The following is a 54817-nucleotide window of genomic DNA, read 5'->3' as shown; positions in this document are numbered from 1 at the left end:
AAATCTTCGCCCGGTTGTAAACGTCCTCGGGATCGGCACTATCGGGTGGGTTGAGCTCCGTCGTCACCGCGAACTCGCCGCGCCGAAGCACGCGCTCCAGCCGGCCGCGCGAGGTGTGGCCGGGCAGGGGTTCGAGCGGCAGATGGATGCCGGCCGGGTTCTCGTCGCGCTGGCGGCCGATCATGCCGACGCTCCGGTGTTGGCCGTCTCATTCTTGGCGGCAGCGGCCGCTTCGCGCGCGGTGGCCGCCTGTGCTGTCACCCGCAGCCAGGCCGAGGTTTCGCGCAGCGACTGGTCGACCGGCTTCTGTACGGTCAGGATCCTGTCACTGTGCAGCATGTTTTGCGAGCCTTCCCAGGCCTTGACCCACACGCAGGGCATATCGGGCTCGACCTCGCAATTGCCGTTGGCGCGGACGCCGCCGCAAGGGCCGTTGCGCAATTGCTTGGGGCAGTTCATCGGGCAAGACATGCCGGTCGACGACAAGATGCACTGGCCGCACATGCGGCAGTCGAACATGAAGCCCTTGACGCGCTTCTCGACAAACTTGATCGGCCCTTCGACGCGGCCGTAGCCTATGCCCTTCCACAGCGGATGGAGGAGCAGGAACATGTCGGCGAATTTGGCGTAGAACCATTCGAGCAGGCGCGAATGCCTGATCGACCAAAGCCGGACCGCAAAGGAACGCTGTACGCGCCGCTGCGGCGACACGTCGGCCGGCTTGTAGTCGGATTTCGGCGCTGCCTTCTTGACCAGGGTGGCCTGGGTAACTGGCTGGACAACCCTCTGGCCATCCTTGGCAGGAATGGTTTCAGACATTTTCTTTGCCGCCCGCCCTGACCAGCGCGACCAGTCGCTCACGGTCATATCTCGTGTCGATGTCCTGAAAAGCCTTCTCGACCTCAGCTTCGAGGTCGTCGCCCACCGGGACGGGATCGGCCTTGCGCCATTCGGCCAGATAGTCGTCGGTGCCGCCGGCGCCGGTCCGCATTGCGCACATGTCGATCGCCTCGGTGAAGCGCAGCGGCAGTTCACGTTTGGCGTTCTGCCGGCCCTTCTTGACGATGATCTGGGCGGGGATATCGCGCCAGTAGACGACGATCAGATCGGCCATGAATTTCTCACTCCTCGAAGTATCGAGCATTGCCGCAAGCGCAGTGGGGCCGCTTGTTATGGGACGACGCGCGCGCATTCAAAAGCGACGCATTTCAATGTCGTAAAATGAAAGGTGCGTTTATTCGTTTGCGGCGTCCGCCGGCAGCAGGCTCGACGCGTCAGAAAAGCCGGCGCGCGGCATGTTGTCGGGGACGAAAAAAGCGCTACCAGATGCCGGTTCTGAGGCCCGTCCATACGTAGAACCAGATCGTCGGATGATACCACAGTTTCGAAGGCAGGCCGGGATCGATCGTCGTGAGTTTTCCAGCCAGAGCATCGCTGACGGCCTCGACGCAGATGTCGCGCGAGAACGCCGTCTGGCGTAGGGCGTGACTTGAGATGGTGTCGCCTTTTTTCGATCTGCCGCGCGCTTGCTTCAGCACGCCACCAGTGTCGACGCCAGCGTCGACGAGGTGGACAGTCGTGCCGAAATTCTGCGCATCGCCTGATACCAGAGCCCAATAGCCGCCATTCATGCCGCGATATTTCGGCGTGATGCCCGCATGGTAGTTGAGCACCGGGCAGGGCATTTTGCTCAGCATCTCAGCCGAGATTAGTCGGCAACCGTTGAGCAGCACAACGCCTGGCCGGATCTTCTGGATCGCCTGCAGGCACTCAAGCCCATTGGCCGAGGCTACCTGGATGATCTCTTGGCCTGGTCGCGGCTCAACCTCCAGCTTCTCCTCGGCAATCAATCGCGCGCTATGGCCGGCCAGGAATCGCTTGCCCAACCTGCTCAGCACCATCGTGCCAAGCTGGCCGATGGCGGAGATCCAGCCCTGGCGGCGAGCCCGGCCGCGCAGCAATTGCTTTTTGGATTCAGGCGTTTCGAGGACGACGCTGACAGGACCAACGCGATCGGCGATTGCATTGATCATGGCCCAGACATGCTGGCCGCCTCCGGTGACGACCACGATCAGACGTGTACTGGATCTTGCTGCTGCCATGGATCCTGCCCCCTCCAAGCAACCCATTCTCGACAATGGACGGGATGCTAGGGTGTCCGGGTTAATCCTTGGTGATCAGCTCTTCGATACACGGTCAGCGCTTGAATTCGATGATATCGAGCTTCGATTCATAGTAGGGCGCCGGAAATTCGATGCGCCATTCCTTGGCGCTGTTGCGGAAGGCGTAGCCGACCTGATCGGTTTGCGGGCCGCTGCCATAGGGCTTTGCCGGATCATCGTTGACATAAAAGGAGCCGAGATAGATCGCGCGTTTCTCGCCATCGTCGAAGAAGCGGCCCTTGGTGCGCTGCGAGCCGCTGATCTTTTCCAGCCGCCAGCCGGAACCGTCATCGGTCACCTTGCACTTGAACCAGCCATAGATGACGAGCGGCAAAGGTCCGCCGGCCTTGATGGTGCGGCACTGCCATTTGCCAGTCAGATCCTTGTCGGAAAAGGCGACCAGCGGTTTTGCCAGCAGGGCATCGAGTTGCTTGACCTCGTCCGGGTCGCCCGCTTTCGCTTCGGCAAGGGCTGCCTTGCGGGTCTCGCCATATTTGTCGAGCCGCATCTTGTCGGCTGGGGTGATGAGTTTCTGCACCTGCCCATCGGCGAGCGCGGGGAGAGTGCAGCAGAGCAGGCCGACAAGGGCGAGCAGCGGGCGAAGTGTCATCGGAGGCCTCCCGGTTGATGTCTGGGACAGCGCCGCTGCCACCTAGTGCATAACTTATCGGGTCGCTGGCGCCTGTCATCCGTGCTTAACAGCGTCACGGTCAAAAATCATGGTGGACGAATGCGAATCTTGCTCACGGGATCGTCGGGTTGGCTGGGCAGCGTGTTGGCGCCGCGTCTGCGCGCGCTTGGGCACGGCGTCATCGGGCTCGATCCCATGCCATCGGCGGAGACGCAGATCATCGGCTCGATCGCCGACCGTGACCTTGTCATGCGCACGGTCCTCGACAACCGGATCGACGCGATCATTCATAGCGGCGCGCTGCACAAGCCCAACATCGAGAACCGCGCCAACAGCGATTTCGTTGCCACCAATGTGCAAGGCACGCTGAACCTGCTCGACGCGGCGGTGGCGGCCGGCGTGCAGCGCTTCGTCTTCACATCGACGACCTCGCTGATGATTTCTCAAGCGATACGCGACGGATTCAGCGGAGGCGCGCGCAAGGCGGCCTGGCTGACGGAAGCGATGTCGCCGGAACCGCGCAACATCTATGGCGTCACCAAACTTTCGGCGGAGCATCTGTGCCGCCTCTATCATATCCAGCATGGGCTGCCGGTGATGGTGCTGCGCACCGCCCGCTTCTTCCCTGAAGCCGACGACATGGCGCATGCGATCGAACAGTCGGATGCCAACACCAAGGCGAACGAGCTCTTGTTTCGCCGACTGACGGTGGAAGATGCGGCGGAGGCTCATGTCGCTGCATTGGAGAAGGCGCCACAGCTGGGTTTCGACATTTTCATCGTCTGCGCGCCGACGCCGTTCCGCCCGGATGATTGCGCGGCGCTGATCGCCGATGCTCCGTCGGTCGTCGCCCGCTATTTTCCCGACTTGCCGGCACTTTATGCGCGGAAGGGCTGGACGATGTTTTCCTCCATCGACCGTGTCTATGACGCGTCGCGGGCGAGGGACAGGTTGGGTTTCGTCTGCAAGACGAGCTTTGCCGATGTGCTTACGGCGCTGCGGGCGGAAGAGGGGCTGCCTAGCTCGTGACGGCAGCGGCTTGCGCCATTCCGGCCGTCAGGTCGCCATAGCCGGTCGCGCGGCGTTCGTAGACGAGACCGAGCATTCTGGCGGCTTTTTCGGCGACCTTGTCGAGTTCGGGATCGTTGGTCTGGGCGAGGTAGATCAGCTTCTCGTAGTTGCCGAAATAGTCCTTGATCAGCTCCGGGTGCTTGTCGAGGCCGAGCGGCTTCATGAAGAAAGCGTCGAACTGCCGGCAGAGGAAATCGGTCATGTAGAACGACATCATGTCGTCGTCGGCGATCTTCGCGTAGGCTTCCATGCCTTGATAGAAGGCAAAGCAGTGCGGGCCGTCCATGCGCTCGACGCCATGCTTCTCGCAGATGCGGTCGAGCAGGCCGCCGGTGCCGCAATCGGCATAGCCGACGAAGATGTTGGTGTAGCCTTCAGCCTTGGCCTTTTCGATTGCCTTGTCCATGGCCGGAGCGATGCGGTCCGGATAGAAATGGAATTCCGCCGGCAGGCAGGTCAGGTCGAGGTGGTCCAGCCCGAGCTGTTCCTTGACGGCCAGAACTTCGCGCGCAATCATCCCACAGGCGATAACGAGCAGCCTGTCGTCTTGATTCGGTTTCGTTTTTTGCGTCTTGGCCATGAAACCCGTCGAGCCGCTGTGGCGCTAATTATCTATTGAGGGAGACACCGTCCATGAAACTGCTACGCATCACGCCGATCGCCATCTTGGCCTGCGTCCTGGCCCTTACGGCTTGCGCCAACACCGTCCGTGGCGTCGGCAGGGATGTCAAATCAACTGCCAAGGCGGTCGAGGACACCGTCACCAAGCCCTGATCCGAGCGGCCTTCTCCATCATCTGGGAACAAAAAAGCCGCGCTGCAAGGCGCGGCTCTTCCTATTGTCGGTGCCGAATGGGCCAATCAGGCCGAAGCCCGCACATTGTGTTTGCGCTTCATGAAGTCCTTGGCGGTCTCGACCGCCACCGCGGCGTCGCGGCAGTAGGCATCGGCGCCGACGGCCTTGCCGAATTCCTCGTTTAGCGGCGCGCCGCCGACCAGCACGACATAGTCGTCGCGGATGCCCTTTTCCTTCATCGTGTCGATGACCACCTTCATGTAAGGCATGGTCGTGGTCAGCAGTGCCGACATGCCGATGATGTCGGGCTGATGCTGCTCGATCGCATCGAGATATTTCTCGACCGCATTGTTGATGCCGAGATCGATGACGTCGAAGCCGGCGCCCTCCATCATCATGCCGACGAGGTTCTTGCCGATGTCGTGGATGTCGCCCTTGACGGTGCCGATGACCATCTTGCCCTGCTTGGGCGCGCCGGTGGCGGCGAGCAGCGGGCGCAGGATGAACATGCCGGCCTTCATCGCGTTGGCCGAAAGCAGCACTTCGGGAACGAAGAGGATGCCGTCGCGAAAATCCTCGCCGACGATGCGCATGCCTTCGACCAGCGCTTCCGTCAGCACTTTATAGGGCACCCAGCCGCGCTCGAGCAGGATGTTGGTGCCTTCCTCGATCTCTTCCTTCAGCCCGTCATAGAGATCGTCGTGCATCTGCTGCACCAACTCGTCGTCGGAAAGTTCGGAAAGGATGATCTCGTCGTCGGACATTTTATCCAGCTCCTCACGGCATCGCGACTGTGTCGCAAGGCACAACATATTTGCGTTCATACCTAACCCGCTGGGGGCATGTATCCATAGCTGATTTGCGACTTCCCGCAAAAGGAAAGCGACCGCAAATCTATTGGAATTCTTGTCGATTTTGCGACAGGCGTTGGCGCTGACGGGCCGTTTCGAATAGGGTGCTTGGCTACGATCCGGCAAGAAGCCGCGAGATGCGGCCACAACAGTTCCAGACCAGACGAGATTCAGGGAAGAGCGATCATGAGCGAACACGCGGCAGTCGATCAGGAAGCGTCCAACGCGCGACGTGGGCGCGGCGCCAGCGGCGGGGCTGCTGCGCGGCGGGCAGCACGTTCCGGCGGCGGTCCGGGCACGCAGCTCACCTACATCAAACGCAAGATCAACGTTTACGAGGTGCTGGACGAGGAAGGCCTGGCGCTGATCGAGAAGAACACCGACACGGTGCTCGAAGAGATCGGCATCATCTTCCGCGACGACGCGGAAGCGCTGCAACTGTGGAAAGAGGCCGGCGCCGACGTCAAGGGCGAGCGCGTGCACTTTCCGAAGGGTCTGTGCCGTTCGCTGCTCAAGACCGCGCCGTCCGTCTACACCCAGCACGCCCGCAATTCCGAGCGCTCGGTGCAGATCGGCGGCAATGCCACCGTCTTCGCGCCGGTCTACGGTCCGCCCTTCGTGCGCGACCTCGATGGCGTCAGGCGTTACGCGACGATCGAGGATTTCCAGAATTTCGTAAAACTCGCGTATATGGCGCCGTCGATCCACCATTCGGGCGGCACAGTGTGCGAGCCGGTCGACGTGCCGGTCAACAAGCGCCACCTCGACATGATCTACAGCCACATCAAATATTCCGACAAGCCGTTCATGGGCTCGGTGACCGCACCGGAACGCGCCGAAGACACGGTCGCCATGGCCAAGATCGTGTTCGGCGACGATTTCGTCGAAAACAACACGGTGCTGACCAGCCTGATCAACGCCAACTCGCCGATGGTATTCGACGAGACTATGCTCGGCGCGCTGAAAGTCTATGCGCGCCACAACCAGGCCTGCATCGTCACGCCGTTCATCCTTGCCGGCGCGATGAGCCCGGTGACGGTTGCCGGCACGCTGACGCAGGTTCTGGCCGAAGTGCTGGCCGGCGCGTCGTTCACGCAGCTGATCCGGCCGGGCGCGCCGGTGCTGTTCGGCACCTTCGCCTCGTCGATCTCGATGCAGTCGGGCGCGCCGACCTTCGGCACGCCGGAGCCGTCACTGGTTTCCTATGGCGCAGCGCAACTGGCTCGTCGTCTCGGCCTGCCGTTCCGCACCGGCGGTTCGCTCTGCGCATCGAAGGTTCCAGATGCTCAAGCGGCTTACGAGAGCGCCAACACGCTGAACTCGACCATCCTGGCCGGCACCAATTTCGTGCTGCACTCGGCCGGCTGGCTCGAGGGTGGGCTGGCCTCCTGCTATGAAAAATTCATGATGGACATCGACCAGCTCGGCATGACGCAGAAGTTTTCCGAGGGCGTCGATCTGTCGGAAAACGGCCAGGCGATGGACGCCATCCGTCAGGTCGGACCGGGCAGCCACTATCTCGGCTGCGACCACACCCAGGCGAATTTCCAGACAGCCTTCTACCGCTCCAACATCGCCGACAACAATTCCTACGAGCAGTGGCTGGCCGAGGGCGAGAAAACAGCGCCGCAGCGCGCCAACGAACTTGCCCGTCGCTGGCTGGAAAGCTACGAGGCGCCGTATCTTGATCCGAGGATCGACGAAGCCCTGAAGGACTTCATCGCCAAGAAGAAGGGGTCGATGCCCGACGCCTTCACTTGAAAGGAGCCCGAATCAGGCGGGGCTAAAGTCGCCAACATCATCCACAAGGAAGTCTGGCGGAGCGCGTTCTCCGATCCGGTCAAGAAGGAATGATAGCGCTTGCCGGCAGCGTTGACCGCATTGCTGCGGCGCTTCACGCCAACGGCCTTGTTCTTCGTGGCGGCTTCAATTTTACGCCAGGCGATGCGCGGCCAACGGGATCATCGGGTGCGCCGGCAGCGGCCCTCCTGCTGGTAGGGCAGGCGGGCGCGGCACCTTGGCCGCATTTCCTGCGGTGGCGGGAAAAGCAATTACCGAGCGCCAATCCGCTCGACAGCTGGTCATGTGAAGTGATCGGTGCGGTGGCGGAGACATTCGGGGCGAAGGCCGTTTCGCCTTCCGACAAGCCTTATCTGCCGTTCCAGCAATGGGCGATGCGGGCGGAGGGGCTGAGGCCGTCTCCGCTCGGCATCCTCATGCATCCGCAATATGGGTTGTGGCACGCCTATCGCGGTGCGCTGCTGTTCGATGACGAGCTTCCGGTTCAAGCCGCTGAGTCGGGGCCTCATCTTTGCGACACTTGCGTCGAGAAACCCTGCCTGAAATCCTGCCCGGTCGACGCCCATTCCGCGCAAGGCTTCGCTTATCAATCCTGCCTGGCGCATGTGCGGGGAGCGAATGGCGAACCCTGCCGCAGCGGCGGTTGCCTTGATCGCAATGCCTGTCCCTATGGGACGGCCTATCGCTATCCGCCGGAAGTCCAAGCGTTTCACATGGCAAGCTTTGCAGCGGTGGACGGCTGATCGAAATGCCAGCCCTGATCAGGTAGCAGCTTGACGGCTGACGGCAGCACGCCTATTCATCAAGTCATCTGATGACTTGATGAATAGGCCGATGCAACCCGCCACCAGATCCAATCTCACTGACAGCGCCACCAGCAGCCTGCGTGCGGAGATCGTCAGCGGCCGCTGGAGCGTCGGCGAGCGTATTCCCAATGAGGCGGCCCTGACCGATCTTCTGTCGGTCAGCCGCGGCACGGTGCGCGAGGCGGTGCGGGTGCTGGTCTCGCAGGGATTGCTGGATACGCGCCAGGGCTCGGGCACCTATGTGCGCTCCGCCGTTGATGCCTCTGCCGCGCTCGACCGGGTCAAACGCAGCGGTCTGCGCGATCAGTGGGAGGCGCGGGCAGCGCTGGACCTCGAGGCCGCACGGCTTGCCGCCTTGCGCCACACGCCGGCCGATCTTGAGAGGATGCGGCAACTGCTTGCCGAACGAGGCACCGTCGCGGACGGCGGAAGCGAAGCCTTCATCCGCCGCGATCTCGCTTTCCACAAATCGGTCGTCGCAGCGTCCGGTAACAGGGCGATGACGGAGCTCTACGACTTCTTCACCGCCGCCATCACCGAGACCATCCATGCCACCATCGACGGCGATCTGCCAGAACCGGACCACCAGGCGCATGCGGCAATCGTCGACGCCATTGCCGCGCGCGATCCTGAGCGCGCCGTTGCCGCCGTCCGCGCCTTCATGGCGCCGGTGCTTGCTCAACTTGAAAGACTGCTTTCGCAATGAATCAGAGTTTCCGTCAGTCTGACCCGAAGCCGCAATCCGGGGCCATCCAGGGGCTGGAGCTCATCGATGCGGAAGCCGACAGCCTGCCTGTGCCGCAACCGCCTGATCTGCGCAGCCGTGCCGCGCGTGTCGTGCTCGGCGCGAGCCTTGTGCTGATCGCCTTCAGCTTGAGGCCGCTGTTTTCGAGCCTGTCGGTGCTGTTGCCGGAGGTGATGCAGGCAACCGGGCTGTCGACGACAGGCGCCAGCCTGCTGACGACGCTGCCCGTCCTGTGCCTCGGTCTGTTCGCGCCCTTCGCGCCGAAACTTGCCCAACGCTATGGAGCCGAGCGCACCTTGCTCGGGGCGCTCGTCTTGCTGGTGCTGGGAACCGGCCTGCGCTGGTTTGGTACGGTTCCCTTGCTGTTTGTCGCGACCTTCCTGGCCGGCGGCGCCATTGCCATCGGCAATGTGCTGCTGCCAGGCTTGGTGAAGCGCGATTTCGCCGACCGGGCCGCCGTCATGACCGGGCTCTACACCATGGCGCTCTGCGCTGGCTCGGCCGCCGCCGCCGGCTTGACGCTGCCGATCGAGCATTTTGTCACGGGTTCATGGTCGGGAGCGCTCGCGGCCTGGGCGGTGCCGACGCTGGTCGTGCTGTTGATCTGGATTCCGCAGGCGTTGGGCAGCCGTCGGCGGGTGAGCCATCAAGGGTTTCGCGTCGTCGGGCTTTGGCGCAATCGCCTGGCCTGGCAGGTGACGCTGTTCATGGGCCTGCAGTCGGCGCTTGCCTATTGCATCTTCGGCTGGCTGGCGCCGATCCTGCGCGAGCGCGGCTTCGATGCGGCCACCGCAGGCACCATGGTTTCGGTCTCGGTGATGGCGCAGGTCATCACCTGCCTCGCTGTGCCGTCCTTTGCGATGCGGCTGAAGGACCAGCGCGGCATCAATGTGGCGCTCGTTGCCACTGCGGTGATTGCGCTGCTCGGCATTCTCTTCGCACCGACCTCGACGGTGGTGTTCTGGGCGGTCCTGCAAGGCATCGGGCAGGGTGGCCTGATTGCGGCTGCCATGAGCTTGATCGTGCTGCGTTCGCCGGATTCGCATGTCGCGGCCCATCTTTCCGGCATGGCGCAAGGCGTCGGCTATGTGCTGGCGGCATCCGGCCCGCTGCTGGTGGGTCTGATCCGTGGCTGGACCGGTAGTTTTTCGGCGTCGGCCCTGCTATTCGTCGCGCTCGGGCTTGGCGCCGCCATCATGGGGCTCGGTGCCGGCCGCGCGCTGCATGTGGGCGCACGGACCGTGCGAGTCGACGACTGATCCTGCACGAAATGTTGACTGTCAGGTTCAGGGAACGCCTTGCCGTATCGGCTTGGCCGGATATGTATCGCGCATCAATCGAACGGAGCGGGCGATGACGAAGCAGGACCTTCAGATCAAGACCAGGGATGGCGTTGCCAAAGCAGGGCTTTTCCGCTCGGCAAACGCATCTCCTGCCAAGGCCGGTGTCATTCTTTATCAGGACGCCTTCGGTCCGCGGCCGGCGCTCGACAGTATGGCCGAGCGGTTGGCGAATGAAGGCTATGCGGTGCTGGTGCCGGACCTGTTCTACCGCAATGCACCCTATGGGCCGTTCGACGCCAAGACCGCCTTCGCCGAAGAAAAGACCAAAATCCCGCTGATGGCGCTGGTCACCGGCACGACGCAGGACATGAACATCAGCGACAGCGGTGCGTTCCTCGATGCGCTTGCGGCGGAAGGAATCACTGGGCCGATCGGCACGGTCGGATATTGCATGGGTGGCGGCAGGGCACTGAATGCCGCCGCAACTTATCCCGACAGGATAAGGGCGGCGGCAAGCTTCCATGGCGGCAATCTGGCCAGCGACGCCGCCGACAGCCCGCATCGCAAGGCAGCCTCCATCAAGGCGCATGTCTATGTCGGCACGTCCGGCGTCGACAGGAGTTTCCCCCCGGAACAGTCGGCGCGGCTGGCCGAGGCGCTCAGGGTCGCGGAAGTCGACCACGTCATCGAGAACTATGCCGGCATGGCGCATGGCTGGTGCGTACCCGATCATAGCGTTTTCAATGCCGCCGGTGCGGAACGCCATTGGAAGCGGCTGACGACGTTGTTCGCCGAGACGCTGATCTAAGGTCACGGGTCGCGCCCCTGAGCAGGACGCTACGCGACCTTGGAGTGAGCGATGCTTGCCCTTTCGATGGTGGCAGATGACTTCAGCTTGCCGCCGCCGGATCAGGCTGCGTCTAGGCGTTTGCCTTGCGATAGGCTGCGACAACAAGCCAAATTGCGGAAAGCAGAAAGTAAAACGCGCCGAACCCAGCATAAGGGGCGATGTCCAGAATCGTCGGCGCAACCGTACCGAGGGATCGGCTGATCATAAAGCCGCCGGCGAGGGCTGATTGCACGCCACTGAGGATCATCGGCCACTGCGCGCTATGGTAGCGCCAACGCCTTGCTCCCGTATTCAACTGCAGCAGACCCGAGAGGATCGCCCAAGCCCCAAACACGGCCAGAACGGCATACATGCTGTTGCTAACCGCCACGATGACGGCGAGCGCCGTTATCGTGCTGACCACGACATTCAATGCCTGGGACGAGTTGGTTCTCAGGCCGCCATTTACCCGAGCGTCAACCAGATTGGCGAGGGCGTCCCATGCAGGGTAGATCACGAGCAGAAACGCGGTGAGGCCGGGTTGTCCGTTGAACAGAATGGCGCCAGCAACCCAGGCGATAGAAAATATGGCGCGGGCGAAATAATAGGATCGTAACCAGTTGGACTGGGTGAAAGATTGGCTTTGCACGGCAGGTTCCTTATTGTTAACTACCTATTAGTAGGTAGGCAAAACCTTTGAGTCAACCCGATGTCCGGACACCTCCCCGTGAGAATCGGGAACGATGCACAATCTTGACAGTTTGCCTACCAGAAGGTAGGCCGCGATATGAAATCAATGGCTTCGACTTCAGAAAAGATTCTCGATGTCGCGCAGTCCCTCATCGTCGCGGGAGGCTACAACGGGTTCAGCTATGCCGATATCGCGGCTGCGATCGGCATCAGGAAGGCGAGCATCCACCATCACTTTCCGACGAAGGCAGAGCTGGTTTCGGTGCTGGTGGATCGTTACAGGCAGCAGGCCGAAACGGGTTTGGAATCTCTCCAGGGAGAACTCTCAAGCCCTGCTGAACAACTGCAGTCCTACCTGAACTATTGGCGGACATGCATTCGCGATGCCTCGCCGTCCTTCTGCGTCTGTGCGATGCTCGCTGGCGAGATGCAGATGCTGCCGGAAGAAGTCGCATCACGCGTCCGTGCCCATTTTCAAAGTCTCGCGGGATGGCTCATGTCGGTGCTGCGGGTTGGAGCGGAGCAGGACTTGTTCCGGTTGAACAACCGACCGGAGGAGGAGGCCCAGATGCTGATGGCATCGGTTCACGGGGCAATGCTTTCTGCGAGGGCTTTCGGCGATCCTGGACTGTTCACCACAATCGTCACCCCCCAGATCACCAAGCTGCTGAGACGGGATTGCTAGAGAATTGTGGGGCCAAAGTGGTATCAGGCAGCGCAGTGGCGCGGCGCCGGGTGAGCCGGTCGAGCGGGAACGAATAGCCTGATGCAATTCTATGATGTCGTGATCATCGGCGCGGGTGCCGCCGGAATGATGTGCGCCGTGGAGGCGGCCAAGCGCGGCCGTTCGGTGCTGATCCTCGATCATGCGGCATTGCCTGGCGAGAAGATCCGCATCTCCGGCGGAGGCCGGTGCAACTTCACCAACATCCATGCCAGCCCGAAGAATTTTCTCTCGGGCAATCCGCATTTCTGCATTTCGGCGCTCAGCCGCTATACGCAGCGCGATTTCGTCGCCCTCGTCGAACGCCATCGCATCGCCTATCACGAAAAGACGCTGGGACAGCTGTTCTGCGACGGCTCGGCACGCCAGATCATCGACATGCTGGTCTCGGAAATGCAGGGCAGGGGCGTGGAGCTGGCACTCTCGACCAAGGTTGAGGATGTCCGCAAAACCGAGGAGGGGTATGTGCTCGCCCTCTCCACCGGCACAATCAGCTGCCAGTCCTTGGTCGTGGCCTGCGGCGGCAAGTCGATCCCCAAGATGGGGGCGACCGGTTTCGGCTACGAGCTTGCCGAACGGTTCGGCCTTGCCATTGTCGAAACGCGGCCGGCGCTGGTGCCGCTGACCTTCGACGCAAACACCCTCGAGCGGCTGGCGCCGCTGGCCGGCAACGCCGTCGACGCGGAGGTCGCCTGCGGCAACGCGCGGTTTTCCGAAGCGATGCTGTTCACGCATCGCGGCGTCAGCGGACCGTCCATCCTGCAGATTTCTTCCTATTGGCGCGAGGGCGATGAAATCCGCATCGCCATGCTGCCTGGGGTTGACGTGGCGGACCTCATTCGTACCGCCAAGCGCGGCAATGGACGGCAAGCGGTGCAGACGGTGCTGGCAAACCATCTGCCGAAGCGGCTCGCACAGTCGATCGCCGAGCGCACCGGGATCGACGGCAACCTCGCCGATCTTTCCGACGCCCAGATCAAAACTGTCGCCGCCGCGGTCAATGACTGGCGCATCAAGCCTGCCGGTTCAGAGGGCTACCGCACCGCCGAAGTGACGCTCGGCGGGGTCGACACCAACGGGCTCGACCAGAAGACGATGGAGGCGAAATCCGTGCCGGGCCTGTTTGTCATTGGCGAAGCCGTCGATGTCACGGGCTGGCTGGGCGGCTACAATTTCCAGTGGGCGTGGTCGTCGGGCTGGGTGGCGGGGCAGGCGGCCTAGACTTACGTCCTTGGCTTCGCCCCGGCAACCGCAGGCGCCTTCTTCTTCTTTTTGGCGTGGTTGTAATCGACGGCCGCACGGACGAGCTCTTTTAAAGCGCTCTCATTCAGCGTGTCGCCCTCGAACACATCGATAGCCCGCCACACCTTGCCGCCAAAGCCGTTGTTGAACAGTCTGTCGGGGTCCGGCAGGCTGGCGCCATGGGAAAAGGTGAGCTTCACCTTATCCTTGTGGGCGTTGCCGACCACTATGTTCCCGTCGAGGCACCATACCGGGCTGCCCATCCACTTCCACTCCTCGACGATGTCCGGGTCGGCTGCAAGGATGGTCTTGCGGATGCCGGCGAGCATTTCGCCGCGCCAGTCCGAGAGGCCGGCGATCAGCTGGTCGATCTGCTGCGAGGGGGTCATCGGGTGTCTCCTGTGCCTTAAGGCGTTCAACCGCTGCCTGTCACCAGCGCGCCAGTTGGGTGATCTGAACGAGGTTGCCGCAGCTGTCGTTCAGCTGGGCGATGGTCGAGCCGGTCACCTCGGTCGGCGGCTTGATAAACGCGCCGCCTTTCGCCTTGATGCGCTCGTAGTCGCCCTTGACGTCGTCGGTGAAGAACATGACCGCGGGCTGACCCTGTTGGAAGATGGCTTCCTGATAGGCCTTGGCGGCCGGGTTGTCGTTCAGCGCGAGCTGCAACTCGGTTCCATCAGGCTCTTCGGCCGAGGCCACGGTCAGCCAGCGATAGGGCCCATTGCTGAAATCGGCCTTTTTGGTGAAGCCCAGCACGTCGGTGTAGAAGCGCAGTGCGCTTTCCTGGTTGTCCACATACACGCTGGTCAGCTTGATCTTCATCGCTACTTCTCCTCTGTCGTCTTCGGTCCCGCCCTTTCGGCAGGAAAGAATTTGAATTTTTGCTCGCAGTCGTCGCTGCGGTCGCTATGGGATCCAGCCGGGCAGGGCGGCGGCCTGCTTGATCCATTCCGCCATCCGCGCTTCGTCAAACTGGTCGTCTTCGCGGATGTCCATCCAGCGCACATCCTTGCTCTTCGCCGTGCCGCCGGGCGGTATCGGCTGCAGTGACATGCCGCTGAAGAAGGTCACCTTCAAATAGTGGGTGAAGACATGAAACGACACGAACCAGCCTTGGCCTTCGATGCCGTAGAAGGGCGAGTTCCATCGCACGGCCTTGCGCACATCAGGCACGTTGCGCACGATGAGCGCGTCGAGGCGCTCGCCCAGGCCACGCTTCCAGCCCGGCATCGCAGCGATATACGCCTGCACCGGGGCGTCGCCGTCGCCCTTGGCGATTTGCGGGTTGCCGCCTGACAGCAGCACTGCCGCAGCCTTGGCTGTGGTCGATTGTCCCTGCGTCTTGGCCATTCTGCCCACTCCTATCCGCGGGCACGCTGCGCGCCGCGGCCCTTGGCGACATAGGGCAGCACGAACATGTACAGGCCGCTGAACAGCAGCAGGAAGAGCGGCAGGAGCGGCGAGTAGACCACCCAGGCGGGAGGCTGCCCGAATGCCATAGTGACGAAGTTGGCGATGACGGTCAGCGTAAAGATGATCGACAGCCAGCGATGAATTTGCCGAACCCACATGTTCCAGTCCAATAGCTCCTCCTGTCAAAACAAGCCGAAGCGGACCCCTGATCCGCACGTCGGCGGTTTTCAATCTATCCGCGCCAGGACCTGACTCAGTTTCGTAAAGTACTGCCGCCATCCACTCGTCGCGCCCCGATACGCCTGCTCCTGATCCGGCCGGAAGCCGGATTGTTCCATACGCAATCGGGTGCCCGTGCTGGTCGGCAGGAGAGTCCAGGTGACGACACTCTCAAGGCCATAGGCCTGCCACGTATAGGACAGTGTCTTGTTCAATTCGACGGCTGTTACCTGACAGTCGACAACAATGCTCACGTCGGGTTGCGGTTCCTTTCGCAGACTGAAACGGTGGTCCACGACTGGCTTGAAATCGTTCTTCATCAGCCATTCCTCGATCAGATGCGGCTGGGTCAGCGCGCGCCAGATTTTTTCCGGCGGATAGGGGATCTCGCGTTCGACGATGACGGAGCGCGTTTCGGTCGCGATGTTGGTCATTGGTCCATTCTTTTGAGCAAATTTTCGAGATCATCGAACCGGCTTTGCCAGAATGCATTCATCTGGTTCGTCCAGTCGGTCAGTGGGGAAAGTGCTGCGAGTTGGGCGCTATAATGGGTCTGCCGTCCTTGATGGCGGTCGCGCACCAGCCCGGCTTGCCTGAGCACGCCGAGATGCTTCGACACCGCAGGTTGAGAGACCCCTGACTGAGCCGTCAGGGCGCCGACCGTCTGCTCGCCTTGCCGGCACAGGCGCTCGAAGATCGCACGACGCGTCGGATCGGAGAGCGTTCTGAAGAGGACATCGTGAGCGTTGTTCATTTGGATCGATAACCCGGTGGTTATTGATTGACGTATAGCCGCCGAGATATGGATGTGTCAAGCGGAGTGTTGGCGGTCACGATCGGCGGTTTCCAAAAAAATCTTTCCATTGCCCCAAGGATTAGCCATTAGCCTTCGTCCAACAGGCAAATGATGGCGATGATGCTGGATGAGAGCGAAGCCTCCGACGCCGAACTTATCGGGCGGGCGAAGGGCGGAGACAGGAGGGCCTTCAGCACGTTGCTGGAGCGTCACTACGACTTCGTCTATCGCGCCGCCTATCGCTGGTGCGGCAGGAAGGCCGATGCCGAAGACATCGCCCAGGAAGTCTGCGTCAGGCTAGGCAAGGCAATCCGCGACTATCGCGGCGGCGCCGCCTTTACGACATGGCTTTACTCCGTGACGATGAACGCCGCGCGCGACATGATGCGAAAGACCGCGCGCGAGACGGTCAAGACCGAGGCCTATGGCGTCCATGCCTTGACCTCGGGTAAGGCTTTCGAACCGGAAGACCCTGCCGAAGCGCTGTGGGCAGCGGTGCGGCAACTGCCGGACAAGCAGCGCGACGCGGTGCTGCTGGTCTATGGCGAAGGGTTGAGCCACGCGGCCGCCGCCGAGGCGATGGCGATCTCGGAGACGACAGTTTCCTGGCACATCCATGAAGCGAAGAAACGGCTGAAGACGCTGATGCGCTCGGCCGGGGAAGTGTGACCCATGGTCGACGACAGCGAACTCAACAGATTGCGCGATATAGCGGCGCCGGCGCCCGCCCAGGACGCCAAGGCGCGAGCCTTCGAGGCCGCCCTGCGGGCATACGATCAGGAAAATATTTCTTCTGTCACCCAAGGATCGGTTGGCGGGCTTCGTCTCACAGAGCGAGCACAAAAGCTCTGGAGCGAGATCATGCAAAAGAAACTCATTGCCACGCCGGCCCTTGCTGGGCTCGTCGCCCTGCCGATCGCCGGATACGCCACCTTCCATCTGCTGAGGGAACAGCCGCCCAAATTCGGCGGCGACGAGAAGATCAGCGAGACGCTGGCCGACAAGCCGGCGACGGTGAGGCCAACGACCGCTCAGCCGAAGCCGGCTCCGACCGGGCTGGAGAAGGACAAGAAGGCCGACGCCGATGTGGAAAGCCGCGACGCGACCGATGCGCTTGCGGCGCCGGCCTCGCCGCAGAAATCCGAATCGACCGTTGCCGGCGGCGCGGCACAACAGGAATCGGCGACGGGCGCTCCCCGCCAGGATGCCGCCGGCGCCGGAAGGGTTATCACGAACATTGCACCTCCTGCGCCAGCCCCGACGGGCGAGTTTGCGCTGGACGGCACCACAAGCGCGCCCAGCACCTCCCGGGCCGCCCGCATGCCGGCCGAGTCCAAGCTGATGGTGCAGCCGCCGTCGACCTTGCCGGCCGACCAGATGCAGCCGCAACCGGAAAACCGCGACCGTATCGAGGATTTCAAGACCAATCCGGTGCATGCAGCACTAGAAGATCCGGTCTCGACCTTCTCGATCGATGTCGACACGGCCTCCTATTCCTTCGTGCGCAGTTCGTTGAAGCAGGGCTATCTGCCGCAGGCCGATACGGTGCGCGTCGAGGAGATGATCAACTACTTCCCCTATGACTGGAAGGGTCCGGAGTCGGCTTCGACGCCCTTCAACTCGACCGTCAGCGTCATGCCGACGCCTTGGAACACGCAGACCAGGCTGATGCACGTCGCCATCAAGGGGTTTGACGTCAAGCCGGCCGAGCAGCCAAAGGCCAATCTGGTCTTCCTGATCGATGTCTCGGGTTCGATGGACGAGCCGGACAAGCTGCCGCTGCTCAAATCGGCTTTCCGGCTGCTGGTCAGCAAGCTGAGGGCCGACGACACGATCTCGATCGTGACTTATGCCGGTGACGCCGGCACAGTGCTGGAGCCGACCAAGGCAGCCGAAAAGGACAAGATTCTCAGTGCTATCGACAATCTGACGCCCGGCGGCAGCACTGCCGGCGAGGCGGGTATCAATGAGGCCTACAGGCTGGCGCAAAAGTCCTTCGTCAAGGATGGCGTCAACCGGGTGATGCTCGCCACCGACGGCGACTTCAATGTTGGTCAGACTGATGACGACGACTTGAAGCGGTTGATCGAAAGCGAGCGCAAGACCGGTGTCTTCCTGTCGGTGTTTGGTTTCGGCCGCGGCAATCTGAACGACCAGATGATGCAGACCATCGCACAGAACGGCAACGGCACCGCCGCCTATATCGACACGCTGGCCGAAGCTGAAAAGGTGCTGGTCGAGGATGCTTCCTCGACGCTGTTCACCATCGCCAAGGACGTCAAGATCCAGGTCGAGTTCAACCCGAACAAGGTCTCGGAATATCGCCTGATCGGCTACGAGACCCGGGCACTCAACCGCGAGGATTTCAACAATGACCGCGTCGATGCCGGCGATATCGGCTCGGGCCACTCGGTCACCGCGATCTATGAGATCACGCCCAAGGGCAGCGGTGCAGAGCAGATCGATCCGCTGCGTTATGGCCAGGCGTCGGTGGACAATGGCGGCGTCGCCAATGCGGACGAATATGCCTTCGTCAAGATCCGCTACAAGTTGCCGAATGAAGACGTCTCGAAGCTGATAACCACGCCCGTGACCTCCGCCAACGAGGTATCATCGTTCGACCAGGCGAGCACCGACCAGCGTTTCTCGGTCGCTGTCGCCGCCTTCGGCCAGAAGCTGCGCGACGAGGATGCGACCGCGAAGTTCGGTTACGACAAGATCATGGAGATCGCCACTGCCGCTCGAGGAGCCGACCCGTTTGGGTACAGGTCCGAGTTCCTCTCGCTTGTGCGCCTTGCCTCGGCGCTGGGCGGTAACCGGTAAGTGGTGGTGACGGCCGGTTTCTTTCAGATGGGATCGTTCTGACAGGGGAAGCCGACCTACGGGCTGGTGAGGCAGGCCGGCGAGGGATTCATTCCCTTGCCGGCCTTTTTCGGAGAATCTCCGGGTCGTTAAATTGCGCCGCATTTCCGGTACCGGATCGCAACCCCCTCCTTGTTACACAGGACGAGTGTACTGGGCTTGAGGGAGCCGGAATTGCAGATCAGGATTATCGCCAACCCGGCACCGCCGGCACGGGATGCCTCGGCGGCTTCATCAGGCCCATCATCGGAACCCAGGCGTATCAGCGATGATGTTGCGCAGGCGCGCCACACCGCCCTGTCGGCGCTGACCAACGACCGCTTTCGCGTCATGCTGGAACAGATCACCGACCCCAGCGCTTCGGGCGCGCTGATGACGATGCGCGGCGATGATGTGGTCGACTTCAAGTCGGCGCAGTCGAGCTACGCCGACAACAGCGAATAACCACGAACGATAGGCTCAGGCCCGGCTGCGGCGACGCTCGCGGCGGGCTTCGCTGGTCTCAGCGGTGTTTTCCGTCGCGACCTTGTTGCGCATCGGGCCGATGCGCTCGACGATCGCGGCAACCGTCGGACGATCCGCCCTGGTGTGCGCGTCGAGCGCCTTGCGCATCGCGGCAAGGTGCTGGAACGAGGTGCCGCAGCAGCCGCCGATAATCTTTGCACCGCTATCGACGGCGAGGCGCACATAGTCGGCCATCAGTTCGGGTGTGCCGGAATAATGGATTTCGGTGCCGCGGAATTCGGGAATGCCGCAATTGCCCTTGACGATCACCGTCGCCTCCGGCTTCGCCTCGGTCATGTCGAGCAGCGAGGCCAGGATGTCGGACGCCCCGACGCCGCAATTGGCACCAACGCCGAGCGGCGCCTGCGACAGCCCGTCGGTGACGCCGTGGATATCCTTCGGCAGCAGACCCATCATTGTGCGGCCGGCAGTGTCGAAGGAACCGGTGTAGGTGTAGGGCAGGCCGACGCGGATGGCAGCCTCGGCGGCGGCCCGGATCTCGTCTGGAGCCGACATCGTCTCGATCCAGGCGACTTCGGCGCCGCCTTCCTTGAGACCCTCGATCTGCTCGGCGAAGGCGTCGACCGCCTCATCATAGGTCATGGCGCCGAGCGGCACCAGCAATTCGCCGGTCGGGCCGACCGAGCCGGCGACGATCACCTTGCGGCCGGCTCTGTCGGCGACGGCGCGCGCAAGCTCGGCGGCGCGCTTGTTCAAAGCATGCACGCGATCCTGCGCATGGTGAAGCTTCAAGCGGTGACGGGTGCCGCCGAACGAGTTGGTGAGGATGATGTCGGCGCCGGCATCGACGAAATTCTGGTGCAGGCTGGTGATGGTGTCGGGCGCCATCTCGTTCAGCAGCTCGGGTGCCTCGCCGGCCTCCAGACCCATGGCAAACAAATTGGTGCCGGTGGCGCCATCGGCCAGCAGCACGCCCTTTTCAGCCAGCAGCGCATCGATCGGGTTGGTGGTCGTCATCGGATTGGCTTTCATGTTTCGAAGTCGAATAAGGATATAAAGAAGTCTTTATGTGTAGTCAATGAAATAGCGGCAGCGCGGCCACCAATGCGGAGGCCGGTGTCCGTCCGAGGGATCATCGTTGCCAGAGATCAGACAGTGCCGGTTGGGAACGACATGCCGGCCAGTCTGTGCGCGAAGCCGGACGCCTCGTGCGCATTGATGTCGGCGGCCCGGATCAGATTGTCGAAGTGCTGAATCAGCGTCTGGATCGGCTGGGTGGCGTTGAGCACCAGATACATGTCGCCGACATAGATGGCGGCGCGATAGGGGCCGAAGATGGTGTAGGGGATCGAATAGCGCATCCGCCCGTCATAGAGAAACAGTCGGAAGGTCGGGTAGAGGTCATCGAGCAGCGTCGCCATGTGCAGCAGCTGGGCGCGCCGGTCGGCTTCCGGGAAACGGTCCCAGACACCCAGCCCGCGCGCAAAGATCTCCAGCGTGTGGCGCGGCATACAGACTTCCATGTCGGTTTCCGGCCGTCTGTTGTAGTCGATGCGGTATTGCGTTTCGCCGGCCTGCGCCAGGCGGCTCTTGTTGGTGATGCCTGCCTCGTAGTCGACCAGCGCCTCGGTGCGCAGAAGGTCGGGAATACCGGCCGGCACGTAGCGGATCTTGGTGCCGGCCGCCTCGGCATGCCATTTGGCCAGCAGCGTGCGGTCGAAACCGTCCGGTGCCTCCTCGATCTCCAGGCTCTCGCGGATTTCGCCGGTGAGACCCTCGTCCTGGCTGAGGCCGAGAAGCCAATCGAGCGACACCTTGAACTCGGCGGCGATGTTGAGCAGCGTTTCGGCGCGAGGCAGGCGCGTCGAGGCGCCCGACAGCAGTTGCGACAGCGCCGAGCGGTCGATGCCGACCGCGGTCGCGAAGGCCGACTGGTTCAGGTCAGAGCGTGTCAAGAGCATTTTCAGGCGTTCGCGGAAGATCGTCGACAGGTCGCGCTTGTCCATGTGCGTGCTCCACCTAGATTGAGGAAAAATTTGCGCCGAAGCCGCGCGGATGGCCGCGTCAGGCGTAAATGAATCCCTAAGTCTGTTTACAATGTATAACATGTGCGGTTAAAAATGCGCAATCGCAACAGTTTGTGCACTTTGTCTCGTTGAGTGGAATCATTTCTCCTGACACTATGCTGTCAGGAGCCAATTGGGGTTCCGGCGACTGAGGGACAGTGGTCGATAGCATGACGAGCCAGAGCATCAGGCGACACAGCGTACCGGCCATCGAGTGGCCAACCGTGGTTCTCGCTTTCTTCTGTTACGCGGCATGGTTCGCCACCGGTTTCCTGCTCTGGCCCACCTATCCCGTCCTGGCGCTCGCCGTCCTCGCCTTCACCGCCGCATTGCAGTCGTCGATCATGCACGAAGTGCTGCACGGTCATCCGACACGCAACGCGCGGGTCAATGAAGCTTTTGTATTCCTGCCGATCGGTCTGGTCTGGCCGTTCCGCCGTTTCAAGACAATCCATCTGCGTCACCACGCCGACGAGCGGCTGACCGACCCGCTCGATGACCCCGAAAGCTATTATCAGGCGCTCTGGCAGCATGAGGAGCTGCCGCCGACGATGAAATTCCTGCTCAAAATCAACAACACCATGGCAGGCCGCTTCGTGCTCGGCCCGTGGCTGTCCTGCATCGGCTTCTTCATCGACGATGCCAAACAGGTGATCGCCGGCGACAAGGCGATCCGCAAGGCCTGGCTGCTGCATGCGATCGGCCTTGCCGTCGTGATGCCGATCGTCCAGTTCGGCTTCGGCATCCCGCTGTGGCTTTACATTCTGGTGCCGGTCTGGCTCGGCCAGTCGCTGATCTCGATCCGTACGTTCGCCGAGCATCAATGGTCAGAACATCCGGAGGGCCGCACGGTGATCGTCGAGCGCTCGCCGCTGTCATTCCTGTTTCTCAACAACAATCTGCACTTCGTCCATCACAAGACCCCGACCGTGGCCTGGTACAAGCTGCCCAAGCTGTTTCGTGACCGCCGTGAGGAATGGCTGCGGATGAACAATGGCTATGCCTATCCGAACTATTTCGCGCTGATCAAAGCCTATGCGTTCAAGGCAAAGGAGCCGATTGTGCATCCGGCGTTGCGGCGTGCGCCGGAGCCGGGCAGGGCCTTCAAGCCGCGCATCAGGGCGCGCAGCATCAGCGGGCTCGGCAGTGCGCCGGTTCCCGCCGAGCCGCCGAAGGAATAATTCCCGGTCTACTCGGAATCCATGTCGGCCAATTCTGATTGGACGCCGCGTTTTCGCGATCCTTTTTCCAGACATGATGATTGAGTGTCGGCATGAGTGAATTGGTAGCGGCGTTGCCGATGTATGATTGGCCTGAAGTGCGCGATGAAGTCGACGCGCAATGGGCGCGGTTGCGCGATGCTTTCCGGAAAAAGGGCATCGACGCGCCGCAATTCATCGTGCGGCGCAATGGAGACCTGCCGCCGGTGCCGGGCGGTATTCGTGATGCTGAGGGGAAACTCGTTGCGCCCGATCCCGCGACATTGCCGCCGGATGAATTCGATTTCCATAGGCTGTGGCTGCATCCGGCGCTGCTGTTCGCGCAGACCTGCTGGGGGCCGATGGAACTTGGCCTGTCCAGGCACGTGCAGGTGATCGGCCAGCCCAGTTACGACGCTTATGAAGGTGGGCAGGGCGAGCTCTATTCTAGCGCGCTGGTGATGCGGACAGGCGAGGGACCAGAGGTTCGATCGCCGGCGGACGGCAGCCCCTTGCTCCCACTCGATCTGATCCGCGGCAAGCGCTTTACCTTCAATAGCCTCGATTCGATGTCAGGCTTCCTTGGATTGGCGCGCGATCTCGACGCGATGGGCGAAAGCCTGGACATCTTTGCCTCGCGCAGCGAAAGCGGCGGCCATCGCGCTTCCATTGTGGCCATTGCCGAAGGTAGGGCCGATGTCGCGGCGATCGACTGCAAGAGCTGGGCGCTGGCGCAACGCTTCGAGCCGGCGGCGAAAAAGGTGGCGGTCGTCGGCTGGACCGGGCGGCGCAAAGGCCTGCCTTACATCACCGCCGCAGCGACGCCGGAAAAGACGGTTGGGGCGTTGCGCGAGGCCCTTGCCGGGCTAGCCGAGCAGCCTCGTATCCAACGGGTAGGTTGAGAGCTGTTCGTTGCCGGTCTCGCTGATCAGGATCTGTTCCTCGATCTTGACGCCTTCGCGTCCACCAAGCCGGCCGATATAGCTTTCCACGCACAGCACCATGCCCGGTTCCAGCACGCCGTCCGGCGTGTCCGATGTCCAGTCGCTGGCATGCGGCAAGGTCGGGTATTCGTCCGCCAGTCCGACGCCGTGATAGAGCACGCCGTAGCGCGTCGGGAAGCAGTCACCCGGCGGCACGGCCGAGCGTTCGACGAGGTCGCGAAACGAGATGCCGGGCTGCATCAGAGCCGTGTTGTGGGCGATCTGATCGGCGGCGATGCGGAACAGGTCGCGCTGTTCATCGGTCGGTGTTGTATCGCCGCACAGCCATGTGCGCGAGAGGTCGGCGCAGAAGCCGTAAGGGCCGATTAGGTCGGTGTCGAAGGCGACGAGGTCGCCAGCTTCGATCTTGCGTGACGAACATTCCTGGAACCACGGATTGGTGCGCGGGCCTGACGTCAGCAGCCGGGTCTCGATCCATTCGCCGCCGCGCGCGACGTTGCCGCGATGAAGCTCCGCCCATAGCTCGTTTTCGGAAATGCCCGGCTTCAGCGCCTGTTCCATCTCGCCCATCGCTGCCTCGCAAGCGACAATGGCGCGACGCATGGCGAGGATTTCGTCCGGCGATTTGATCAGCCGCGCATTCTCCATCACCGCTTCGCCATTGCCGATGGAAATGCCGAGGCGAGCCAGTTCCTCGACGCCTTCCGGGTTGATGTGGTCGACGGCGATGCGGCTGTTGCCGCCGCCATGTTGTTTCACCAGATCGGCGATCCCAGCTGCCCAGCGGCGGACTTTTTGCTCCGTCAGTTCGCCGCCATAGAGATACATCCACGATACCGCCGGCCGCACTTCGTCGACGACGCCGGAATGGTCGGACAAATGCTCGCAGGAAAAATAGTCGAACAGCACCACCGGCCCGTCGGTGGCGACAAAACAATGCCGCGTCGGGTTGTGCGCCACCCACAACTGCATGTTGGTGCTGTCAGTGGCGTAGCGGATGTTGACGGGGTCGTAGAGCATGGCGCCTGCATAGCCGCGCCGCTTCAGCTCGGCGCGGATACGCTCCAGCCGGTATTGACGCATCGCAGGAAGATCGGGCGCGGCAATGCCTGCCGCGGCCCATTCAGCCTCGGCCTGCGCGCCATAGCCCAGCACATGCTGGTTGAGCGACGCCGCCTTCTGGCGGGAGGCGTCGCGCAGGGCCTCGATCGAGCCTGGCTCGAACGGCATGATCTTGCGATGGCGGCCAAAGCTGCCCTTCGGCCCCGCGCTGTCCATGGTCGAGCCTCAGGTCCGCATCTTCTCGCCGCTCGGGTCGAAGGGCGCTTCGACGTTGATGCGGGCCGGCCGGCGGTGTCCGAGGATCTCGATCTCGAACAGTCCGGCACTTTCGTCTTCGGCAAGAGCCGCCGGCACGTAGCCTTGTGCCATCGACTTCTGCACATAATGGGCATAGCCGCCCGACGTGACCCAGCCGACCACGCGCCAGTCGCCATCGACGATCCCACGCACGGCGGAAGCGCCTTCGGCAGCCTTGGAGCCGCGTATTTCCTTGCCGCCCTTGTCGAAACGCGGCGCGCCATAGCCATGCGGCTTTTCCACCGTGCCGTAATCCTTGCTGACCTTGGCCCAGATTGGCTCGTCACCCATGACGTCGGCGTCGGCGGCATCGACGATGAAGGAAACGCGGCGCAGTTTCGGACCCTCGGCCTGTTCCTTGGCGGCAGCCTCGCGGCCGATGAAATCGTTCTTCTCGAGCTTGATGAAGCGGTCCATCGCGCCTTCGAACGGTCCGTAGATCGGCCGCAACTCGCGGAACCAGGTGGGAAAATTCTTTTCGAGGCGCATGGAGAGCAGCGCGCGCATGCCGAAATCGACAAGGCCGAATTCCTCGCCGGCGTCCTTGATCGCTTTATAAACCAGGCGCTCGTAGGCCGGCGCCATCCAGATTTCATAGCCGAGGTCGCCGGTGTAGGTGATGCGGTTGACCATGCAGGGCGCCCCGCCAACCGCCATCTCGCGGAAATCCATGAAGCGGAAGGCTTTTGTCGAGACGTCGACATCGACCAGTTTCTGCAGCAAGTCCCGTGATCTCGGCCCGGCGATCGACAGGCCGACCAGGGTCTGGTCGAAGCGGTGGATGCGCACCGTTCCGTCCTTCGGCAGGTGCTTCTCGAACCAGCGCATGTGGTATTTCTGCGCCGCCGACGAACCCCAGATCATGAAGCGGTCTTCTGCTGCCTTGGCGATGGTGAAGTCGCCGATCAGCTTGCCGAACTCGTTGAGCATCGGCGTCAGCACGATGCGGCGGGTCTTCGGCATGCGGTTGGTCATCAGCCGGTTGAGAAAATCCTCGGCCCCGGGTCCCGAGACTTCGTATTTGGCAAAATTGGCGATCTCGGTGACGCCGACGCGCTCACGCGTGGCGCGCACTTCCTCGCCGATCGGCCCAAAATCGTTGGAGCGGTGGAAGGAGACGATATCCCTGGGTTCCTTACCTTCAGGTGCGAACCATAGCGGTGTCTCAAGTCCCCAGCTGTCGCCCATGACGGCATTGTTGGCCAGCATCGTGTCGTAGAGCGGCGTCGTCTGCGCCGGGCGTGCCGCCGGCAGTTCCTCATTGGGGAAGCGGATGGAGAAGCGGCGCGAATAGTTCTCGCGCACCTTGGCGTTGGTGTAGCGCAGGCCGGCCCATTCGCCGAAGCGCGTGACATCCATGCCCCAGACGTCGAAGCCGGGGTCGCCATGGACCATCCAGTTCGACAGCGCCAGACCGACACCGCCGCCCTGACTGAAGCCGGCCATGACGGCACAGGCGCACCAGAAATTGGTCAGGCCCTGCACCGGGCCGACCAGCGGGTTGCCGTCGAGCGCGAAGGTGAAGGGGCCGTTGATGATCTGCTTGATGCCGGCCTTCTCGATGCCGGGAAAATGCTTGAAGCCGATTTCCAGCGAGGGAGCGATGCGGTCAAGGTCCGGCGGCAGCAATTCGTGGCCGAAATCCCACGGCGTGTTGACCGGCGACCACGGCTTGCAGGCCTTCTCATAGGTGCCGAGCAGGATGCCGTTGCGCTCCTGGCGGGTGTAGATCTCGCCCTTGAAGTCGAGCACGCCGATCATTTCGCGGCCAGTCGACTTGTTGAATTCCTCGACCTCCGGCATCGGCTCGGTGAGCAGATACATGTGCTCCATGGCCAGCACCGGCAGTTCGACGCCGACCATGCGGCCGATTTCGCGCGCCCACAGGCCGCCGCAATTGACGACATGCTCGGCCTTCACCGTGCCCTGTTCTGTGACGACGTTCCAGGTGCCGTCGACCTCCTGCGTCAGTTCGACGACGCGGTTGCGCAGCACGATCTCGGCGCCAAGCTTCTTGGCCGCCTTGGAGTAGGCGATGGTGGTGCCCGAGGGATCGAGGTGGCCCTCGACCGGGTCCCACATGGCGCCGACGAAATTGGTCTCGTCCATCAGCGGGAACATCGCCTTGGCCTCGGACGGGGTAATCAGCTCGGTGTCCATGCCGAGATAGCGGCCCTTGGCGTGGGCAAGGCGCAGGAAGTCCATGCGCTCGGGCGTATCGGCCATCATCACGCCGCCGGTCAAATGCAGCGAGCAGGATTGGCCTGATATTTCCTCGATCTCCTTGTAGAGCTGCACCGTATAGGCCTGCAGCTTGGCGACGTTGGGGTCGCCGTTCAGCGTGTGGAAGCCGCCCGCCGCATGCCAGGACGAGCCGGAGGTGAGCTCCGAGCGCTCGATCAGCATGATGTCGGTCCAGCCGGCCTTGGCTAGATGGTAGAGAACCGAGCAGCCGACGACGCCGCCGCCGATTACAACCGCTTTTACGTGAGATTTCATCTAGATAGGTCCGTTTTTGAAGAGATTGAATCGGGTGGCCCCTCTGGAGGGAGAGGAAGGGCGCCAGCCTGCATAAGCTCGCGTCTTTCCTCTTCCCCGTCGATCGGGGGAGAGGTGTCGAGCGCCGCTCGACGGAGTGGGGGTCGACTGTTCATCAACAACACAGGTGATCAAAAATCGGTCGGCGCGCCGCCCTCGGACCGGCGCTTGTCGACAAAGGCGTTAAGTTCCTCGCGGATAGCCGGGTCCATATAGGGCTCTTCATAGGACGCAAGCCGTTCCTTCCAGACTTTGTTGGCCTTTTCGAGCGCCGTCGGTGAGCCGGCTTCTGCCCAGGTCTCGTAATTGCGCCAGTCGGAGAGGATCGGCGAGTAGAAGGCGGTCTTGTAGCGGTCCTGCGTGTGCTGGGTGCCGAAGAAATGGCCGCCCGGCCCCACCGACTGGATGGCGTCGAAGCCGAGTGCCTCTTCGGAAAGATCGAGCGGGGTCAGGAATTCCGCCACCATCTGCAGCAGGTCGATGTCCAGAATCGTCTTCTCGTAAGAGCAGCGCAGGCCGCCCTCGAGCCAGCCGGCGGCATGCATCATCAGATTGCCGCCGCCCTGGATGGCACCCCACAGCGAGAACACGCTTTCATAAGCCGCCTGCGCGTCGACCGTGTTGGCGGCGCAGGTGTTGGAGGTGCGGTAGGGGATGTTGTAGCGGCGGGCAAGCTGGCCGCCGACGAGTTGCGCCTTCATGTATTCCGGCGTGCCGAACGCCGGCGAACCGGACTTCATGTCGACATTGGAGGTGAAGCCGCCATAGCCGACGGGCGCGCCCTTGCGCACCATCTGGGCAAAGGCGATGCCTGCGAGCGCCTCGGCGTTCTGCTGCACCAGCGCGCCGGCGATGGTGACCGGCGCCATGGCTCCCGAAAGCGTGAACGGCGTCACGACGACGACCTGGCCCTTGCTCGACATCTGGATGATGCCTTCCATCATCGGCACGTCGAGCTTGAGCGGCGAATTGGTGTTGATGATGGTGAAGACGGACGGCTCTTCCAGCATCTGTTCGTGGCTGATGCCGCGCGCGATCCTGGCGATCTCGATGCCGTCGACATTGCGTTCCTTGCCGAGCGAATAGATGTGAAACACCTTGTCGGTGAGCACGCTGAGATCGCGGATGCATTCGAGGTGGCGGACGGACGGATGGATATCGGTCGGCTCGACCGGGTAGCCGCCCGTGCAGTTAAGGATGTTGTGCATCTGCGCGAGTTTTAAGAAGTTGCGGTAGTCCTGCTGGTTGCCCGGCCGGCGGCCACGATCGATGTCGGAGCAATTGGGCGCCGACGCCATCATCGAGATGATCACATTGTTGCCGCCGAAGCGCACATTGTGCGCGGGGTTGCGGGCATGGATGGTGAACTCCGACGGGCAGTGCGACACCAGTTCGAGGATCATGTCGCTGTCGAAGCGCACCCGCTCGCTGCCCTCGCGCACGTCGGCGCCATGCGCCTTCATGATGCTGCGGGCTTCGTCATGCAGCACGTCGACGCCGATTTCGCGCAGCACGCGCAAGGAAGCGAGGTGGATCGATTCCAGCTCGTCGTCCGAGACCAGCCTGGTCGGCGTCAGCGGGTTCTTCAGCTGGCGGAAAGCCGGCTGCTCGAATGCGGCCGAGCCGCCGGCGCGCTTTCCGGCGCGGCCGCCGCGACGGGCGCGATCGCCGGCCAATGCCGGTTCCAAGGGTTGTAGGGCGGCGGTCATGATGGTCCTCGTAGGATGCGATAGCGGGCGGCATAATGGACCGGCGGCTGTCCGGCCATTGCGGAGGCGGCGACCACTAGGGCGAGGGAAGCGACATGCCGGAACGGCAGGTGCGCGGCCGCGACATCGGCTTGATTAGGTTGCCCCGTTGGCGCAAGCGGATTTCGTCATCCGGCCCTTCCTGTCTCCGGATCGAACCGGTAGCTAAGGTGCGCTGATATTCAGGTGATGCCGGCCCGCGAACAGTGGTTTTCTGCGCTTCCGGTGCTCACGTACTTTAGTACGCTCCGCCCCGGTTCTCGAAAACCACCGTTCTCGACTCGGCCTGACCTGAATCTCAACCCACCTTAATCGGGCTTGCCGGCCTGACGGCCAGCACTTCATATGGATGACAGCATCAGCATGGTCGCGACCGGCTCGAGCGAAGGCGAAGCGGGAACGCAGTGGGCAGCGCTTGCCGGCGTCACCGCGGCGCTGGCGATGTTCGGCGCGGCGCAAGGGCTGAGCTCGCCGCTGTTCACGCTGCTGATGCAGAAGCAAGGCATGTCGCCGGCACTGATCGGCCTGTCGGCGGCGATGATGCCGCTCGGGCTGATTCTGTCGGCTTCGTTCGTGCCGGCGGCGGTGCGGCTGGTCGGTGCACGCAATTTGGCGGTCGGCTCCTCGCTGATCGGCGCGCTCTGCTTCCTCGCGATCGGCTATCTGCAAGACTGGGTGGCCTGGTTCGTCATCCGCTTCATCATCGGCGTGGTTATCAACCCGCTCTACATCCTTGGCGAGGTGTGGGCGCTATCGCTGGCGCCGCCGTCGCGGCGCGGCCGGGTGATGGGCGTGTTCAACACGCTGATGGGCGCCGGCTACGCGGCCGGGCCATTCGCGTTGACCCTGCTGGGCACGTCGGGCTGGGCGCCCTTCCTTGTCGGTGTCGCCGGCTTCACGCTCTGCGCGGTGATCTTGCACGCCGTCTCGTCAAAGCTCACCGGTTTCGAGGATGACGGCCAGCCTGCCAGCGGCCTTGTCGGCTTTGCCAAAATGGCACCGGCGCTGCTGCTTGCCGTGCTGGTCTCGGCGGCGGTGCAGCAGAGCACGTATGCGCTGGTCCCGGTCTTCGGCGCCAGCTATGGTCTGGCCGAAGCCGTGCTGGCCTCGCTGGTGATGGCGCTGTCACTGGGCAACATCCTGCTGCAGATTCCGCTCGGCCTTCTGGCGGAGCGTTTTGGCGGCCGCGCCATGATCATCGTCTGCGCTCTGGCGACCGCCACCTGCGCGGCCCTGCTGCCGTTGCTGATCATGACGCCGCTGATCTGGGTGGTGCTGCTGGTGATGGGCGCAGTCGGCTACGGCGTCTACACAATGGCGCTGGTCGAGCTCGGCAGCCGGTTCAAGGGCTCTGTGCTGGTCGCTGGCAACGCTGCCTTTGCACTGATGTGGGGCGTCGGTGGCATCGTCGGCCCACCCGGTGCCGGCCTGCTCATGCAAGGCATCGGCCCGCTCGGTCTGCCGGTCGTGATCGCCGGCCTCGACGCGGTGCTGGTGATGTTCGCGCTGTATCGGTCGTCCGCGCGCCGAGCTTCCTGACAAGCCCAACCTGCTGACAGGCACTGTCTGGAGCAAGCGGTTTTCGCCCGCCAGGGGCTTACCACCACGTTGCTCAATCGCTAATCCTGCAGCCTCGATAGCGGTGCGCACAATGAATTTGGTTGAATCGAACAAGGACGAGACGATGCAATGGGCTGGTATCACCGGTGTGATCGCGACCGTCTCGGTGTTCGCCATCGCGCAAGGGTTGTCCTATCCGCTGCTGAGTTTCATCCTGCAGCGCCAGGGCGTTTCGCCAGCGATGATCGGCTTATCGGCCGCCATGACGCCGATTGGTTTCATCCTGTCGTCGCCATTGATCCCGGCGCTGGCGCGGCGGTTCGGGGCAGGGCGCACGGCGCTTACCTGTGCGGCCCTTTCGGCTGTCGTGCTGGCGCTGATCGGCTGGACGCAAAATGTCTATCTGTGGTTTCCCCTGCGCTTCCTGATCGGCGTGGTGACCAACCCGCTCTATGTGCTGAGCGAGATCTGGGTCATCGCGCTGGCGCCGCCGGCCCGGCGAGGGCGCGTCATGGGTGTCTATTCGACGATCATCTCGGCCGGTTTCGCGGCCGGGCCACTGTGCCTGCTTGCAGTCGGCACTGAGGGCTGGCCGCCCTTCCTCGTCGGCATCTCCGCCTTCGTGCTGTGCGGCATCTGCCTGGGCTTGGTGCTGCCGCGTTTGCCCAAGGTCGACGAGGCCGGGCATCAGGTTTCCGTCCTGGGTTTCGTGCCGCTGGCGTGGCTACTTTTATTTGCCGTCATAGTCGCTGCCGGCTTCGAACAGGGCGCGCTGGCGTTGCTGCCGGTCTATGGCACCCATCACGGCATCGCCGAAACCCGCATGTCGGCGCTGCTGTCGGTGATGATTGCCGGCAACATCGCCATGCAGGTGCCGCTGGGCTTTTTGGCGGAAAGGCTTTCCGCGCGCCTTGTGCGGCTCGCCTGTGTTTCCTTGACGGTGCTTGGTTGTGTGCTGTTGCCGCTGCTCATCGAGACGCCGCTGATCTGGCCGATGATCTTCGTCTGGGGCGCGGTTTCCTACGGCATCTACACGATGTCGATCATCGAGCTCGGCGAGCGCTTCACCGGCTCGACACTGGTTGCCGGCAATGCCGCCTTCTCGCTGATGTGGGGCGTCGGCGGCATCGCCGTGCCGCCGTTGGCAGGCACCGCCATGGACATGCTGGGCGCGCGAGGTCTGCCGATCACGCTTGGCCTCATCTGTCTTGCGCTGGCGATCGCGAGCCTGGTTGGTCGGCGGAAAGCCTCACTTGTGCGCTGACATATTGAATATCGGACACGGCGTATCGATGTTGGCAGTGCCAAAAGCGACACGTTTATCGGAGACCTCATGACCAAGCCCGCCACCGCTCCTTCGACCGACGATCCCTTCCTGTGGCTGGAAGACAGGACAGCCAAGCAGTCGCTCGACTGGGTGCATCGCCAGAACGAGGTCACCGTTGGCGAGCTTCAGGGTGATCCGTCCTATCAGGCGTCGTTCCAGACCGCGCTCGACCTGATGACGGCCGAGGACAACATCGCGGTTGGCGCCGCCATTGCCGGCCATGTCTATAATTTCTGGCAGGACAAGACCAATGTGCTCGGCCTCTGGCGCCGCACGACGGTCGCTTCCTACAAGACTGAGAAGCCGGAATGGGAAACGATCATCGACTTCGACCAGCTTGCGGCGAGGGAGGGGATAAAATGGGTTTTTGGCGGCGCCAGCCGGCTCTATCCGGGCTTCAATCTCTGCCTGGTCTCGATGTCGCCGGATGGCGGCGACGCCAGCGAGATGCGTGAATTCGACATCGAAACTAAATCGTTCGTAGAAGATGGGTTTCACGCGCGGGCGTCGAAGTCGGGCTTCAGCTGGCTGGACAAGGACACCGTGATTGTTTCCGCCGCCTTCGAAGAGTCCGACAAGACCGACTCCGGCTATCCGCGCGTGATCAAGCTCTGGAAACGCGGCACCAAGCTTGAAGAGGCGACACCGATCTTCGAGGCGCAGAAAGAGGATCTCGCCGTTGGCGCCGCCGTCGAGTTCGATGGCGACAGACGCTATCTGGTCCTGGCCCGGACGCTGAATTTCTTCGCCTCGCACATCTTCCTGCGGCTGCCTTCCGGCGAAAACAAACAGCTGCCGCTGCCGGACGACATGACCGATACGGCAATATTCAGGGATCAGCTCGTGTTCGGCGTGCGCAGCCCATGGACGGCGCCCGACGGCACGGTTTGCAAGCCTGACGGCCTCTATTCGCTAGATCTGGCGCATTGGGTCGAGACCGGCGCGCTTGGCCCGCTGGAAACCTTGTTCGAGCCGGCATATCGCGTGTCGATCGCCGGCATGGCCCGTACGCAGGATCGCCTGTTCATCAACCTGATGGACAATGTGCGCGGCAAGGTCATCGTCTGCGAGCGCAAGGATGGCAGCTGGTCGCTGAAACCGGTTGCGCTGCCCGAGAACGGCAATGTCGGCATCAGCCATGCAGAGCATTTCGGCTCCACCGTCTCCTTCTCCTTCACCGATTTCCTGACGCCGAGCTCGATCATCTGGTCTGACGACAATGGCGAGACGCTCGCCACCGTGAAGTCGCAGCCGGCGCGTTTCGATGCCTCGCCGCTGGTCTCGGAACAGTTCGAGGCGCGCTCGAAGGACGGCACGATGATCCCCTATTTCGTCGTCAGGCGGCGGGGCCAGAAGGGTCCGGTGCCGACGCTGCTCTACGGCTATGGCGGCTTCGAAGTGCCGCTGCTGCCCGGCTATGCCGGCGTGCGCGGCAGGCTGTGGCTGGAAAAGGGCAATGCCTATGTGCAGGCCTGCATCCGCGGCGGTGGCGAGTTCGGCCCGGCCTGGCATCAGGCGGCGCTGAAGGGCAATCGCCAGAACGGCTTCGACGATTTCGCCGCGGTCGCGCAGGATGTCGTTCGACGCGGGATTGCGACAGCAGCCTCGCTCGGCATCCAGGGCGGCTCGAATGGCGGCCTGCTGACCGGCGTTTCCTTGACGCAGCGACCCGAGCTTTTCGGTGCGGTCATCATCGAGGTGCCGCTGCTCGACATGCTGCGCTACACCGAATTGCCGCCCGGCGCCTCGTGGATGGCCGAATATGGCGATCCGTCAAAACCGGAAGACGCGAAATGGCTTTCCGCCTACTCGCCCTACCAGCATGTCGACGCCGATACCGCCTATCCGCCGGTGCTGTTGACCACCTCGACCGCGGACGACCGGGTCCATCCCGGGCATGCGCGCAAGATGGCCGCCCGCCTGCAGGAAGCCGGTCATGCCAGGACGCTGTTCTTCGAGGAGACCGAGGGCGGGCATGGCGGCCGTGGCGACCGCCGGCCGCAGGCGGCGCAAACGGCGATGAAATATGTCTTCTTGCAAAGGGCGCTGGCCGAGAAGGCATAACCGGAAGGGAGCATTGCCGGCGCAAAGGGTGGTTCACCTCGATCATCCTTTGCTCGTTCTCTTGTGTTGACGCAATTCCCAAGGGGAAAGCGCTATGCGCTTTTCCCGGGAAAACCGTTTCACACTTTTCCTGGAATTGCTTAAGGTGCCAGCCATGGCTCTCGTCAGGATGTTGGTTGACGCATTTGAGGCTCGCGCATTGCGGGTCGCGGTGACACCGTCACCGCGCACGCTGCGCGCCGAGCTTTTGCGGCTGTGTGCCCGCATCGGCTATTCGCCACCTCTCTGCCTCTGAAGCATTCGCCCCGGCTTGCCGGATAGAATCCAGAGGGAAGATCAGACATGACCTATCAGAATTATTCGCTGAAGCAGCTTCAGCAGATCGACGCCGCGCATCATCTGCATCCGTTCACCGACCACAAGGAAATTCGCGGGGCCGGGTCGCGCATCATCACCCATGCCAACGGCCCTTTCATCTACGATTCCGAGGGGGCTGAAATCCTCGACGGCATGGCCGGGCTGTGGTGCGTCAACATCGGCTATGGCCGTGACGAGCTGGCCGAGGCCGCCTATGCCCAGATGAAGGAACTGCCTTATTACAACTCCTTCTTCAAATGCTCGACGCCGACGCCAGTGCTGCTGTCCAAGAAGCTGGCGGAGATCGCGCCGAAGCACGTCAACCAGGTGTTCTATGGTTCGTCGGGCTCGGAGGCCAACGACACGGCGCTGCGTCTCGTGCGCCACTATTGGGTGCTGGAAGGCCAGCCGGAGAAGAACCGCATCATCTCGCGCAAGATGGCCTATCACGGCTCGACCGTTGCCGGCACCTCGCTCGGAGGCATGGATGGTATGCACAAGCAGCTCAACGGTGCGGTGCCCAACATCGTCCATGTGATGATGCCCTATGCCTATGAGCTGGCGCTGCCTGGCGAGAGCGATCATGATTTCGGCCTGCGCGCGGCCAAGGCCGTCGAGGATGCCATCCTCGAAGCCGGCGCCGACAAGGTTGCCGCCTTTATCGGCGAGCCGGTCATGGGGGCGGGCGGCGTGAAGATACCGCCGGTCAGCTACTGGCCGGAGGTGCAGCGCATCTGCCGCAAATACGATGTTCTGCTGATGCTGGACGAGGTCATCACCGGCTATGGCCGCACCGGCGAGTGGTTCGCCGCTCAGACGCTCGGCATCGAGCCCGACACGATCACCACCGCCAAGGCGCTGACCTCGGGCTATCAGCCGCTGTCGGCATTGCTGGTTGGCGACCGCATCGCCTCGACGCTGGTCGAGAAGGGCGGCGAGTTCAATCACGGCTATACCTATTCCGGGCACCCGGTGGCCTGCGCCGTGGCGTTGAAGAACCTCGAGATCATCGAGCGGGAAGGGCTGGTCGATCGTGTCCGGAACGATACCGGCCCTTACTTCGCCAAGGCGTTGCAGGAGCGGATTGCCGGGCATGATCTGGTCGGCGAGGTGCGTTCGATCGGACTGATGGGCGCGATCGAGATCGTCAAGGACAAGGCGACCAAGGAACGGTTCCTTCCGGCTGGGAGTGCGGCGGTAACTGTGCGCGATCACGCCATCGCGAATGGCATGATGCTGCGCGCCACCGGCGACACGATGATTCTGTCGCCGCCGCTTATCTGGACCCGCGATACGATCGATATGGCCTGCGACCGCATCTCGAAGGCGCTGGATCTGGCGCAAGCCGATCTTCGCAAGCGGTAGAAACTCGACCCCTCGGCTGGGCGCTCCTCGGCGGGAGCGCCCAGGCTTGAGATCATGGTGAAGCGGGGAGGGAACGAATTCCATCACAGGCGCGTAGTGTGTGGAGCTGCGGCTGACTCGGCCGCCACAAGAGGGGTATTTCCATGAGAAAGACCGGCAAGAGCCGACGGGCGCAAGAGGCGGCCAGCATCGGCGGCGACCTGATGCTGGCGCCGCTGGTGGCGATGATGCGGCTGCCGTTGATGGCCATGGATGGCGGGAGCAGCCAGCCATGGAGCACGGAGACCGCGCGTGCGGTCAACGAGAAGACCGCCGCCATGGCCGAAGGCGCGTTTGCGGCACAAATGTCTTTCCTGCAATCGGCATCGCGGTTCTGGCCGGAAGTCTTTTCCGGCCGAACGCCATCGCTGTTCAACGGTGTCGCGGTGGAGCGCTCGATCAGCGCCGCGCTGAAGCCGGCAAGTCGTGCCGTGAAAGCAAATTTTCGGCGGCTGTCCAACAAGACCTGACCGAGGCTGCAGAACTTTGATTTTGCGCATCGAGGAGCGCATGCGTTAGAATCGGTCGGTACGTTACCGATGGGGGACACGATGGCCGGACAACCGCTCAATCAGCCGGCTGAAATTCCAGCCGAACTCGACCGCTGGAACTGGGGCGCATTTTTCCTCAACTGGATCTGGGGCATCGGCAACAGCACCTTCATTGCGCTGCTGGCGCTGATCCCTGTCGTCAACATCATCATGATCATCGTGCTGGGCGCGCGCGGCAGCCGCTGGGCCTGGCAGAACCGCGCCTGGCGTGACGCGGAACAGTTTCGCAAGACGCAGCGCAACTGGGCACTCGCCGGGCTGGTCGTCTGGGTGGTGGCGATCGGCGGCTGTGCGGCGACGGTGGGCAGCATTCCCTACGTCCTGAAAGGCAGCGATGCCTATCACATGACGATGGACAGGCTTCGCGCCGACGACCGCGTCAAGGCGGCGTTGGGTGACGATTTGACCGACAGTTTCTGGGTCGGCGGCCATCTCAACGTCAATGCGAATGGGGCTGGTGACGCCCAGTTCGGCATTCCCGTCCACGGTGCCAAGGGCAAGGGCACGGCCTATTCGACCGCTGTCCGGACAGCCGGCACATGGAGCCTGCGCCTGCTGGTCGTCAGGGTCGAGGGAGCCGATGCGCCGATCGTGCTGATCAACGAAGATCATATCCGGTCCCGAATGCTGCAATCGGAATATAGCTGGGCAAACGCAAAAACGCAGCCTAAACGCGCGCGCGACAGCTGAAAGTTCGGCCGGCATTGTGGCCCAACAGTCGGGTGACCACTGCTGCGTTCCAAACAAGGAAATATGCTGAAAAGCCGGATGCTGTCTGACAGTATGCGAATGCGTTCATGTGGACCGGTGGCAATTTCATACAAAGGCATGCGCATATGGTGAGTTCCTTTCGTGCGGTCGTGGTCGGTGGCGGCTGTGTGGGTGCCGGCATTCTCTACGGCCTGGCAAAGCGCGGCTGGACCGATGTGGCATTGCTGGAGCGAACACAGCTTACAGCCGGGTCGACATGGCATGCCGCGGGGCTCATCCCCTCTTACGCGCGCAGCCGCAATGTCGGCCGCATGATCGCCAGGTCGATCGAAATCTACGAGGGCCTGGAGGCGGAGACGGGCCAGAACGTCGGCTGGCACAAATGCGGGCAATTGCGCATTGCCAACACGCGCGACAGGCTGGACGAGTACAAAAGCTACATGGACGTTGCCGAGGTCCAGGGTGTGCGGGCCCGGATCGTATCGCCCGCCGAAGCGCGCGAGATCTGGCCGCTGCTCGACAACAACAGCATGCTGGGTGCGCTTTACCACCCCGATGACGGCCACATTGCACCGGCCGACGTCACCCAGGCCATGGCCAAGGGTGCACGCGACCTCGGCGCGAAGATCCATCTTGATACCGAGGTCGTGGGTTTCGAGCGGATGCCGAGCGGCGAGTGGAAGGTCCAGACCTCGCGCGGTGACATCGTTTGCGAACATGTCATCCTTGCGACCGGCAATTACGCACGCCAGACAGGCGCCATGCTGGGCCTGGACATTCCCGCGATCCCGATCCTGCATCAGTACTGGATCACCGAGGCGGTTCCCGAAATTGTGGAACGCAAACGGCTTGGTCTTCCGGAGATGCCGATCCTCAGGGACGAGGGTTACGAGGGCTATCTGCGCGAAGAGGGAGATGGGCTGATGTTCGGCCCCTATGAGCGCACCGAGCAGCTCAAGCTGTTCGCCGAAAACGGCGTCCCGGAATGGTTCGGCGCCGATCTGCTCGATGAAGATTTCGACGCTGTGTCCTGGAACTGGGAACGCGCGACCGAACTGGTTCCCGCGCTCGGACGCGCCGGCATCAAGCGGAATGTGCGAGGACCTTTCCAGATGACAGCCGATGAACTGCCGCTGATGGGGCAGGCGTGGGGCCTAGAGAATGTCTGGCTCGCCGAAGGAGTGCCAGGGGGCATCCTTTGGGGCGGTGCGATTGGCTATTACCTCTCCGAACGGATCGTGGAGGGTGGCAACAGCATCGACACGGCGGAGCTGGATCCCCGCCGGTTCGGCCACTATGCCAACAAGAACTGGACCCGGGCAAAGGTCCGGGAAGCCTGGGGCACCCACGCCGCGCAGCACTATCCTGGCCAGGACATGCCAACGGCGCGACCGCAGAAAACGGCCCCTTCCTATGACCGTCTAAGCCAGCTCGGCGCGGTATGGGATGTGTTGAACGGCTGGGAGATGCCGAGTTGGTTTGCGCCCGCGGGTGTCGAAGCGCGCAACGTCTACAGCTGGCGCTGGACCCCCAAAGGGAACCACGTCGCCGCAGAGGTCCAGGCTGTCCGCCAGGCCGCTGGCCTGGTCGAGATGACACCAATGACCAAGTTCGAGGTCAGCGGACCGGGCGCAAGCGACTGGCTCGACGGAATCCTGGCCAACAGACTGCCGAGTCCCGGTCGTGTCGCTCTTGCCCATCACCTGACGCCAGCCGGCGGCGTGCAGGCCGAGTATGTGGTGGCGCGGCTGCAGAGCGACCTGTTCTACCTCATATCGACGCCGCGCGCCGAGCGCTGGAACCTTGACGATCTCAGCCGGCTGTTGCCGAAAGACGGCAGCGTGCATCTGCGCAACGTCACCGAGGATCGCGGCAGCTTCACGGTGGTTGGGCCGAAGGCGCGCGACATATTGCAGCCGCTGACGGAGATCGACCTCTCCAACGAGGCCTTCCCATGGTTCAGCGTGCAGTCCGGCACTGTCGGAATGGCCAGCGACGTACGGCTGCTGCGCGTCAACTATTCGGGCGAACTGGGATGGGAACTCTATCATCCGCTCTGCTATCAGCGGCATTTGCTGGATGCGCTCTTGGCATCGGGAGAGGCACACGGGCTGAGGCTGGTCGGACTTCAAGCGCTGGAATCGCTTCGTCTCGATAAATCCTACCGCGCCATGTATCGCGACATGAATCTCGAATTGTCAGCCTGGGAAAGCGGTCTCGAGCGCTTCGTCAGCCTCGACAAGGGAGACTTCATCGGCCGGGCGGCACTGGTCGCAAAACAGAAGCAGGTGACACGCCGGATCGCCACGCTGTCGATCGATACGGTCGGTGCGAGCGCGTTCGCCTTCGAGGGCGTCTACCGCGAAGGCAAACTCGTCGGCCACGTCACGTCGGCAGGCTACTCCTATACTTTTGGTCACGACATCGCACTTGCGCTGTTGCCCCTGGACCTTGTGTCGCCCGGCACCGAGCTCGAGGTGTCCATCCTCGGCGAGCGCCGCGCGGCAAAGGTGATCGCCGGCTCGCCCTATGATCCGGAAGGCGCCCGCGGGCGCATGTGAGGGTAGGTCGATGTCTCGAAACGTGCTGCAGGGCAAAACGCAAAAACCGCGCTCCATCGGGAACGCGGCTTTGCCAGATACGCATGGCGCTTCGCTACGCAAACACTTTGCGAAACTTATGGCACTTATCGAAACTTACGGGCTCCGGTACGCGAGACCTGATCCGGAGCGCCGGGCGGATGAGATATGTCCGCCTCGCAGTCCGTTTTATAGGGACATCGTTACCGCGGAGTTATCGAGAGCTTAAGCAAATCTAAATTTGCATTTTTTCCACCGAAGGAAACCGGAAAAACCCGCCAAATCCGTGGGTTACGCTGGGTTACCCCTGAGAAAATTAATTATGCCGGAGAAATCGACGCCGCCATGTCCCTGGGCGTTGAACAAGGCATAGAGCTGGGCTGCTTCGGCACCAAGCGGCGTTACAGCACCCGCACCTTGCGCGGCTTCCTGGGACAACCTCAGGTCTTTCAGCATCAGTGCTGCGGCAAATCCTGGGTTGTAGTCCCTGTTTGCGGGCGAAGTCGGCACCGGCCCGGGCACCGGGCAGTAGGTGGTCAAGGACCAGCACTGGCCGGAGGAGGTCGAGGCGACGTCGAACAGCGCCTGATGCGACAGCCCGAGTTTTTCGGCCAGAACGAAGGCTTCGGCGACACCGATCATCGAAATGCCGAGGATCATGTTGTTGCAGATCTTTGCCGCCTGGCCGGCGCCGTCGCCGCCGCAATGGACGATGCGGCCGGCCATCGGCTTCAGGATCGGCTCGCCAGCGACGAAGGCATCATCGGAGCCTCCCGCCATGAAGGTCAGCGTGCCGGCCGTAGCACCGCCGGTGCCGCCCGAGACGGGCGCATCGATGGACAGCAGGCCGTGCTTGGCGGCAATGGCATGCGCCTTGCGCGCCGATTCGACGTCGATGGTCGAGGAGTCGATGAACAGCGCGCCCTTTTTCGCCTTGTGCGCGATGTCCTCATAGACCGACAGCACATGCTTGCCCGCAGGCAGCATGGTGATCACCACGTCGGCATCCTTCACCGCGGCCGGCCCGTTGGCCATGATGACGACGCCGTGTTCGCGCGCGACGGTCAAATTCTCGGGTACCAGGTCGAAGCCATGCACTTGGTGCCCAGCCTTGACCAGATTGGCGGCCATTGGATTGCCCATGTTGCCGAGACCGATGAAGGCGATGGTGGTCATTGTCTCTCTCCGAATTTTGGTGATCTCAACGGCCAATCAGCGCGCGAGCAATGATGACGCGCATGATCTCGTTGGTGCCTTCGAGGATCTGGTGCACCCGCAGGTCCCGCACCAGTTTCTCGATGCCGTAGTCGTGCAGGTAGCCGTAGCCGCCGAGCAGTTGCAGCGCATCGTTGGCGACATTGAAGCCGGTGTCGGTGACGAAGCGCTTGGCCATCGCCGACCATTTGCCGGCATCCGGCGCCTTGCGGTCGAGTTTCGAGGCGGCGGCATAAAGGAAGATACGCGCTGCCTGCAGCTCGGTCTCCATGTCGGCCAGCCTGAATTGCAAAGCCTGGAACTGGTTGATCTTCGAGCCGAAGGCCTTGCGCTCGGCGGTGTAGGAAAGTGCCTTGTCGAGTGCTGACTGCGCGCCGCCCAGCGAACAGGCTGATATGTTGAGCCGGCCGCCGTCTAGACCGGCCATGGCAATGCCGAAGCCGGTGCCTTCGCCGGACAAAAGGTTTTCCGCCGGTACCTTGCAATCCTCGAAAATGACCTGGCGGGTCGACTGCATGTGCCAGCCCATCTTGTGCTCGTTGGCGCCGAAGGAGAGGCCTGGCGCATCTCTGGGCACGACGATGGTGGAAATGCCTTTCGGTCCGTCGGCACCGGTGCGCACCATGACGGCATAGACATCGCTGTCGCCGGCACCGGAGATGAACTGCTTGGTGCCGTTGAGGACATAGTCGTCGCCGCTCTTCACCGCACGGGTCTTGAGCGCCGCGGCGTCGGAGCCGGAGCCGGGTTCGGTCAGGCAGTAGCTGGCCAGCCATTCCATCGAAGTGAGTTTCGGCAGGAAGCGCTGGCGCTGTTCGTCATTGCCGAAACGGTCGATCATCGAGGCCACCATGTTGTGGATCGAGATGAAGGACGAAAAGGCCGGATCGGCATGCGACAGAGCCTCGAAGATCAGCACGGCATCGAGCCGGCCAAGTGCCGAACCGCCGACATCGTCCCTGATATAGATGCCGCCGAGGCCGAGCGGCCCGGTCTCGCGGATCACGTCGGCCGGGAAATGCCTGTTGCGGTCCCAATCGAGTGCATTCGGCGCGACCCGGTCGGCGGCGAAGGCCTGCGCCATCTCCTGGATGGCGCGCTGTTCCTCGTTGAGTTCGAACTGGCTGGTGCTCGCATCGACCGCGGCGTCCATGGCGTGCTCCCTGATCTTCGACCTGCTGGCCTGTCGTTTTTGGCTTTGCGCGCGCACCAATCTAGACCAATGATGCCGCCGCGCAACCCGACCCTCTGCGGAGCGGCTGTGCACCAATGCATGTCCGGAGCAAGATGTGACGACAAAATTCGATGAACTGCTGGATCGGTTCCACGCATACCTTGCGTCCGTCGATCACGCCCTGGTGCGCGATGCCGTGGCGCGGATCGGCTGGGACATGCCGGCCCGTACGCTGGAGCCGCATCCGCTTGCCTGCCTGCGCCATCTTGGTTGCGCCGCCGAACTGGCGCCGCCGGATGCCAAGCCGCTGGTGCAACTGCTTGCCGAGCGTCGGAATGATTTCCGCTGGGGGCAGACGTATAGCGAGGCGGATTTCGGAAAAGAGTTCATCGACAATTACGGCTGGCTGGAAGTGTTCGGCACCCGAGGCCACTTCGCCGATGACGCGGTCGCCGCCGGCCTGCTGATCCTTGGGCCGGATATCGTCTATCCCGACCACCATCACGTTGCCGAGGAAATCTACATTCCGCTGACCGGCGGCACCGAATGGCGCATGGGCGAGAGCGGCTTTTGCATGCGCACGGCCGGCGAGGTCGTCCACCACGCGTCCAACGTCAATCACGCCATGCGCACGGGCAAGGAGCCATTGCTGGCACTGTACATCTGGCGCGGCGGGCCGCTGGCGCAGAAATCCGACATTACCGGAACCGCGGCGCAGGGCAGGGGCTGATGGCCAAAGCGATCATGCTGCAAGGCACGGGTTCCGACGTCGGCAAGACGGTGCTGGTCGCCGGCCTCTGCCGTGCGGCAAAGAAGCGTGGGTTGAAGGTGCGGCCGTTCAAGCCGCAGAACATGTCGAACAACGCCGCCGTTGCCGATATCCCCGGCGATAAAGCCGGCGGCGGCGAGATCGGCCGCGCGCAATGGCTGCAGGCGATCGCTTGCGGTGTCACGCCATCGGTCCACATGAACCCGGTGCTGCTGAAGCCGCAGACTGATGTCGGCGCGCAGGTCATCGTGCAGGGCAAAATGTTCGGCGAAGCGTGGGCGCGCGACTACCAGGCGATGAAGGGCCAGCTGATGGACGCCGTGCTGGACTCCTGGGGCAAGGTCGGCGAGGGCGTCGATCTCATCATCGTCGAGGGCGCCGGCTCGCCGGCCGAGATCAACCTGCGCAGCCGCGATATCGCCAATATGGGCTTTGCCACGCGCGCCGATGTGCCTGTGGTGCTGGTCGGCGACATCGATCGCGGCGGTGTCATCGCCTCGGTTGCCGGCACCCATCTGATCCTGCCGGAAGAGGACCGGCGCATGATCGTCGGCTACCTCATCAACAAGTTCCGCGGCGATGTTTCGCTGTTCGACGACGGCCTGAAGTCGATCGAGACATTTACGGGATGGCGCTGTTTTGGAATCGTACCGTGGCTGAAGGCAGCAGGGCGGTTGCCTTCAGAGGATTCGGTGGTGCTGGAACGGCTGGCGTCCGGCGAAGCGCGCGCGCTGAAGGTCGCCGTGCCGGTGCTTGGCCGTATCGCCAATTTCGACGATCTCGACCCGCTCAAGGCCGAGCCGCAGGTCGAGGTGGTGTTCGTGCCGCCGGGAAAACCGCTGCCCGCCGATGCCGGTCTGGTGGTCATTCCAGGCTCGAAGTCGACCATCGGCGATCTTCTGAAGTTCCGCGAGAACGGCTGGGATCGCGACCTGCTCGCGCACCGCGAGCGCGGCGGCCATGTCGTCGGCATCTGCGGCGGCTTCCAGATGCTCGGCCGTATGGTGCGCGATCCCGACGGCATCGAAGGCAGCGTCACCGAAGCCGAAGGGCTCGGCCTGCTCGACGTCGAAACGGTGATGGAACCGGAAAAGACGGTGCGCAATGTCAGCGCCCGTTCGGTACAATACGACCTGCCGCTCGAAGGCTACGAAATCCATCTCGGCCGCACCACAGGGCCGGATACACTGAGACCGTCGGCAATCATCAATGGCATCGAGGATGGGGCGGTGTCGGCCGACGGCAAGGTGTTGGGTACTTATATGCATGGCCTGTTTGGCGCCGACGGCTTTCGCGGGAAATTCCTCGAAAGCCTCGGCATCAAGAGCGGTGGCATCGATTACCGGGCCGAGGTCGAGCGGGCGCTGGACGAGGTCGCAGCCGAGTTGGAGACCCATCTCGACTGCGACGCGATCTTTGCACTGGCGCGGTAATTCCCGGCACAGGTTGGCTCAGGCCTTCTCGCCAACCTTCGGCCAGTAGGTGCCGAACGACCAGACGTTGCCTTCCGGGTCGCGGCAGATGAACTCGTGGCTGCCATAGTCGCGGTTGGTCAATTCCTGGATGATCGTGGCGCTGGCCTTCCTGGCCTTGGCATAGGCGGCATCCGCATCATCGACGGCAATGTAGATCGACTTGCCGCCGCCTGAGCCGGGTTCGCCGACCATCTTGCCGTAGTCGTCGTCGCGCACCGTGCCCAGCATGATCATCGAGGAGCCGAAGACCAGTTCGGCATGGTGCACGGCATCGCCTTCGCCATAGCGGGCACGAACGCTGAAGCCGAAGGCTTCGCCCAACCAGTCGATCATTTTTGCCGCTTTTTTGTAGCGCAAAGCAGGATAGAGGCGGGGCGCTTCAGTGGTGGTGGGCATGGGAACTCCTTCAATGGGGTTGGTCGATATCCCACGGTGATCGAAGGCCGTTCCAGGGTCTTGAAGAAATGTTACCTGACTGAAAGCGCGGTTGGCGTCTCGCCAGCGAGGTCGCGGAATTCGCGCACCAGATGCGCCTGGTCGGCATAGCCGCAATCGGCGGCTATATCCGCCCAGTCGGCGATCTGCTGCCTCGACAGGCCGAGCGCCCGGTTGAAGCGGACGATGCGCGACAGTGTCTTGGGGCCGATGCCGATGGCGTTGGAAAAACCGGCGGCGAGATGTTTGCGGCTCCAGCCCAGCCTTTCGCCGATTGATGCAATGCGGGTCCGGCCGCCGGATGTGATGATGCGGTCAAAGGCCCAGGCGATTTCGAGCGGCGTTTCCGCGGCGTTCTCGAGACGGGCGGTGACGAAGGCTTCGGCCATGTCGAAACGCGTCGTCCAATCCGGCGCATTACCCAGCCGTTCACGCAGCGCCAAGCCTTGCGCGCCAAGCACGTCGTCGAGGACGACCATGCTGTCTGTCAGTTCGCTCATCGGCAGGCGGAAGAAACGGCGTGCTCCAAGCGGCGTGAAGTTGACCTGGACGCAGCAGGCGCCGCCGAAGGATTCGATCACCACCGGTCCGGCAAAGAGGCCGGCGGCGAAACTGGCGAAGCGGTCATTGTCGCCGGGCGCCTTGCCGAGGCCGATGGCGAAGGGTTCGGCGAAGCTGATGACCAGCGGTACGGTGAGCGACGCGTATTCGATGTTGCGCATATGGCCGGGCGCCATTTCGCGATAGCCGCAAATGTCTGACACAATGCGCTGAAGTCGAGGATCGGGCAGGCGCCGGCGCATCTCGAACCGCCCGGCGACGGATCGATCCTGCTCTTGCTGGGGTTGCATCTCGATGGGCATCGGCCATCCTTGCGCCAAGTCAAATCTAGCAGACCCGGGGCTGGAATCAAAAGCGCCCGGCTTTTGGCCGGGCGCTCCTCGTCCCCACTTCAAGGGAAATGGTCAGGCGCCGCGCATCAAGCAGCCGCCGGCAAGCACGATGAAAGCAATAAGAACAATCCACACCGATGCGAGTGGAATGAATGAGAGAACACCAAGCGCGGCGAGGACGCCGATGATGGCGATAACAACGGAAATGATAAAAACGATCTGCGTAGGTGCGCTAAGATTCATGTGTGGCTCCTCCAACATGATTCGAACAGCAGCATTCTATCAGGGCACGTGATCACACACCAATCAGGGCCCGCAGCGGGTTCGCCGGGTCGGCCAGCAGCTTCACAGCAAGCGCCAGGCACACGATCACCAGCAGCGGCTTGATCAGTTTTGCGCCGATGCGCATGGCCAGGCTGGCGCCGACGCGGGCGCCGACGAACTGGGCGACGCCCATCATCAGGCCGATCTTCCAGTAGACGACGCCGAAGGCCGCGAAGACGATGAAGCCGCCGATGTTGGAAGCGAAGTTGAGCAGCTTGGTATGCGCCGTCGCCTTGAGCACGCCGTAGCCGGCAAGCGCCACGAAGGCCAGCATGTAGAAGGAGCCTGCGCCCGGTCCAAACAGGCCATCGTAGAAGCCGATGGCGGGCACCAGGGTCAGTCCGAACAGGAACGGCGATAGCCGCTCGGCGCGATCGACATCGTTCATGTTGGGCTTGAACGCGAAATAGAGCGCGATGGCAATCAGCACGATGGGCAGGGCAGCCCGCAGAATGTCACCCGGCACGATCGTCGCCAGCAAGGCGCCGATCGCGCTTCCGACAAGGGCCAGAAGCGCCGCCGACAATTGCCGGCGGAGGTCGACATGACCCTTCGATGCATAGTGGATGGTCGCCGAGCCCGAGCCGAACATGCCTTGCAATTTGTTGGTGGCGAGCGCCTGGACCGGCGTGAAGCCGGCAAGCAGCAGCGCCGGCACCGTGATCAGGCCGCCGCCGCCGGCGATCGAATCGACAAAGCCCGCGGCAAAGGCGGCGAAAGCGAGCATGGCGACGGTCTGGATGCTAAGGTCGATCATCTGATGTATGGAGGGGTCCGGCCGGCTGAGATAACGGGCGTTCGACCACGGCCGCCCTGTTTGCGCAAGATCGATTCCGCGCTACCTCTATCCAGGCGCATGGCGCTTGGATTTGTGTTTGTGTGTGGTTAACCCGGAAAGAGGCTCCTGATGGCATTCGCATTGCTGGACCAGATACGTCAGATCTTCGACGGCGACCCGGGCGTGCGCAAGGTGGCGGACGATCCGGTCCTGTCGGCGGAACTGCTGATGCTGTTTCGCATGATCCTGGCCGACGGGTCGGTCAGCGAGAGCGAGATGATCGCCTTCCGGCGCATCTGCAAGGACGCCTTCGGCATTCAGGAAAGCAGCATCGACAGCGTCATCGAATATCTCAATGAGTTCGGCTACGAGACCAATGGCTCGCAGGCCATCGCGCTGTTTCGCGATCTCGACGTCGAACGGCGCAAGCAATTGGCCCAACATATGGCGGAGATCGCCAAGGCGGATTCGCAATTGGCCGAGAGCGAGATCCGCCTGCTGCGCCGCACGCTCGACCTGCTCGATATCAGCCCGGTCGATGTGGTGAAGCCGCAGGAGTGATTGGGCGCCGTCTCTCCTGATCAGCCTTGCTCTCGCAGCCGCTTCGCGATCGCCCGGTGCAAGTCAGGGGCGGCGGTGACAAGCGCCTTGGCAGGCTCGGACTGCGGGTGATCGAGCACCTCGCTCGTCTTGCCGCGCTCGACGATCTTGCCGTCATGCATGACCAGCACCTCGTCCGTGATGGCGCGGGCCACGGTCAGGTCGTGGGTGATGAAGAGATAGGCGATGCCGAGCTTCTGGTTGAGCTCGGCGAACAAATCGAGGATTTGGGCGCGGATCGAGACGTCGAGCGCCGAGACCGGCTCGTCGGCGACGACGAGTTTCGGGCGGGTGATGATGGCGCGGGCGATCGACAGGCGCTGGCGCTGGCCGCCGGAAAATTCGTGCGGATATTTGTCCATGTCGCTGATGCCGAGGCCGACTTCGTGCAGGGCATGCGCCACCATCTCGCGGCGCTCGGCGCGTGTCGGCTTTTTCTCCAGCACATGCAGAGGTTCGGCGACCAGTTTCTCGACCTTCTGGCGCGGGTCGAAGGAGCCGTAGGGATCTTGAAAAACGACCTGCATGTCACGTCGCGCCGGCTTCAGCTCGGCTTCGGTCTTGCCGGTGATGGTCTCGCCGCGAAAGCGGATCGAGCCCGATGTCGGCCGATCCAGCGCCAGGATCATGCGGGCGAGCGTTGACTTGCCGCAACCGGAGCGGCCGACCAGCGCCACGGATTGACCCGGCGCCATCGACAGCGAGACATCGTCGACGGCGCGGATACCAGGCGCGCGCTTGAACAGCGAGGTGCGCCGGCCGGGATAGTCGCGGGTCACGCCCTCGACCTGGAGCAAAGGGCGGCCCGTCTCGATGCCATGCGGCCTGGCGCGCGCCGGCACATGCATCGATGCTTGCGCCAATTGGCGCGTGTAGGGGTGGAGCTGTTCGGATAGCGTGCGCGCCGTGTCGCCGGCCTCCATGACCTCGCCGCGGCGCAGGATGGTGATGCGGTCGGCCATCTCGGTCACCACGGCGAGGTCGTGCGAGATCAGGAGCAGACCCATGCGGCTTTCGGCGACGAGGTCGCGCAGGAGGTCGAGGATCTGTGCCTGCAGCACCACGTCGAGCGCCGTCGTCGGTTCGTCGGCGATCAGCAGCTTCGGCTTCAGCGCGCAGGCGATGGCAATGACGACGCGCTGGCGCTGGCCGCCTGACAGTTCGTGCGGGTAGCGCGACATCGGGAATTTCGCTTCGGGCAGTCCGACGCGGTCGAGCATCTTTCGCGCCCGGTCTTCTGCCTCGGCGCGGTTGGCCTTGGTGTGCCAGCGAATGCCTTCGGCAACCTGTTCGCCGATGGTCTTGACCGGATTGAGCGCCGTCATCGGCTCCTGGAACACCATGCCGATGTCGTCGCCCCGCAGCGCGCACATCTGGTCCTCGGTTGCCGCGAGGATGTCGATGCCGTCGAATGTGACGCATCCGGTGGCGCGAGCGGCATGGGGCAGAAGCTGCATCACCGTCAGCGCGGTCATCGATTTGCCGGAACCGGATTCGCCGACCAGCCCCATCACCTCACCGGGCGCGACGGAAAGCTCCATACCCTTGAGGATCTGCGTGTCGCCGATGGTCAGCGACAGGTTCTCGATGTCGAGCAGGCTCATCGCTGCCGCCGCGATTTCGGGTCGAGGATGTCGGCGATGCCGTCGCCCAGGAGGTTCAGCCCCAGCACGGCGACAACGATGGCGATGCCCGGAAAGATCGCCATCCATGGTGCCACCACCATGCGGGTCTGGGCGTCGAACAGCATGCGGCCCCAGCTCGGCATTGGCGGTTGCGCACCCAGGCCCAGATAGGAAAGCCCGGCCTCGGCCAGGATGCCCAGAGCGAACTGGATGGTGCCTTGCACCAGAAGCAACGTGGCGATGTTGGGCAGCACATGTTCGATTGTGATCTGCGTGCTGCTCTTGCCGGCGGCGCGCGCAGCAAGAATGAACTCGCGCGGCCAGATCGCCAGGGCGCCGGCTCGGGCGACGCGCGCAAAGACCGGAATGTTGAAGATGCCGATGGCGATGATGGCGTTGACGGCACCCGGCCCGAAGATGGCGGTGATCATGATCGCCGACAGCAAAGCCGGGAAGGCGAAGACGAGATCGTTCAGCCGCATCAGCGCTTCGTCGACGAGGCCGCCGCGTGCCGCTGCAAAGGCGCCGAGCGGCACGCCGACGCCCATGCCAATGCCGACCGCGACCAGCGCAACGGCAATCGAATTGCGGGCGCCGATCATGACCATCGACAGGATGTCGCGGCCGAAATGGTCGGTGCCGAACCAGTGCGCGAGCGCGGGTGCCTGAGTCTTGTCCGATATCACCAGCTTTGTGACGTCGTAGGGCGTCCAAACATAAGAGACTACAGCCATTGCCAGGATCAGCAGGGTGATGATGAAACCGGCAACGAAGGCGGTATTCCTGAACGCCTTGGCCAGGATGCTGCCGAACGTCTCTTCTGACATGTCGATGTGCAGCGTCATTGCCGGCTTCTCAGGCGCGGATCGACGACCGCATAGGAAAGATCGACGAGAAGATTGACCGCGGTGACGGCGGCAACAAGCAGCATGACGACGCTTTCGACGACGATCAGGTCGCGCTGGGTGATGGCCTGGAACACCAGCCGGCCGAGGCCGGGCAGGTAAAAGACATTCTCGATGATGATGGTGCCGGCAAGCAGGAAGGCGAATTGCAGCCCAAGGATGGTCAGCACCGGGATCATGGCGTTGCGCAGTGCATGCCGCCATAAGACTGCGCGGTAGGGCAGGCCTTTGGCGCGGGCCGTGCGGATATAGTCTTCGTTCAGCACCTCGATCAGCGCCGAGCGGGTGACGCGCGCCAGGATCGCGGTTTGCGGCAAGGCAAGCGCCACTGCCGGCAGCAGCAGCGATTTCAAGGCTGGCCAGACGCCGGCACCCCAACCGGGAAAGCCGCCGGCAGGAACCAGCCGCAGCCAGACGGCGAAGACATAGATCAGCATCAGCGCGAACCAGAAATTCGGCACGGCGACGCCAAGCTGTGCGGCGCCCATGGAAATCGTATCACCGGCCCGTCCACGCCGGCTGGCGGAAAACAGGCCGACCGGAATCGCGATGATGGTGGAGAGCGCAAGCGCAATCAGCGCCAGCGGCAGCGAGACGGCAAGCCGCTCGTGCACCAGATCGATGACCGGCACCGAATAGGTGTAGGAGCGGCCGAAATCGAGGCTGAGCAGGCCGCCGGCCCAGTGCAGGTAGCGCCAAGCCAGCGGCGCGTTGAGGCCCATCTGGTTGCGCAGCAATTCGACCTGGTCGGCACTGGCGTTCATGCCCAGCATCAGCCGCGCCGGGTCCCCGGGCAGGATCTCCAGCACGGCGAACACCACCATTGAAGCCAGCACCAGCGTGGCGACAGCGATGGCGAGGCGTTTTAGGAGGTAGGCGGTCATGGAAGGTGGGGGACGGCTGCGTTGCCGGGGGCAGACAACAGGTGACGGTGTCGTTCTGTGGCGCCCCCCTCTGTCCTGCCGGACATCTCCCCAAGGGAGGAGCTTGGCAGTTTCTGTGTCGTCGACCAGCGTTCGACGTCGGCGTTTGGCGAAAGCATAAAGGAGGGTGCAATCTCCCTCCTTGCGGGGGAGATGCCCGGCAGGGCAGAGGGGGGTGTGACGGAGCGCAAGTTCCGCCAGGCAGCCTGAGTCCTCACTCGCTCCACTTCACCTTAGTCAGGTCGTTGGCCTGGATCGGAGCATTTTCCCATAACCCTTGCAGCTTGGCGTCCCAGACGCCGACCTTCGGCAGTTCGTAGAGAAAGCCGACCACGGCATCGTCCGCCAGGATCTTCTGCGCTTGCCCCAGCAATTCCTTGCGCTTGGCCTCGTCGGAGGTGACGCCGAGATCGGCAATCACCTTGTCGAAGGCCGGGTTGTCGTAGTTGAAGTAATAATCCTTGCGCGAATAGATATCGATGTCGTTGGGCTCGGTGTGGGAGACGATCGTCAGGTCGTAATCCTTCTTGGTGAACACCTGGTCCAGCCACTGCGCCCATTCGACCGGAATGATTTCCAGATCGATGCCGACGTCGCGAAGCTGCGAAGCGATGATCTCGCCGCCAAGCCGTGCATAGGCAGGCGGCGGCAGTTTCAGCGTCGCCTTGAAGCCGTTTTCGAGGCCTGCTTCCTTCAGCAATTCCTTTGCCTTGGCGACATCATGCGGGTAGCGGCCGGTGAGGTCGACATAGTCCTTGCTGGCTGGCGACATATGCGAGCCGATCGGCTGACCGAGGCCGGCCGAGGCGCCGTCGATGATCGCCTTGCGGTCGAGGGCGTAGGAGATCGCCTGCCTCACCTGCAGCTTATCGAAAGGCGGCTTCTTGTTGTTGATCGACAGGATGGTCTCACCCTCGGTCGCGCCGATCACCACCTTGAAGCGCGGGTCGTCCTTGACCTGGGCGACGCTGTCGGCATCGAAGAACGGGAAAGCCTGGATGTCGCCGGAGAGCAATGCCGGCACATAGGCCGCGGCATCCGGCACGATGCGAAACTCGGCCTTGTCGAGGGACGCCGGTGTGCCCCAGTAAGTGTCCGATTTGACCAGGGTAATCGACGATCCCTTGGCCCAGCTCTGGAATTTGAACGGGCCGGTGCCGATCGGTTTGTCCTTGTTGGTGTCGGCCGATTCCGGCGCCACGATCACCGCGTCGCCCCAGCCCATATTGTAGAGGAAGGAGCCTTGCGGATTCTTCAGCGTGACCTTGACGGTCGCCGGATCGACGACGTCGACCTTGTCGATGGCGGCGAACAGGCCCTTTTGCGCGTTGACCGAATTGTCGGCGCGGGCACGATCGAGTGAGAATTTCACGTCGCTGGCGTCGAAGTCGGTACCGTCGTGGAATTTCACGCCGGTGTGCAGCTTGAAAGTGTAGACCTTGCCGTCATCGGAAATGGTCCAGCTTTCAGCCAGATCCGGCAGCACCTCGCCATTCGGCCCGATGCGCGTCAGGCCTTCGAACACGTTGGCGTAGAGAACCTCGTCGATCGCCGCGGCGGCACCGGCGGTCGGATCGAGATGCGGGGGTTCGAGGGGAATGCCGATGACCAGGTCGGTCCGGGCGGCAAACGCAGAGGTGCCGGCGGCCAGCGACAGCACCGCGGCCGCCAGAATGGTTTTCCACAATTTCATCGTACAACTCCCATGCGTTCAGACACGTGCTCGAACCCGGGTGATAGAAGCGTGATTTCGCCACGGAGTAAATTGCGTTTCGTTCTGCCCGTCGGCGTGTCCGGGAATGTTTTTGTCCTGGCGACCGCATCGGCAGGTCCAAGCTTGTCGTGGTGCGCACCTTATCCCGTGGCTGTGCCGCGCAGCAGCACGTTGAGCCCTATCGCCATCACCTTGGCCGATTCCACCATGTCCGATATGCCGACCCATTCGTCCGGCCGGTGGGCGAGGTCGAGAATGCCCGGCCCATAAGCGATGCAATCATAGATATGGCCAATGCGGGCTATGTGCTTCTGGTCGTAGGTGCCGGGCGAAATGACATAGTCGGGTTCGCGGTCGAAGATCGCCATGATGCCTTGCGCAACCGCCTTGACCACCGGGGCGTCGCGCTCGGTCATCAGCGGCAAGACTTCCATCAGGTCGCGTATTTCGTAGTCGAATTTTGTCCGCTCGCGCTTCAGCCGATCGAGAATACCGGTCACTTCGCCTTTGACGGTGTCGAGATCTTCCTCGAGGAGGAAGCGACGGTCGATAGTCAGCCGGCAGGAATCGGGTACGTTGGGCGAGGGCAGGCCGGGGCGGAAATCCTCGGTCTGGCCGCCGTGGATCGAATTGATGTTCATGGTCGAGCGTTTTGCCCCTTCGGGCACGACCGGCATGCGCGTCATCTTGCGGTCGAGTGCGGGGAACAGTTCGTCCTCGAAAGCCCGCAGCACGGCGCCCATATGGCGCACCGCATTGTCGCCGAGAAACGGCATCGAGCCGTGCGCGATCTCGCCCTTGGTCTCGATCTCCGCCCACCAGACGCCACGATGACCGAGGCAGATGCGGTCCTTGTTCAGTGGCTCGGGAATGATGACATGGTCGACCCTGGGTTTTGAGAAATAGCCAAGCCTGGCCAAATGGGCGACGCCGCCGAAGCCGCCGGACTCTTCGTCGACGGTACCGGATATTTCGATGGCGCCCGGAAAATCGGGGAAGACTTCCAGGAAGGCTTCGGCGGCGATGATCGAGGCGGCAAGACCGCCCTTCATGTCGCAGGCGCCGCGGCCATAGACCTTGCCGTCCTTGACGATGCCGGCGAAGGGATCGACGGTCCAGCCGTCGCCGGCTTCGACGACGTCGATATGCGAGTTGAAGTGGACGCAGGCGCCTGATGATCTCCCGTCGAAACGGGCAACGACATTGACGCGCGGGTAGCGGTCGGTGTCGCCGGGCGTGCCTTCGGCGCGGATGAACTCGGTCTCGAAACCGCTCTTCTTCAGCCGCGCGCCGAGATATTCGGCGCATGGCCTATAGGCCTCGCCAGGTGGATTGATGGTCGGAAAACGGATCAGCTCGGCGGTCAGCGCGACGACATCGTCGCGCCTGTCATCGATTGCCTGGAGGAGTCGCTGGTTCATGCGCAGAGTTGAGCAGCGATCTCAGCGGTTTTGCAAGCCCGCAGGCGATCAAGCCGGTGCGGCGTGTCGTGGCGGCAACTATTGCGGCAAATCGTTCAAATTAGCTGCTTTGGATTGGCGAATTGGTCAAGGTGTGTGTGTTAGCCCGTGCATCTGCCATTAAAAAGATGAAAAACAATTTGAAGGCAGGCAGGTTAGGGCAATCAAAGGGGTTTGATCGCATGAAAAAGACAGTTCTCATGGCAGCCATGTTTGTTGCGATGCTGTTCGGTGCTTCGGGGCAGGGCTGGGCAGCCAGCCTCGTTGCAAATATTGACGTGTCATCGCAGACGATGACCGTCAGATATGGCGCGTCGGTTTACCGGTGGAGTGTCTCCACCGCCCGCAAAGGCTATATTACGCCGCGCGGCAGCTATCGGCCGCAACGGACGGCGCGGATGTGGTATTCGCGCAAATACGACATGTCGCCAATGCCTCATTCGGTGTTCTTCCGCGGCGGCTATGCCATTCACGGTACCGGCGCGGTGAGGCAGCTCGGGCGTCCGGCATCACATGGCTGTGTGCGCTTGCACCCGACCAACGCCGCTGCCTTCTATGCGATGGTTCGGCAAGCCGGTTTCGGCAACACGCGGATTGTCGTCACCAACTGAAGCCATTCGGGTTCACTGATGTTGGTATCACCCGCTGGCGCAGGGCTAATCTCCCCGCCAGCGGCTCGGCTTAAGCACTTGCGGCTGGAGCCGGCTTCGGGGGCCGCATTAGGGCCCCCCCCCGG

Annotated in this window: 56 protein-coding genes (1 of these 56 cut by a window edge); 26 read left to right on the top strand and 30 right to left on the bottom strand. The window is 62.7% G+C overall.

The genetic code is table 11. The annotated features are described in order from the left end of the window. From LB558_RS11845 to LB558_RS11825, 5 genes are all read right to left on the bottom strand, one after another. Nucleotides 1–184, bottom strand: partial view of a methylenetetrahydrofolate reductase gene (locus LB558_RS11845; protein WP_224697730.1) — the 5' portion only. It extends 908 nt beyond the left edge of the window; the window shows 184 of its 1092 coding nt (coding positions 1–184); the start codon lies at nucleotides 182–184; the stop codon falls past the left edge of the window. Next, nucleotides 181–819 (bottom strand): methylenetetrahydrofolate reductase C-terminal domain-containing protein, encoded by a 639-nt coding sequence (locus LB558_RS11840; protein ID WP_224697729.1) that lies wholly within the window; start codon nucleotides 817–819, stop codon nucleotides 181–183. Before LB558_RS11840 ends, LB558_RS11845 begins: the two co-directional genes overlap by 4 nt. Continuing rightward, entirely contained in the window at nucleotides 812–1114 is a 303-nt protein-coding gene (locus tag LB558_RS11835) for a virulence factor (RefSeq protein WP_224697728.1), read from the bottom strand. Before LB558_RS11835 ends, LB558_RS11840 begins: the two co-directional genes overlap by 8 nt. Nucleotides 1115–1319: 205 nt before the next feature. Continuing rightward, complete coding sequence (locus tag LB558_RS11830; protein WP_224697727.1) at nucleotides 1320–2102, bottom strand: formyl transferase; 783 nt, start codon at nucleotides 2100–2102, stop codon at nucleotides 1320–1322. Nucleotides 2103–2196: 94 nt separating this feature from the next. Further along, nucleotides 2197–2772: a DUF4893 domain-containing protein gene (locus tag LB558_RS11825; protein ID WP_224697726.1), complete on the bottom strand. Its 576-nt coding sequence runs from the start codon at nucleotides 2770–2772 to the stop codon at nucleotides 2197–2199. Nucleotides 2773–2892: 120 nt separating this feature from the next. On the opposite strand from LB558_RS11825, the gene LB558_RS11820 reads away from it, so the two are divergent. Next, nucleotides 2893–3822 carry an NAD-dependent epimerase/dehydratase family protein gene (locus LB558_RS11820; RefSeq protein ID WP_224697725.1) on the top strand — a complete coding sequence of 310 codons (930 nt, stop codon included), beginning with the start codon at nucleotides 2893–2895 and terminating at the stop codon, nucleotides 3820–3822. Here the strand turns inward: LB558_RS11820 and LB558_RS11815 are convergent. Further along, nucleotides 3812–4444, bottom strand: coding sequence for a DUF1638 domain-containing protein (locus tag LB558_RS11815; protein ID WP_224697724.1), 633 nt, complete (start codon nucleotides 4442–4444; stop codon nucleotides 3812–3814). The genes LB558_RS11820 and LB558_RS11815 overlap by 11 nt on opposite strands. 53 nt (nucleotides 4445–4497) lie before the next feature. Between LB558_RS11815 and LB558_RS11810 the strand changes: the two genes are divergently transcribed. Beyond that, nucleotides 4498–4638, top strand: a complete 141-nt coding sequence (locus LB558_RS11810; RefSeq protein WP_224697723.1) for an EncA/B family entericidin — start codon at nucleotides 4498–4500, stop codon at nucleotides 4636–4638. Between the two features lie 86 nt (nucleotides 4639–4724). On the opposite strand, the gene LB558_RS11805 is transcribed toward LB558_RS11810, so the two are convergent. Next, nucleotides 4725–5423 carry a corrinoid protein gene (locus LB558_RS11805; RefSeq protein WP_027029468.1) on the bottom strand — a complete coding sequence of 233 codons (699 nt, stop codon included), beginning with the start codon at nucleotides 5421–5423 and terminating at the stop codon, nucleotides 4725–4727. A gap of 273 nt (nucleotides 5424–5696) precedes the next feature. Between LB558_RS11805 and LB558_RS11800 the strand changes: the two genes are divergently transcribed. From LB558_RS11800 to LB558_RS11780, 5 genes are all read left to right on the top strand, one after another. Beyond that, nucleotides 5697–7271, top strand: a complete 1575-nt coding sequence (locus tag LB558_RS11800) for a trimethylamine methyltransferase family protein (protein ID WP_224697722.1) — start codon at nucleotides 5697–5699, stop codon at nucleotides 7269–7271. Nucleotides 7272–7360: 89 nt separating this feature from the next. Continuing rightward, the gene (locus LB558_RS11795; protein ID WP_224697721.1) at nucleotides 7361–8053 is read left to right on the top strand and encodes a 4Fe-4S dicluster domain-containing protein; all 693 of its coding nucleotides are present in this window, start codon (nucleotides 7361–7363) and stop codon (nucleotides 8051–8053) included. A gap of 91 nt (nucleotides 8054–8144) precedes the next feature. Further along, nucleotides 8145–8822, top strand: coding sequence for a FadR/GntR family transcriptional regulator (locus LB558_RS11790; RefSeq protein WP_224697720.1), 678 nt, complete (start codon nucleotides 8145–8147; stop codon nucleotides 8820–8822). Continuing rightward, on the top strand, nucleotides 8819–10120 hold the full coding sequence (locus LB558_RS11785; RefSeq protein WP_224697719.1) for a CynX/NimT family MFS transporter: 1302 nt from the start codon (nucleotides 8819–8821) through the stop codon (nucleotides 10118–10120). Before LB558_RS11790 ends, LB558_RS11785 begins: the two co-directional genes overlap by 4 nt. Before the next feature lie 94 nt (nucleotides 10121–10214). Then, entirely contained in the window at nucleotides 10215–10952 is a 738-nt protein-coding gene (locus tag LB558_RS11780) for a dienelactone hydrolase family protein (RefSeq protein WP_224697718.1), read from the top strand. Between the two features lie 112 nt (nucleotides 10953–11064). Here the strand turns inward: LB558_RS11780 and LB558_RS11775 are convergent, their stop codons facing one another. Further along, complete coding sequence (locus LB558_RS11775; RefSeq protein WP_224697717.1) at nucleotides 11065–11622, bottom strand: DUF308 domain-containing protein; 558 nt, start codon at nucleotides 11620–11622, stop codon at nucleotides 11065–11067. Between the two features lie 138 nt (nucleotides 11623–11760). On the opposite strand from LB558_RS11775, the gene LB558_RS11770 reads away from it, so the two are divergent. After that, entirely contained in the window at nucleotides 11761–12348 is a 588-nt protein-coding gene (locus LB558_RS11770; protein ID WP_224697716.1) for a TetR/AcrR family transcriptional regulator, read from the top strand. 81 nt (nucleotides 12349–12429) lie between these two features. Then, nucleotides 12430–13608: an NAD(P)/FAD-dependent oxidoreductase gene (locus LB558_RS11765; protein ID WP_224697715.1), complete on the top strand. Its 1179-nt coding sequence runs from the start codon at nucleotides 12430–12432 to the stop codon at nucleotides 13606–13608. 2 nt (nucleotides 13609–13610) lie between these two features. Here the strand turns inward: LB558_RS11765 and LB558_RS11760 are convergent, their stop codons facing one another. The 6 genes from LB558_RS11760 to LB558_RS11735 all read right to left on the bottom strand — a co-directional run bounded on the left by LB558_RS11760 (nucleotide 13611) and on the right by LB558_RS11735 (nucleotide 16015). Continuing rightward, nucleotides 13611–14018 (bottom strand): DUF1801 domain-containing protein, encoded by a 408-nt coding sequence (locus LB558_RS11760; protein ID WP_224697714.1) that lies wholly within the window; start codon nucleotides 14016–14018, stop codon nucleotides 13611–13613. Between the two features lie 40 nt (nucleotides 14019–14058). Continuing rightward, complete coding sequence (locus LB558_RS11755; RefSeq protein ID WP_224697713.1) at nucleotides 14059–14451, bottom strand: VOC family protein; 393 nt, start codon at nucleotides 14449–14451, stop codon at nucleotides 14059–14061. Between the two features lie 84 nt (nucleotides 14452–14535). After that, the gene (locus LB558_RS11750; protein ID WP_224697712.1) at nucleotides 14536–14979 is read right to left on the bottom strand and encodes a DUF1801 domain-containing protein; all 444 of its coding nucleotides are present in this window, start codon (nucleotides 14977–14979) and stop codon (nucleotides 14536–14538) included. An 11-nt stretch (nucleotides 14980–14990) separates the two neighbouring features. After that, nucleotides 14991–15212, bottom strand: a complete 222-nt coding sequence (locus LB558_RS11745; RefSeq protein ID WP_224697711.1) for a hypothetical protein — start codon at nucleotides 15210–15212, stop codon at nucleotides 14991–14993. 57 nt (nucleotides 15213–15269) lie between these two features. Further along, a complete protein-coding gene (locus LB558_RS11740; protein ID WP_224697710.1) occupies nucleotides 15270–15695 on the bottom strand; it encodes an SRPBCC family protein in 426 nt (141 codons plus the stop codon). Continuing rightward, nucleotides 15692–16015 carry an ArsR/SmtB family transcription factor gene (locus tag LB558_RS11735; RefSeq protein WP_023812297.1) on the bottom strand — a complete coding sequence of 108 codons (324 nt, stop codon included), beginning with the start codon at nucleotides 16013–16015 and terminating at the stop codon, nucleotides 15692–15694. Before LB558_RS11735 ends, LB558_RS11740 begins: the two co-directional genes overlap by 4 nt. Nucleotides 16016–16168: 153 nt before the next feature. On the opposite strand from LB558_RS11735, the gene LB558_RS11730 reads away from it, so the two are divergent. The 3 genes from LB558_RS11730 to LB558_RS11720 all read left to right on the top strand — a co-directional run bounded on the left by LB558_RS11730 (nucleotide 16169) and on the right by LB558_RS11720 (nucleotide 19363). Next, nucleotides 16169–16726, top strand: a complete 558-nt coding sequence (locus LB558_RS11730; RefSeq protein WP_224697709.1) for an RNA polymerase sigma factor — start codon at nucleotides 16169–16171, stop codon at nucleotides 16724–16726. Between the two features lie 3 nt (nucleotides 16727–16729). After that, nucleotides 16730–18880: a YfbK domain-containing protein gene (locus tag LB558_RS11725; RefSeq protein ID WP_224697708.1), complete on the top strand. Its 2151-nt coding sequence runs from the start codon at nucleotides 16730–16732 to the stop codon at nucleotides 18878–18880. 213 nt (nucleotides 18881–19093) lie between these two features. Beyond that, nucleotides 19094–19363, top strand: coding sequence for a hypothetical protein (locus tag LB558_RS11720; protein WP_224697707.1), 270 nt, complete (start codon nucleotides 19094–19096; stop codon nucleotides 19361–19363). Nucleotides 19364–19378: 15 nt separating this feature from the next. Here the strand turns inward: LB558_RS11720 and bmt are convergent, their stop codons facing one another. Continuing rightward, a complete protein-coding gene (gene bmt / locus LB558_RS11715) occupies nucleotides 19379–20401 on the bottom strand; it encodes a betaine--homocysteine S-methyltransferase (RefSeq protein WP_224697706.1) in 1023 nt (340 codons plus the stop codon). Between the two features lie 131 nt (nucleotides 20402–20532). After that, nucleotides 20533–21390, bottom strand: coding sequence for a helix-turn-helix domain-containing protein (locus LB558_RS11710; protein ID WP_023812292.1), 858 nt, complete (start codon nucleotides 21388–21390; stop codon nucleotides 20533–20535). 230 nt (nucleotides 21391–21620) lie between these two features. On the opposite strand from LB558_RS11710, the gene LB558_RS11705 reads away from it, so the two are divergent. Beyond that, the gene (locus LB558_RS11705; protein WP_224697705.1) at nucleotides 21621–22631 is read left to right on the top strand and encodes a fatty acid desaturase; all 1011 of its coding nucleotides are present in this window, start codon (nucleotides 21621–21623) and stop codon (nucleotides 22629–22631) included. 92 nt (nucleotides 22632–22723) lie between these two features. Then, complete coding sequence (locus tag LB558_RS11700) at nucleotides 22724–23551, top strand: phosphate/phosphite/phosphonate ABC transporter substrate-binding protein (RefSeq protein WP_224697704.1); 828 nt, start codon at nucleotides 22724–22726, stop codon at nucleotides 23549–23551. On the opposite strand, the gene LB558_RS11695 is transcribed toward LB558_RS11700, so the two are convergent. The 3 genes from LB558_RS11695 to LB558_RS11685 form a co-directional block, all read right to left on the bottom strand. Further along, the gene (locus tag LB558_RS11695; RefSeq protein WP_224697703.1) at nucleotides 23516–24871 is read right to left on the bottom strand and encodes a M24 family metallopeptidase; all 1356 of its coding nucleotides are present in this window, start codon (nucleotides 24869–24871) and stop codon (nucleotides 23516–23518) included. The two genes, LB558_RS11700 and LB558_RS11695, sit on opposite strands and share 36 nt — an antisense overlap. A 9-nt stretch (nucleotides 24872–24880) precedes the next feature. After that, nucleotides 24881–27451 (bottom strand): GcvT family protein, encoded by a 2571-nt coding sequence (locus tag LB558_RS11690; RefSeq protein WP_224697702.1) that lies wholly within the window; start codon nucleotides 27449–27451, stop codon nucleotides 24881–24883. A gap of 170 nt (nucleotides 27452–27621) precedes the next feature. Beyond that, the gene (locus LB558_RS11685) at nucleotides 27622–29199 is read right to left on the bottom strand and encodes a trimethylamine methyltransferase family protein (protein WP_224697701.1); all 1578 of its coding nucleotides are present in this window, start codon (nucleotides 29197–29199) and stop codon (nucleotides 27622–27624) included. Between the two features lie 402 nt (nucleotides 29200–29601). Between LB558_RS11685 and LB558_RS11680 the strand changes: the two genes are divergently transcribed. The 8 genes from LB558_RS11680 to LB558_RS11645 all read left to right on the top strand — a co-directional run bounded on the left by LB558_RS11680 (nucleotide 29602) and on the right by LB558_RS11645 (nucleotide 39773). Then, entirely contained in the window at nucleotides 29602–30777 is a 1176-nt protein-coding gene (locus LB558_RS11680) for an MFS transporter (protein WP_224698026.1), read from the top strand. 112 nt (nucleotides 30778–30889) lie between these two features. After that, nucleotides 30890–32062 carry an MFS transporter gene (locus tag LB558_RS11675; protein WP_224697700.1) on the top strand — a complete coding sequence of 391 codons (1173 nt, stop codon included), beginning with the start codon at nucleotides 30890–30892 and terminating at the stop codon, nucleotides 32060–32062. Nucleotides 32063–32131: 69 nt separating this feature from the next. Continuing rightward, nucleotides 32132–34189 carry a prolyl oligopeptidase family serine peptidase gene (locus LB558_RS11670; protein ID WP_224697699.1) on the top strand — a complete coding sequence of 686 codons (2058 nt, stop codon included), beginning with the start codon at nucleotides 32132–32134 and terminating at the stop codon, nucleotides 34187–34189. Nucleotides 34190–34283: 94 nt separating this feature from the next. After that, entirely contained in the window at nucleotides 34284–34484 is a 201-nt protein-coding gene (locus tag LB558_RS11665) for a hypothetical protein (protein ID WP_224697698.1), read from the top strand. Nucleotides 34485–34531: 47 nt separating this feature from the next. Further along, complete coding sequence (locus LB558_RS11660; RefSeq protein ID WP_224697697.1) at nucleotides 34532–35911, top strand: aspartate aminotransferase family protein; 1380 nt, start codon at nucleotides 34532–34534, stop codon at nucleotides 35909–35911. Nucleotides 35912–36054: 143 nt separating this feature from the next. After that, complete coding sequence (locus LB558_RS11655) at nucleotides 36055–36420, top strand: hypothetical protein (RefSeq protein WP_224697696.1); 366 nt, start codon at nucleotides 36055–36057, stop codon at nucleotides 36418–36420. A gap of 81 nt (nucleotides 36421–36501) precedes the next feature. Next, nucleotides 36502–37191: a cytochrome c oxidase assembly factor Coa1 family protein gene (locus tag LB558_RS11650; protein WP_224697695.1), complete on the top strand. Its 690-nt coding sequence runs from the start codon at nucleotides 36502–36504 to the stop codon at nucleotides 37189–37191. 146 nt (nucleotides 37192–37337) lie between these two features. Further along, nucleotides 37338–39773 (top strand): GcvT family protein, encoded by a 2436-nt coding sequence (locus LB558_RS11645; protein WP_224697694.1) that lies wholly within the window; start codon nucleotides 37338–37340, stop codon nucleotides 39771–39773. A 309-nt stretch (nucleotides 39774–40082) separates the two neighbouring features. Here LB558_RS11645 and mmsB read toward each other — a convergent pair whose 3' ends face one another. Together mmsB and LB558_RS11635 are read right to left on the bottom strand one after the other, a co-directional pair. Then, nucleotides 40083–40967, bottom strand: coding sequence for a 3-hydroxyisobutyrate dehydrogenase (mmsB, locus tag LB558_RS11640; RefSeq protein ID WP_224697693.1), 885 nt, complete (start codon nucleotides 40965–40967; stop codon nucleotides 40083–40085). 25 nt (nucleotides 40968–40992) lie between these two features. Continuing rightward, complete coding sequence (locus tag LB558_RS11635) at nucleotides 40993–42159, bottom strand: isobutyryl-CoA dehydrogenase (protein ID WP_224697692.1); 1167 nt, start codon at nucleotides 42157–42159, stop codon at nucleotides 40993–40995. 136 nt (nucleotides 42160–42295) lie between these two features. Here LB558_RS11635 and LB558_RS11630 point away from each other — a divergent pair, with 136 nt between their 5' ends. Together LB558_RS11630 and LB558_RS11625 are read left to right on the top strand one after the other, a co-directional pair. Beyond that, nucleotides 42296–42910 carry a dimethylsulfonioproprionate lyase family protein gene (locus tag LB558_RS11630; RefSeq protein ID WP_224697691.1) on the top strand — a complete coding sequence of 205 codons (615 nt, stop codon included), beginning with the start codon at nucleotides 42296–42298 and terminating at the stop codon, nucleotides 42908–42910. Then, nucleotides 42910–44382 (top strand): cobyric acid synthase, encoded by a 1473-nt coding sequence (locus LB558_RS11625; protein ID WP_224697690.1) that lies wholly within the window; start codon nucleotides 42910–42912, stop codon nucleotides 44380–44382. The genes LB558_RS11630 and LB558_RS11625 overlap by 1 nt, the downstream gene beginning before the upstream one ends. A gap of 18 nt (nucleotides 44383–44400) precedes the next feature. Here LB558_RS11625 and LB558_RS11620 read toward each other — a convergent pair whose 3' ends face one another. The 4 genes from LB558_RS11620 to LB558_RS11605 all read right to left on the bottom strand — a co-directional run bounded on the left by LB558_RS11620 (nucleotide 44401) and on the right by LB558_RS11605 (nucleotide 46833). After that, nucleotides 44401–44820, bottom strand: a complete 420-nt coding sequence (locus tag LB558_RS11620; protein WP_224697689.1) for a VOC family protein — start codon at nucleotides 44818–44820, stop codon at nucleotides 44401–44403. 71 nt (nucleotides 44821–44891) lie between these two features. Next, nucleotides 44892–45722, bottom strand: coding sequence for a helix-turn-helix domain-containing protein (locus tag LB558_RS11615; protein WP_224697688.1), 831 nt, complete (start codon nucleotides 45720–45722; stop codon nucleotides 44892–44894). Nucleotides 45723–45824: 102 nt separating this feature from the next. Next, complete coding sequence (locus LB558_RS11610; protein WP_013531212.1) at nucleotides 45825–45995, bottom strand: hypothetical protein; 171 nt, start codon at nucleotides 45993–45995, stop codon at nucleotides 45825–45827. Nucleotides 45996–46047: 52 nt separating this feature from the next. Beyond that, the gene (locus LB558_RS11605; RefSeq protein ID WP_224697687.1) at nucleotides 46048–46833 is read right to left on the bottom strand and encodes a TSUP family transporter; all 786 of its coding nucleotides are present in this window, start codon (nucleotides 46831–46833) and stop codon (nucleotides 46048–46050) included. A 150-nt stretch (nucleotides 46834–46983) separates the two neighbouring features. Here LB558_RS11605 and LB558_RS11600 point away from each other — a divergent pair, with 150 nt between their 5' ends. Further along, nucleotides 46984–47415 (top strand): TerB family tellurite resistance protein, encoded by a 432-nt coding sequence (locus LB558_RS11600; RefSeq protein WP_224697686.1) that lies wholly within the window; start codon nucleotides 46984–46986, stop codon nucleotides 47413–47415. Nucleotides 47416–47435: 20 nt separating this feature from the next. On the opposite strand, the gene LB558_RS11595 is transcribed toward LB558_RS11600, so the two are convergent. The 5 genes from LB558_RS11595 to LB558_RS11575 form a co-directional block, all read right to left on the bottom strand. Further along, a complete protein-coding gene (locus LB558_RS11595) occupies nucleotides 47436–49058 on the bottom strand; it encodes an ABC transporter ATP-binding protein (protein WP_224697685.1) in 1623 nt (540 codons plus the stop codon). Further along, the gene (locus tag LB558_RS11590; protein ID WP_224697684.1) at nucleotides 49055–49924 is read right to left on the bottom strand and encodes an ABC transporter permease; all 870 of its coding nucleotides are present in this window, start codon (nucleotides 49922–49924) and stop codon (nucleotides 49055–49057) included. Before LB558_RS11590 ends, LB558_RS11595 begins: the two co-directional genes overlap by 4 nt. Beyond that, on the bottom strand, nucleotides 49921–50868 hold the full coding sequence (locus tag LB558_RS11585) for an ABC transporter permease (RefSeq protein WP_224697683.1): 948 nt from the start codon (nucleotides 50866–50868) through the stop codon (nucleotides 49921–49923). The genes LB558_RS11590 and LB558_RS11585 overlap by 4 nt, the downstream gene beginning before the upstream one ends. Before the next feature lie 253 nt (nucleotides 50869–51121). After that, nucleotides 51122–52600: an ABC transporter substrate-binding protein gene (locus LB558_RS11580; protein WP_224697682.1), complete on the bottom strand. Its 1479-nt coding sequence runs from the start codon at nucleotides 52598–52600 to the stop codon at nucleotides 51122–51124. Nucleotides 52601–52761: 161 nt separating this feature from the next. Further along, complete coding sequence (locus LB558_RS11575) at nucleotides 52762–54042, bottom strand: acetylornithine deacetylase/succinyl-diaminopimelate desuccinylase family protein (protein ID WP_224697681.1); 1281 nt, start codon at nucleotides 54040–54042, stop codon at nucleotides 52762–52764. 221 nt (nucleotides 54043–54263) lie between these two features. Between LB558_RS11575 and LB558_RS11570 the strand changes: the two genes are divergently transcribed. Next, the gene (locus LB558_RS11570; RefSeq protein WP_224698025.1) at nucleotides 54264–54692 is read left to right on the top strand and encodes a L,D-transpeptidase; all 429 of its coding nucleotides are present in this window, start codon (nucleotides 54264–54266) and stop codon (nucleotides 54690–54692) included. Nucleotides 54693–54817: the final 125 nt, after the last annotated feature.

The organism is Mesorhizobium sp. CO1-1-8 (assembly GCF_020164875.1).
Classification (GTDB): Bacteria; Pseudomonadota; Alphaproteobacteria; order Rhizobiales; family Rhizobiaceae; genus Mesorhizobium.
This window is presented reverse-complemented; position numbering and strand designations above follow the sequence as displayed.

What these genes read in the sequence shown, in the direction of transcription:
- LB558_RS11580 (WP_224697682.1), bottom strand. Translation starts at nt 52,600, where the DNA reads ATGAAATTGTGGAAAACCATTCTGGCGGCCGCGGTGCTGTCGCTGGCC.
- LB558_RS11655 (WP_224697696.1), top strand. Translation starts at nt 36,055, where the DNA reads ATGAGAAAGACCGGCAAGAGCCGACGGGCGCAAGAGGCGGCCAGCATC.
- LB558_RS11735 (WP_023812297.1), bottom strand. Translation starts at nt 16,015, where the DNA reads ATGAACAACGCTCACGATGTCCTCTTCAGAACGCTCTCCGATCCGACG.
- LB558_RS11815 (WP_224697724.1), bottom strand. Translation starts at nt 4,444, where the DNA reads ATGGCCAAGACGCAAAAAACGAAACCGAATCAAGACGACAGGCTGCTC.
- LB558_RS11770 (WP_224697716.1), top strand. Translation starts at nt 11,761, where the DNA reads ATGAAATCAATGGCTTCGACTTCAGAAAAGATTCTCGATGTCGCGCAG.
- LB558_RS11830 (WP_224697727.1), bottom strand. Translation starts at nt 2,102, where the DNA reads ATGGCAGCAGCAAGATCCAGTACACGTCTGATCGTGGTCGTCACCGGA.
- LB558_RS11755 (WP_224697713.1), bottom strand. Translation starts at nt 14,451, where the DNA reads ATGAAGATCAAGCTGACCAGCGTGTATGTGGACAACCAGGAAAGCGCA.
- LB558_RS11605 (WP_224697687.1), bottom strand. Translation starts at nt 46,833, where the DNA reads ATGATCGACCTTAGCATCCAGACCGTCGCCATGCTCGCTTTCGCCGCC.
- LB558_RS11665 (WP_224697698.1), top strand. Translation starts at nt 34,284, where the DNA reads ATGCGCTTTTCCCGGGAAAACCGTTTCACACTTTTCCTGGAATTGCTT.
- LB558_RS11645 (WP_224697694.1), top strand. Translation starts at nt 37,338, where the DNA reads ATGGTGAGTTCCTTTCGTGCGGTCGTGGTCGGTGGCGGCTGTGTGGGT.
- LB558_RS11705 (WP_224697705.1), top strand. Translation starts at nt 21,621, where the DNA reads ATGACGAGCCAGAGCATCAGGCGACACAGCGTACCGGCCATCGAGTGG.
- LB558_RS11840 (WP_224697729.1), bottom strand. Translation starts at nt 819, where the DNA reads ATGTCTGAAACCATTCCTGCCAAGGATGGCCAGAGGGTTGTCCAGCCA.
- LB558_RS11740 (WP_224697710.1), bottom strand. Translation starts at nt 15,695, where the DNA reads ATGACCAACATCGCGACCGAAACGCGCTCCGTCATCGTCGAACGCGAG.
- LB558_RS11660 (WP_224697697.1), top strand. Translation starts at nt 34,532, where the DNA reads ATGACCTATCAGAATTATTCGCTGAAGCAGCTTCAGCAGATCGACGCC.
- LB558_RS11620 (WP_224697689.1), bottom strand. Translation starts at nt 44,820, where the DNA reads ATGCCCACCACCACTGAAGCGCCCCGCCTCTATCCTGCTTTGCGCTAC.
- LB558_RS11725 (WP_224697708.1), top strand. Translation starts at nt 16,730, where the DNA reads ATGGTCGACGACAGCGAACTCAACAGATTGCGCGATATAGCGGCGCCG.
- LB558_RS11670 (WP_224697699.1), top strand. Translation starts at nt 32,132, where the DNA reads ATGACCAAGCCCGCCACCGCTCCTTCGACCGACGATCCCTTCCTGTGG.
- LB558_RS11610 (WP_013531212.1), bottom strand. Translation starts at nt 45,995, where the DNA reads ATGAATCTTAGCGCACCTACGCAGATCGTTTTTATCATTTCCGTTGTT.
- LB558_RS11785 (WP_224697719.1), top strand. Translation starts at nt 8,819, where the DNA reads ATGAATCAGAGTTTCCGTCAGTCTGACCCGAAGCCGCAATCCGGGGCC.
- LB558_RS11690 (WP_224697702.1), bottom strand. Translation starts at nt 27,451, where the DNA reads ATGAAATCTCACGTAAAAGCGGTTGTAATCGGCGGCGGCGTCGTCGGC.
- LB558_RS11765 (WP_224697715.1), top strand. Translation starts at nt 12,430, where the DNA reads ATGCAATTCTATGATGTCGTGATCATCGGCGCGGGTGCCGCCGGAATG.
- LB558_RS11600 (WP_224697686.1), top strand. Translation starts at nt 46,984, where the DNA reads ATGGCATTCGCATTGCTGGACCAGATACGTCAGATCTTCGACGGCGAC.
- LB558_RS11805 (WP_027029468.1), bottom strand. Translation starts at nt 5,423, where the DNA reads ATGTCCGACGACGAGATCATCCTTTCCGAACTTTCCGACGACGAGTTG.
- LB558_RS11835 (WP_224697728.1), bottom strand. Translation starts at nt 1,114, where the DNA reads ATGGCCGATCTGATCGTCGTCTACTGGCGCGATATCCCCGCCCAGATC.
- LB558_RS11685 (WP_224697701.1), bottom strand. Translation starts at nt 29,199, where the DNA reads ATGACCGCCGCCCTACAACCCTTGGAACCGGCATTGGCCGGCGATCGC.
- LB558_RS11635 (WP_224697692.1), bottom strand. Translation starts at nt 42,159, where the DNA reads ATGGACGCCGCGGTCGATGCGAGCACCAGCCAGTTCGAACTCAACGAG.
- LB558_RS11590 (WP_224697684.1), bottom strand. Translation starts at nt 49,924, where the DNA reads ATGACGCTGCACATCGACATGTCAGAAGAGACGTTCGGCAGCATCCTG.
- LB558_RS11595 (WP_224697685.1), bottom strand. Translation starts at nt 49,058, where the DNA reads ATGAGCCTGCTCGACATCGAGAACCTGTCGCTGACCATCGGCGACACG.
- LB558_RS11680 (WP_224698026.1), top strand. Translation starts at nt 29,602, where the DNA reads ATGGTCGCGACCGGCTCGAGCGAAGGCGAAGCGGGAACGCAGTGGGCA.
- bmt (WP_224697706.1), bottom strand. Translation starts at nt 20,401, where the DNA reads ATGACGACCACCAACCCGATCGATGCGCTGCTGGCTGAAAAGGGCGTG.
- LB558_RS11585 (WP_224697683.1), bottom strand. Translation starts at nt 50,868, where the DNA reads ATGACCGCCTACCTCCTAAAACGCCTCGCCATCGCTGTCGCCACGCTG.
- LB558_RS11570 (WP_224698025.1), top strand. Translation starts at nt 54,264, where the DNA reads ATGAAAAAGACAGTTCTCATGGCAGCCATGTTTGTTGCGATGCTGTTC.
- LB558_RS11800 (WP_224697722.1), top strand. Translation starts at nt 5,697, where the DNA reads ATGAGCGAACACGCGGCAGTCGATCAGGAAGCGTCCAACGCGCGACGT.
- mmsB (WP_224697693.1), bottom strand. Translation starts at nt 40,967, where the DNA reads ATGACCACCATCGCCTTCATCGGTCTCGGCAACATGGGCAATCCAATG.
- LB558_RS11820 (WP_224697725.1), top strand. Translation starts at nt 2,893, where the DNA reads ATGCGAATCTTGCTCACGGGATCGTCGGGTTGGCTGGGCAGCGTGTTG.
- LB558_RS11710 (WP_023812292.1), bottom strand. Translation starts at nt 21,390, where the DNA reads ATGGACAAGCGCGACCTGTCGACGATCTTCCGCGAACGCCTGAAAATG.
- LB558_RS11675 (WP_224697700.1), top strand. Translation starts at nt 30,890, where the DNA reads ATGAATTTGGTTGAATCGAACAAGGACGAGACGATGCAATGGGCTGGT.
- LB558_RS11650 (WP_224697695.1), top strand. Translation starts at nt 36,502, where the DNA reads ATGGCCGGACAACCGCTCAATCAGCCGGCTGAAATTCCAGCCGAACTC.
- LB558_RS11760 (WP_224697714.1), bottom strand. Translation starts at nt 14,018, where the DNA reads ATGACCCCCTCGCAGCAGATCGACCAGCTGATCGCCGGCCTCTCGGAC.
- LB558_RS11825 (WP_224697726.1), bottom strand. Translation starts at nt 2,772, where the DNA reads ATGACACTTCGCCCGCTGCTCGCCCTTGTCGGCCTGCTCTGCTGCACT.
- LB558_RS11695 (WP_224697703.1), bottom strand. Translation starts at nt 24,871, where the DNA reads ATGGACAGCGCGGGGCCGAAGGGCAGCTTTGGCCGCCATCGCAAGATC.
- LB558_RS11625 (WP_224697690.1), top strand. Translation starts at nt 42,910, where the DNA reads ATGGCCAAAGCGATCATGCTGCAAGGCACGGGTTCCGACGTCGGCAAG.
- LB558_RS11790 (WP_224697720.1), top strand. Translation starts at nt 8,145, where the DNA reads ATGCAACCCGCCACCAGATCCAATCTCACTGACAGCGCCACCAGCAGC.
- LB558_RS11780 (WP_224697718.1), top strand. Translation starts at nt 10,215, where the DNA reads ATGACGAAGCAGGACCTTCAGATCAAGACCAGGGATGGCGTTGCCAAA.
- LB558_RS11615 (WP_224697688.1), bottom strand. Translation starts at nt 45,722, where the DNA reads ATGCCCATCGAGATGCAACCCCAGCAAGAGCAGGATCGATCCGTCGCC.
- LB558_RS11810 (WP_224697723.1), top strand. Translation starts at nt 4,498, where the DNA reads ATGAAACTGCTACGCATCACGCCGATCGCCATCTTGGCCTGCGTCCTG.
- LB558_RS11700 (WP_224697704.1), top strand. Translation starts at nt 22,724, where the DNA reads ATGAGTGAATTGGTAGCGGCGTTGCCGATGTATGATTGGCCTGAAGTG.
- LB558_RS11575 (WP_224697681.1), bottom strand. Translation starts at nt 54,042, where the DNA reads ATGAACCAGCGACTCCTCCAGGCAATCGATGACAGGCGCGACGATGTC.
- LB558_RS11750 (WP_224697712.1), bottom strand. Translation starts at nt 14,979, where the DNA reads ATGGCCAAGACGCAGGGACAATCGACCACAGCCAAGGCTGCGGCAGTG.
- LB558_RS11795 (WP_224697721.1), top strand. Translation starts at nt 7,361, where the DNA reads ATGATAGCGCTTGCCGGCAGCGTTGACCGCATTGCTGCGGCGCTTCAC.
- LB558_RS11730 (WP_224697709.1), top strand. Translation starts at nt 16,169, where the DNA reads ATGGCGATGATGCTGGATGAGAGCGAAGCCTCCGACGCCGAACTTATC.